Source organism: Bradyrhizobium neotropicale (assembly GCF_001641695.1).
GTDB classification, from domain to species: Bacteria; Pseudomonadota; Alphaproteobacteria; order Rhizobiales; family Xanthobacteraceae; genus Bradyrhizobium; species Bradyrhizobium neotropicale.
Genome location: NZ_LSEF01000063.1, coordinates 56800 through 97956, shown reverse-complemented (window position 1 = coordinate 97956; position 41157 = coordinate 56800). Strand labels below are relative to the sequence as shown.

Genomic DNA, 41157 nt, shown 5'->3' with positions numbered 1-41157 from the left:
CCCGCCGCTCCATTCATGAGCCCGACGCATAAGTTCATTCGCATCCAGCCAGCTAATCGCGGCGTGTGTGGCCGGCTATCGCTCTGTCAACCTCTCCACTCGGCTAGCGGCGTTTTACAAAGAATCACGTGCCTCATCGTCTTGAAGGCTTCATCATTGAAACACATCTTGTGCCGCCTGCGGGTAAGTGGTTACCCTGTTTGCGACCGCAGCCACCAAGGAAGGGGGCAAGACATGAGCGAGCCGTACCTCGAACAACAGTCAGCTCGGTGGCGGTCCGCGCCGTCTGTCTTGCCTGGCATCCTGGCGCTCGCCGTCGCCGGTCTGCTCGCCGGCTGTGAAAAGCCGGCTTCACAGGCGGCCGCCCCGCCGGCGCCCGCAGTCACCGTTGCCCAGCCGGTCAAGCGCACCGTGACCGATTGGGACGAATTCACCGGCCGCTTCGAGGCCGTGGAGGAAGTGCAGGTCCGTCCCCGCGTCGGCGGCTACGTCGACTCGGTCGAATTCCAGGACGGGGCGATCGTGCATGCCGGCGACCTCCTCTATGTGATCGATTCTCGCCCGTTCGAGGCGGTGGCCACGCAGGCGGAAGGCCAGCTGTCGGACGCACGTGCCAAGGTGGAGCTGGCCAAGCGCGAGCTCGACCGCGGCCTGAACCTGGTCCAGACCAGCGCGGTCTCAGAGCAGGTCGTCGATCAGCGCCGCCAGGCCTTGCAGGCCGCGCACGCCGCCGAGATGCAGGCCGACGGCGCACTGAAGGCTGCCAAGCTCAATATCGAGTTCACCCATGTGGTGGCGCCGATCACCGGCCGCGTCAGCCGTCATCTCGTCAGCCCCGGCAATCTCGTGCAGGGCAGCGACGCCGGCTCCTCGACGCTGCTCACCTCGATCGTCACGCTCGATCCGATCTACGTCTATTTCGACATGGATGAGGCGACGTTCATCAAATACAGCAAGCTGTGGTTCGAAGGCCGTCGCCCGAGCTCGCGCGACACGCCAAACCCGGTCCAGGTGACGCTCGCCGGCGAAACCAAGCCGTCGCACGACGGCACCATCAACTTCCTCGACAACCGCCTCGACGTCTCGACCGGTACGCTGCGCAGCCGCGCGGTTATCAAGAACACCGATCTGTCGATCCTGCCGGGCCAGTTCGGCCGCGTACGGCTGATCGGCAGCGCGCCCTATGAGGCGCTGCTGATTCCCGACGTCGCGATAGCGACCGACCAGTCGCGCAAGATCGTGTTCGTGGTCAAGCCGGACGACACCGTCGAGGCGCGTCCCGTGACGCTCGGGCCGCTCGAGGAGGGCCTGCGGGTGATCCGCGAGGGGCTCAAGGCCGAGGATCGCGTCATCGTCGACGGCATCCAGCGCGCCCGCGTCGGTGCCAAGGTCAACCCGCATGCCGCGCAAGCGCCGGCTGGTGGCAAGTCATGAATCTCGGCCGTCTCTCCATCAACCAGCCCATCCTGGCGATGGTGCTGTCGATCGTGCTCCTGATCGTCGGCGCGATCGCCTATACCACGCTGCCGGTCTCCGAATATCCGCAAGTGGTGCCGCCGACCGTCGTCGTCACCACGCAATATCCGGGCGCCTCCGCGCAAACCGTATCCGACACCGTTGCCGCTCCCATCGAGCAGGAGATCAACGGCGTCGAGGACATGCTGTATCTCTACAGCCAGGCTACCTCGAACGGCCAGCTCACCATCACCGTCACCTTCAAGCTCGGCACCGATCTCGACAAGGCCCAGGTGCTGGTGCAGAACCGCGTCGCGATCGCACAGCCGCGCCTGCCCGAGGAAGTCCAGCGCAACGGCGTCACCACGCGCAAGAACTCGCCCGACATCCTGATGGTCGTGTTCATGCTGTCGCCCGACGACAGCTTCGACCAGCTCTACATCTCCAATTACGCGCTGCTCCAGGTCCGCGATCAGCTCTTGCGGCTCGATGGCGTCGGCGACATTCAGATCTTTGGCGCGCGCGATTATTCGATGCGGCTGTGGCTCGATCCCGACCGCATCGCCAATCTCGGCCTGACTTCGACCGAGGTGCTCGCGGCGATCCGGTCGCAGAACGTGCAGATTGCGGGCGGACAGATCGCCGAGCCGCCGATCGCGGACCGCGCCTTCCAGCCGAACCTCACCTTCACCGGGCGCTTGAAAGACCAAAAGCAATTCGAGGACATCCTGATCAAGGCCGGCTCCGACGGCCGCACCGTGCGGCTGCGCGACGTCGCCCGCATCGAGCTCGGCGCATTGTCCTATACCACCAACAGCTTCCTGTTGCGCAAATCGGCCGTCGCAATGCTGGTGACCCAGCGGCCCGGATCGAACGCGCTCGCGACCGCAAAGAGCATCTCCGACACCATGACGAAGCTCAAGGAGAGCTTCCCGAAAGGTCTCGACTACAATATCGGCTACAATCCGACCGAGTTCATCGCGCAATCCGTCCACGAGCTGATCAAGACCATCTACGAGGCCATGCTGCTCGTGGTCGTCGTCGTGCTGGTGTTCCTGCAGGGCTGGCGGCCCGCGATCATTCCGATCATCGCGATCCCGGTTTCGCTGGTCGGCACCTTCGCGGTGATGGCGGCGCTCGGGTTCTCCATCAACAATCTCACGCTGTTCGGCCTCGTGCTCGCCGTCGGCATCGTGGTCGACGATGCCATCGTGGTGGTCGAGAATGTCGAGCGCCATCTCGAGCACGGCCTGAGCCGGCGCGATGCTGCGCTGAAGACCATGGAGGAGGTCGGCGGCGCGCTGGTCTCGATCGCGCTGGTTCTGTGCGCCGTGTTCGTGCCGACGGCGTTCCTGGGCGGCATTTCAGGGCAATTCTTCCAGCAATTCGCCGTCACGATTGCGGTTGCGACCGCGATCTCCTGCTTCTGCTCGCTGACGCTGTCGCCGGCGCTGGCCTCGCAGATCCTGGTGCCGCATGAGGAGAAACGGCCGCCGGCGCGCTGGAACGTCATCGCGCGCGGTTGGGCCGCCTTCACCGGCGTCTTCAACCGCGTGTTCGACCGGCTGTCGCAGGGCTATGCCGGCGTCGCCGATTTCGTGATCCGGCACTCGGTGGTGATGCTCCTGGTCTACGTCGTGCTGATCGGCAGCGCCGGCTGGCTGATCGTGACCACGCCGCAGGGCTTCATTCCGGCGCAGGACCGCGGCTACGTCATCATCTCCGTGCAATTGCCCGGTGCGGCGTCGCTGGCGCGCACCACCGAGGTCGTGCGCGAGATCGAACGGATCTCGCTGGATACGCCGGGCATCGTCCGCGTCGCAGCCTTCGCCGGCTTCTCGGGCGCTACGCGCACGCAGGCCGGCAACGCCGCGGCGCTGTTTCCGGTGTTCGACGAGCCCGAGGTGCGCCTGAAGAAAGGACTGACTGCGAACGCGATTACGGCTGAGTTGCGCAAGCGTCTCGCCGCGATCCAGGGTGCCTTCATCATCGTCATTCCGCCGCCGGCCGTGCCCGGCATCGGCACCGGCGGCGGCTTCACCATCCGCATCCAGGACCGCCAGGGCCGCGGACCGGAATTGCTTGCGGCTGCGACCGACGAGCTGGTGGCCGCCGCGCGCAAGTCGCCCAATCTGACTTCGGTGTTCTCGCCGTTCACGGCCAACACGCCGCAGCTCTTCGTCGACATCGATCGCACCAAGGCGCAGAAGCTCGGCGTTCCCATCGCGAGCATCAACGACACGATCCAGACCTATTTCGGATCGACCTACGTCAACGACTTCAACCTGTTCGGTCGCACCTATCACGTCACCGCGCAGGCCGACCTGCCGTTCCGCAAAGAGACCAGCGACCTCGCGCGGCTGCGCACACGCAACGCCTCCGGCGACATGGTGATGCTCGGCAGCGTGGTCGACTTCAAGGACGTGTCCGGCCCCGACCGTGTCGCGCGCTACAATCTCTATGCGGCCTCCGAGCTGCAGGGCGAGCCGGCGCCGGGCACGAGCTCGACCACCGCGCTCAACACCATCAAGAAGCTCGCCGACGACACCTTGCCGAGCGGCTTCTCGTTCGAATGGACGGACCTGTCCTATCAGCAGGTCACCGGCGGCAATGCCGGCCTGTTCGTGTTCCCGATCTGCGTGCTGTTCGTCTACCTCGTGCTCGCCGCGCAATATGGCAGCTGGACCCTGCCGTTCGCGGTGATCCTGATCGTGCCGATGTGTCTGCTCGCCGCCACCATCGGCGTGCGCATCATGGGCCAGGACGTCAATATCCTGACGCAGATCGGCTTCGTCGTGCTGGTGGGCCTGGCTGCAAAGAACGCGATCCTCATCGTCGAGTTTGCCCGCGACATCGAGCTCGAAGGCAAGCCGCGGCTTGACGCCGTGATCGAGGCCTGCCGCCTGCGCCTGCGGCCGATCCTGATGACCTCCTTCGCCTTCATCCTCGGCGTGCTGCCGCTGGTGATCTCCACCGGCTCGGGCTCGGAGATGCGCCAGGCCGTCGGCGTCGCCGTCTTCTTCGGCATGATCGGCGTCACCCTGTTCGGCCTCCTCTTCACGCCGATCTTCTACGTGGTCGTGCGCAACTTGGCCGATGGGCGCGGGAAGAAGGCGGAGGTAGCGGCCTGACCAGTGCTGGTCGTGACGATTGGCGCTTCAACATTCACGGTGTCGTCCCGGCCTTCGCCGGGACGACGGCTTTGACGCACACCCGCNCCGCCATACTAACGGCTGAGGCCGAAATGGATGGGCAGGGGCGGGGTTCTTCACTAGTATCCGCGCGATTTCAAAACAGAAAACTGCTGGGAGTTCGCAAGATGAAGTCACCACTTTTGGCCGCCGCCGCAACCACTGCCCTGTTGCTGGCCGTGCCGGCCTCGGCACAGGGCGTCAAGATCGGCATCCTCAACGACCAGTCCGGCGTCTATGCCGATTATGGCGGCAAATGGTCGGTCGAAGCTGCAAAGATGGCGATCGAGGATTTCGGCGGCGAAGTCTTGGGCCAGAAGATCGAGCTCGTCACCGCCGATCACCAGAACAAGCCGGACCTTGCGACCTCGATCGCGCGGCGCTGGTACGACGTCGAGAACGTCGACATGATCACGGAACTGACGACATCCTCCGTCGCGCTCGCGATCCACGAACTCTCGAAGGAAAAGAAGAAGATCGACATCGTCGTGGGTGCTGCGACATCGCGCCTCACGGGCGACGCCTGCCAGCCTTACGGCTTCCACTGGGCCTATGATACCCGCGCGCTTGCGGTTGGCACCGGCGGCGCGCTGACCAAAGCCGGCGGCGACACCTGGTTCTTCCTCACCGCCGACTACGCGTTCGGCTACGCGCTGGAGAAGGACACCAGCGAGATCGTCGCTGCCAATGGTGGCAAGGTGGTCGGGCAGGTCCGCGTGCCCCTCAATTCGTCTGACTTCTCCTCCTTCCTGCTCCAGGCGCAGAGCTCGAAGGCCAAGATTGTCGGGCTCGCCAATGCCGGCCTCGATACCACCAACTCGATCAAGCAGGCGGCCGAGTTCGGCATCGTCACCGGCGGCCAGAAGCTCGCCGGCCTCCTGATGACGCTCGCCGAGGTCAACGGCCTCGGCCTGCAGGCCGCGCAAGGCCTCGTGCTCACCGAGGGCTATTACTGGGATCTCAACGACAAGACGCGCGATCTCGGCGAACGCTTCTTCAAGCGCACCGGGCGGATGCCGAGCATGATCCACGCCGGCACCTATTCGGCGACGCTGAGCTATCTGAAGGCGGTCAAGGCGGCCGGCACCAAGGATCCGGACGCGGTCGCGAAGAAGCTGAAGGAGCTTCCTGTCAACGACGACTTCGCGCAGGGCGGCAAGGTGCTGGAGAACGGCCGCATGGTCCACGACATGTATCTGTTCGAGGTCAAGAAGCCTTCGGAGTCGAAGAAGCCCTGGGACTATTACAAGCTGCTCGCCACCGTCCCCGGCGACAAGGCGTTCTTCACCGCCAAGGAAAGCGGTTGCCCGCTGACGAAGTGAGGACTGCCTCGATCACACGCGAAATGCCGCGCTGACGCGCGGCATTTTTGTGTGGCCGCAGTGCCCCTCATGCCAACCGCAACACCACGGCACCCAGCGCACCGACCCACAGTGCAATGCTGGCGATACCCTGGATTGCAAAGCCTGGGCTGCGCTTGGCGGCCGCCTTCGAATAGCCGATGAAGTAGACGATGCGGCCGACGATCCAGACCGCGCCGATCGCCGCTGCGATGGCGTCGCTGATATAGATCGCGAACAGCCAGAGCGATGGCAGGAAGATCGGCATCCATTCCAGCGTATTCATCTGGATGCGGAACGCACGTTCGAAATCCGGATGACCCGACATCGCCGGCACCTTGACGCCTGTGCGGTCGCGCGACCGCGCGACGTTGATGCAGGTGGAAAAGTACATGAGGATCGCCAGCAGCGTGATGAGGGCGGTGAAGTGATACATCGCTGATTCCTTTGCAGAAGCCGCGGTTCAATACCCGGTCAGCTCGAGATAGCCAACGCCGTTGTGCGTGCCGGTAAAGCTGATCGGGCCTTCCCAATAGGAGAAGCCGGTCCCCATCCAGCTCCGCGGGTTGAGCGGCGCGGTCTCGATGGCGAGGCCGTGGCCGGGAAGGCTCACGCGCCACGAGGTCGGCAGCTTGCGGCCGTCGATCTCGGTCATCGCGAGCGGCGTGAGGCTGTTGGCGGGCGCCGCGATCTCCACCGAGCGGCCGTCGGGCGTGATCCAATTGCCGAAGAGATTTTCGCGGCCGTCCTTCTGGCGCAGCCGATACAGCATCAGCTTCTCATCATCAGGCAGATGCAGCGAGAACCAGTCCCAGCCGCTCTGATCGGGGCTGAGCGGCTGACTACTCCATTCGCGGTCCATCCAGGCCTGGCCGGAGACGTTGACGGGCTTGTCGTCGATGCTGAGCGTGCCGCGGACGCGGAAGAACGGCTGGCTGTAGTAGTAGGAGGCCTGGCCGCGCTCGGATTTGCGGCTGTAGCCGGCATCGCCCTGCAACACCACGGGACGATTGGCTTCGAGCGTCAGCGCATAACTGAAATCGATGCCCGAGGCTCTCAGCGTCAGCGGCGCCAATGTGCGATCGTCGGTGCGCTCGGATCCCCTCATCTCCCAATCGTCGATCCAGGCGATGAACGGCTTTGCCTCGACGCCAGCCTGCCCGACACCACCGCGTGCAAACAGCTCGCTGAAGCGATGGGTGTCGGTGCGCGTCACCGCGGCGTGCCCCATCCACACCTGCTGGTTGGCCCAACCTTCGCCTTGCGGTCCCGGCTGCGTCGCCTGGCGGAACAGCGTCCATTGCAGGCCGCAAGCCGCGCCGCTGGCGTCGGTGAGGTTCGCCGTGAGGTACCACCACTCGATGCGAAACTCGGGATGTGGTCCGTGATCGCCCGGAAAGGCGAATACCTTTCCGGGCGTGACCGGCGCGAAACCGTCGGCGGTGTCGCCGAGACCCGCATAGCCCTGCGCGCCCGCGCGGCGCGCGAAGGCGAATGCGGCGATACCGCCGGCAAAAGTACGCCGCGAGATCCGCTCAGCGCTCATTGGCAAACACCTTGACGAGATCGGTCGGCTGCATCCGCGCGAGCCGTGCAACCGGCAGCAGCGCAGCGAGCAGCGCGGCGAGCAGCGCGACCGCCACCAGCTCGATCAGCTGCAGCGGGAACACGTGGAACGGCAGCCGCCAGCCGAACGCCTTCACATTCACGATCGCGATCAGGCACCACGCCACCACGAGCCCGAGCGGCAGCGCCAGCAGTGCCGTGAACAACGAGACCGACAGCGTCTTGGTCAGCTCGATCGCGGCGAGTCGTGGCCGCGTGATGCCGATCGCCCAGAGCGGCGCGAGCTGCGGCAGGCGTGAGTTCGCCAATGTCAGGAGGCTGGTCAGCAGCGCGATCCCGGCGACGCCGAGCGTGAACGCATTGAGCGCGGATGTGACCGCAAACGTCCGGTTGAAGATGCGGATCGATTCCGCCTTCACCGTCGCCTGATCGGCGACGCTGCGTTCGTCGAGCGAGAACTGCTTTTGCAATGCCGCGATCAGTCCGGGGATTTTTTCGCGCGGGACAATGAGCCCGATCCGCGTCTGCGGCGTTTGCGGAAACTGCCGGATCAGCGCCGCGACATTCACGGCGAGCTGCCCCTTGGGATTGCCGTAATCGGCATAGATGCCGACGATGTCGAGCTCCCAGGGGCCGCCCGGCGCCGGCACCTCGACGACATCGCCGACCCCGACATTGAGGCGGCGGCTCAATTGTTCGCTGATGAAGGCGGCATTGCCCGGCACGAGCCGGGTCCATGGGCGCGGTGCGGCTTCCAGCAGCGGCCAGAGCTCGCGATAGAGCGCGTGATCGGGCAGCCCGAACAATTCCACCGGCTGGCCCTGAACTTGCGTCTCGGCGCGTCCGCCCGACAGGATCGCCTGAACTTCGCCGCGGTCCTTCAGCCAGTTTCGGATCGCAATGGCTTGCGCATTGTCGGACGCGCTGATGTAGACGTCAGCGGCGAGCCGTCCATTGAGCCAGCCGATGAAGGTGCGGCTGAAAGTTTCCACCATGGTGGAGACGCCGACATTGACGGCGAGCGCGAGCAGGAGCGCCATCAGCGCGAGCGATAGTCCGGAGAGCTGTTGCCGGCTGTCGGCCCAGAACCACAACGCGACCGGCCCGCGCGCGCGGCGCTGGCCTGCGAGCAGGATGATCTCCAGGAATGCCGGCAGGATCAGCGCCGCACCGAGCATCAGCGCGGCGAGCACGCCGAACCCTGCGATCAGCGATTCGCCATAGCGAAGCAAGAACAGCGCGACCGCGAACACGGCACAGGCGGCTGCGCTTTGCAGGATCAGCCAGCGGTGCTGTGCCTGCTGCCAGGCGCGCGGCTGCGCGGTCGCCAGCACCGGCATCCGGATCGCCTTGATCAGGCTGGTCGCCGCCGCCACCACCGCGCCCGCAACGCTGATGCCGATGCCGGCGAACCACCATTCGGCATGCAGCGTGAGCTGTCCCGGAATCTGCGCGCCGTAGAGTCCGCGCAGCGATGCCGCGACATCCGGTAGCAGCGCGGCGGCGATGAAGTAGCCGCAGACGAGCCCGATCAGGCCGGCGATGAGCGCGAGCACCACGAGCTCGACCACCAGCACCGTGTTGACCATGCGCGCAGAAGCGCCGCACGCCCGCAGCGTACGTAGCATCGGCAGCCGCTGCTCGAAGGCGAGGCCCACGGCCGAGTTGACGATGAAGAGACCGACGAAGAACGACAATAGCCCGAACGCCGTGAGATTGAGATGGAAGCTGTCGGTGAGACGTTCGAGCTCGGTCTCCGCAGTCGGCTCGACGCGCTGCAACTGGTCGCCGACGACGCTTTGAAGCGGCGCGGGCCTGCCGTTCGGCTTGCCGATCAGGAGCCGCGACACTTGCCCGGGCTTGTTGAGAAGCCGCTGTGCCACGCCGATATCGACGACCAGCACGTCGGGCACGAGTTGCGGCAGCACATGCAGCGGCGGCAGTTTTGCGCCGCTGCTGATCGGCGGCGCCGTGCCTTCGGCCTCCTGCAAATCGATCAGCGTCTCCTGCGCGACCAGCGTCTGCCCCGGCGGCGCGACGAAGCGCGTCAGATCCGCAGCGCCGAGGCGAGGCGCATTGCCGACGTCGGCCGGCAGCGTCACCGGCTCGATGCCGAGCAGGCGCATCGAATGCCCGTTGAGCTGGACGCGGCCTTCGAGCACCGGCGAGACCGGCCAGCCCGCGCGCCGGAGCTTGACGAACAGGTCTTGCGAGAACGTCGCCGCGTTCGGCGCGACCAGCATCGCCGTGCGCACGCCGCCAAAGGTTGCCGCGGCGCGATCATAGGCGTTGCGGGCCTGCTGGTTGATGGCCTGCACCCCGCTCCACAAGGCGGTCGCCGCGATCAGCCCGATCAGCAATGTCGCGAACTGCATCTTGTGCCGTCGCCAATGGCTCAGGAGCACGGCGAGGACCCACAGCGCGCGTCTCATGTGATCCGCCCCGCATGCAGGGTGACATGGCGGTCGAGCTTGGCGGCAAGATGCAGGCTGTGCGTCACCATCAGGAAGCCGCAGCCGGTCCGTGCGACGAGATCGCGCGTCAGCGCCAGCACGTCGTCCGCTGTCGCCTCGTCCAGATTGCCGGTCGGCTCGTCCGCCAGGAGCAGCGAAGGCTTTGTCGCCAGCGCGCGGCCGATCGCGACGCGCTGCTGCTGTCCCCCTGACAATTGCTCGGGATAGCGCCTGAGCAGGCTGCCGAGCCCGAGCCGCTCGATCAACTCCTTGCTCCAGGCCGCGTCATGTCGGCCGGCGATCCGCGCCTGGAAGGCGAGATTGTCCTCGACCGACAGGCTCGGGATCAGGTTGAACTGCTGGAAGACGAGGCCGATCCGATTCCGCCGCAGGCTCGCGCGCCCCGCGTCCGACAGGGCGGTGACCTCCGTCTCCTCGAGCCGGATCGAGCCGCTGTCGGCGGCATCGAGCCCCGCGATCAGGTGCAGCAGCGTGCTCTTGCCGCTGCCGGATTCGCCGGTCAGCGCGACGCGTTCGCCGGCCCTGAGGTCGAGATCGACACCGCGCAGCACACTGACCGGCTCGCCGGCCGAGGAGAAGCTCTTGGAGAGATTTTTGATGCTGAGCACGATGAATGGCGCCGGACGGAATTAACCGGGATGCTGCGTAGCACAGTTGATGGGGAAATGCCGGGGTTGCGTTGGCTTCAAAGCCGTTGTTAGCTCCAAAACGGCCAAATCAAAAAAGTGCTAAAAGGGACAGCGGGGAGAACGATGAGCGCTCAGGGATCGCCAATGGCGGCTGGCAAGACGACAGGGACGTCGAGAGAAGCCGGCAAGGAGACGCCGAAGGGCGCCTGGACGGTGACATTCCTCCTGTTTCTGTTCATGCTGGTCAACTTCGCCGACAAGATCGTCGTGGGTCTTGCCGGCGTGCCGATCATGACCGACCTGAAGCTCGATGCCGAGCAATTCGGCCTGCTCGGTTCGTCGTTCTTCTTCCTGTTCTCGATCTCGGCCATCGTGGTCGGCTTCATCGTCAACAAGGTGCAGACGCGCTGGGTGCTGCTGACGCTTGCGGTGATCTGGGCGCTGGCGCAGTTTCCGATGGTCGGCACCGTCAGCTTCACCACGCTGCTGATCTGCCGCATCGTGCTGGGCGCGGGCGAAGGCCCGGCCTTTTCGGTCGCCGCGCACGCCATCTACAAGTGGTTCCCCGATGAGAAGCGCACGCTGCCGACCGCGATCCTGTCGCAGGGCTCCGCCTTCGGCGTGATCCTCGCCGTGCCGGCGCTGAACTGGATCATCGTCAATCATTCCTGGCACTATGCCTTCGGCGCGCTCGGCGTCACCGGCCTGATCTGGGTCGCGGCCTGGCTCGCGCTCGGCAGGGAAGGCCCGCTGGAGGATACGCAAGCCCTGGCGGCCACCGAACCGAAGATCCCCTATCTCCAGCTCCTCACCTCGCGCACCTTTGTCGGCTGCGTGGCCGCGACCTTCGGTGCGTACTGGGCGCTGTCGCTCGGGCTCACCTGGTTCACGCCTTTCATCATCAAGGGGCTCGGCTTCTCGCAAAGCGATGCAGGCTGGATCTCGACGCTGCCCTGGGTGTTCGGCGCCACCATCGTGATCCTGACGGGCTGGATCTCGCAGGTGATGATGGCGCGCGGCGCCACCACCCGCATCGCGCGCGGCGTGCTCGGCTCCGTGCCGCTGGTGATCGGCGGCCTGACCCTGGCGATGATGCCGCATGTCGCGGGCGCCGGCCTTCAGCTCACGCTGCTCGTGGTCGGAACGGGCCTGTGCGGCGCGATCTACGTGGTTTGCCCGCCCATGCTCAGCGAGTTCACGCCGGTGTCGCAGCGCGGCGCCATCATCGCGATCTACGGCGCCTTGTACACGCTCGCCGGAATCATTGCGCCGAGCGTGATGGGCACGGTGATCCAGCGCGCCGGCAGCATGCTCGACGGCTACATGACCGGCTTCACCATCAACGCCGCGGTCATGGTCGGCTCCGGCCTGCTCGGCCTGCTGCTGCTCTGGCCGAACACCGAGCGCGCCAGGCTGACCCGCGGCGCCGCCCCGCAGCCGAACGCGCTGAAGGGCGTGGTGTCGCCGACGTAAGGTTGGCGTGCTGTCCGATCTGACCCTCCCCTCCAGGGGAGGGTCAGGGGCAATCGTCTTGCTAGTTCACAGCCTGCGCGCCGCGAATCAGCTTTCCCGGCCGGCGTCCGGTCGCCTCGCCATGCCGCCGTGTCACCACACCCGACACGATCGTGGCCTCATAGCCGTCGACGTCCTGCAGCAGGCGGCGGCCGCCGACCGGCAGATCGTAATGCACCTTCGGCGGGTGCAGATGCAATCGGTCATAGTCGATCACGTTGACGTCAGCCTTATAGCCGGGAGCAATGAGGCCTCGGTCGGTGAGACCGACCGAGAGCGCGGTCTTGCGCGACTGCGCCGCGACGACGAAGGGGATCGACAGCTTTTCGCCGCGCTTGCGGTCGCGCGTCCAGTGCGTCAGCAGGTAGGTCGGAAAACTCGCATCGCAGATGATGCCGCAATGCGCGCCGCCATCGGAGAGGCCGGGTACCGATCGCGGATCGATCAGCATTTCGCGCGTCGCGTCCAGATTGCCGTCGGAATAGTTGAGGAAGGGCACGTAGAGCATGCCGCGGCCGTCGTCCGTCAGCATCGCATCATAGGCGAGTTCCTCCGGCTGGCGGCCCTGCTTGCGCGCCTGCGGGCCCAGCGCGTTCTCCGGCGGCTGCTCGTAGTCCGGAGGATCGCCGAGCAGGAACATCTTGTCGTAGTCGGGACGGAAGAACAGCGGATCGTCGGTGGCGGTTGCTGTTTCACTCAGGATCGCCTTGCGTACGTCCGGCTGGCGCAGCCGCCCCAGCCGCTCCCCTGGCGGCAGATGCGCGATCGCCTTGTAGCTCGGATGGGTCTGGAACGGATTGCGCGACAGCTCCAGCCCGAGCAGGAGGCCGACGGGGCGTGCCGCAATCTGCGCGGTGATGGAGAGGCCGCGCTTCGCCGCCGCGTTGATCTCGTCAAGCGTCTGCCGCCAGCGCCGCGGCGACTTGTCGTTCTGCGTGATCGAGAACGAGATCGGGCATTTGGTTTTGTCTGCGACCCGCAGCATCATCGGCAGGTCTTCGTGGATGGTGGAGAGATCGAGCACGAATTGCAGCACGCTGCGGCCCTCGCGGTGCATCGCGCCGGCGATCGCGGTGAGCTCGTCCTCGCCCGCCTTCAGCGTCGGCGTGAAATCGCCGGTCGAGGTGCGATGGTTGAGCGTACGCGAGGTCGAGAAGCCGAGCGCGCCCGAACGCACGGCCTCGCCCGCGAGCCTTGCCATCGCCGCATTGTCCTCCACCGTCGACGGATCGCGGCGCGCGCCGCGCTCGCCCATGACATAGACACGCAGCGCCGCATGCGGCAGCTGCGCGCCGACGTCGATGTCGAAGTCGCGCTTCGACAGCCAGTTCATGTAGTCCGGAAAGCTCTCCCAGGCCCAGGGAATGCCGGCGCTCAGCACCGGCTCGGGAATGTCCTCGACGCCTTCCATGAGCTGGATCAGGCGGATGTGATCGTCCGGCTTGCACGGCGCGAAGCCGACGCCGCAATTGCCCATGATCGCGGTGGTGACGCCGTTCTGCGAGGACGGCGTGATGTCCTGGCTCCAGGTGACCTGGCCGTCATAATGCGTGTGGACGTCGACGAAGCCCGGCGTCACCAGCTTGCCGCGCGCATCGATCTCTTCTCGTCCCTTTGCCGCAACCTTCCCGACCTCGCTGATCCTGCCGCCGGTGATGGCGACATCAGCCTCGAACAGCTCGCCGCCGCGGCCATCTGCGATGGTGCCGCCGCGGATCACGAGATCAGGATTGGTCATGGTGTTTCTTCCCAATGGTTGTTGTTACTTCTCTCCAGCGTCGTCCCGGACAAGCGCAGCGGAGCGGAGCGCAGATCCGCGAAGACTCGTGATTGCCAATCTCGCGCCGCAACTACTCCCTGGGGTTATGGATCCCGGGCTCGTGACTTCGCGCCCCGGGACGACAGTCGAGTTTGTGGCTGAGCCGGTGGGCTCACGAAGCGTTTTGCGGCTTCCGCTCGGTGAACGGCGACAGCACCACCGTCGCCACCATGAAGATCACGGAGGCGCCGAACACCCAGTGTGGCGCGCTCTGGTCCATGATCCAGCCGAACAGCAGCGGGCTGATGACGCCGCCGAGATTGAAGCCGGTGGAGACGATGCCGAAGGCGCGGCCGGCGGCACCGGGGGGCGCGGCATTGCGCACCAGCATGTCACGGGAGGGCGCGATCACGCCGGAAAGGAAGCCCGCGGCCGTCATCGCGACGGTGAGGGCCCAGCCCGGCATCGTGACGAGCGCGATCAGCAGCACGATCGCCGCATTTACGGCAAAGCAGGCCGCTGCGACCTGGCCGTGACGCTCAGTGCGATCGGCGAGAAAGCCGCCCGCGAGCACGCCGATGGCGCTGGCTGCGAGGAATGCGGTCAGCACAACGTTGGCGGTGGAATAGGAGGCCCCATAGCCGCTCATCAGCGCGACCACGCCGAAATTACTGATGCCGGCGACCGACAGGCTCAGCAGCATGAAGAGCGCGGTCAGCATGATCAGCGCCGGGGTGATGACGGCCTGCTTCGGCGCATTCGCGCTGCCCGGCTTCTTCTTGTGCGCGCCGGCGTCGGGAATGTTCATGGCAACCAGCAGCAGAGCCACCGCGACGCCGATCGCGCCCGATGCGATCAGCGCGCCGACGCCACCGGACACGGTGACGAGCGCCGCGACGATCGCCGGCGCGACCGCGCCGCCGAGAAAGCCGGCAAAGGTGTGGATCGAGAAGGCGCGGCCCATCCGCGCCTCATCCATGTGTTCGGCAAGGATCGCGTAGTCGGCGGGATGATAGACGCTGTTGGCGAGTCCAAGCAGCACGGCGCAGGCGATCAGCGAGGCGTAGCTGAGGTGCACGCCGAGCAGGATCAGCGCGAAGCCGCCGAGGACGAGCCCGGCCAGCAGGATCTTGCGCGCGCCAAAATGGTCGACGAGATAGCCGGTCGGCGCCTGAGTCAGGCCGGACACCACCGCGAACACGGTCAGCGCGAAGCCGAGTTCGATATAGCCGACGCCAAGCTGGTTCTTCAGGAACGGGAACAGCATCGGCAGGACCAGCATATGGAAATGGCTGACCCAATGCGCGATCGAGATTCCGGTCAGCGTCAGCGCGCTGTCCGCCTTGCCTTGCTGCGGTGCGGCGAGAACGTCGACCATTGCAGTTCCGTTTTGCGTCCTTGGGGCGCAAACTATCGGGCAGGGCGGTTATTTGTCCATGAACGGCGGCGCATGGCAGGTAGTTCGGGGCGGGTCGTGTGGGAGGGCTCGCCCCCATCGTCGTCCTGACTGAAGCCAGCTAGGCGGGCAAGGCTTCACCCACGTCGTCCTGGACAAGCGAGCAGAGCGAGCGCTGACCCTGGACCCATTACCACAGGGAGTTGTTTGGCGAAGACTCGTGGTCAGCAGGTCGCGCCACGGCTCCTCCCTGGGGTAATGGGTCGTGCTTTCGCCAGGACGACAGTTGAGAGCGTGGTCAGGATCCCCCTCACAACGGCTCGTCATCATTGCCGTAGCGATCGCGCTTCGGCGTGGCGATGTCGCCGTCCTCGTAATCGTCGTCGCCGTCGCGCGGAGGCTGTGGCTTCTTCGCCTTGTCGTCGGCCTTCTTGGGTGGCGCGCTGGTCTTGCCGGTCTTGGCCATGACTGGTCCCGGATGGTGATGCTGCATCCGCTTCTATCCGGAAAATATGGGCGGTTCCTGACTTATCTCAAGCGGCCGAGGCGTCAGCCCTGCACCACCGGACCGCCAGCCTTCTTCCAGGCGTCGATGCCGCCGGCGATATGGGCGGTGTTGGAAAGGCCGGCTTCTTTCGCCGCGGTCACCGCCATCGCCGAGCGCTCGCCGAAGGCGCAGAAGAACACGACGCGGCGGCCGGTGGCGGCCGCGACCTCGCGCAGCATGCCGCCGGGCTTCAGGCTCTCCTCGATCGACGGATAGGGCGCATGTAGTGCGCCCTCGAGCATGCCGTGTTTGGCGCGCTCGTTGGTTTCGCGCAAATCGACCAGCAGAATGTCGGGCCGGCCCAGCGAGCGGATCGCGTCGACGGCGCTGAGCGCGCGGCCCTCCTTCTCCAATTCCTCCTGATGCAGGCCGACATGCATGTTGGCCGGCACCGCCACGTCCATCATCTTCGGATTGGGCAGCTTCAGATTGGCCATCAGCTCGATATATTCGTCGACCGAGCGTACCTGGAGCCGCGGGTTGTAGCGCTTCTCCTCGCCGATGGTGGAAACGGTATCGCCCTTGTAGTCATGCGCCGGGAAGACCAGCGTCTCGTCCGGCAGCTTGAGCAGGCGATTGAAGATCGAATCGTACTGCGCGCGCGAAGATCCGTTCTGGAAATCGGTGCGGCCGGTGCCGCGGATCAGCAGCGTGTCGCCGGTGAAGACGCGGTCGCCCATCAGATAGGAATAGGAATCGTCGGTGTGGCCGGGCGTGTACATCACGTCGAGCGACAGGCCCTCGATCGTCACCTTGTCACCATCGGAGACGCGCATCGCCACCACGTCGGCCTTGCTCTGGTCGCCCATGATGGTCATGCAATGGGTGCGGTCGCGCAGCTCGCCGAGTCCAGTGACATGGTCGGCATGAAGATGAGTGTCGACGGCCTTGACCAGCTTGAGGTCGAGTTCGCGCAGCAATTGGCAGTAGCGATCGACCTTCTCCAGCACGGGATCGAGGATCAGCGCCTCGCCGCCGGGGCGACTGGCAAGGACGTAGCTGTAGGTGCCCGAAACGCTGTCGAAGAGCTGGCGAAAGATCATGGCAGGCCCCGGCGTGAATTGATTCCGGTTCCTACTACGCCACGGGTAAAAAAGAGAAGCAAGTCACTGTATGGCGAGGGAAATGGGGAATATTTTACTCTATGGGGCTGTAGCAATGACCATTTTACGTACAGTCATTCCGGGTTCGACTCTGCGAGCCGCGCCGGAATGACGACGGAGGTCAGGGCCTTACCAGCGTGTAGCCGTTCTCGGTCAGGAACAGGATCTGTCCGACCCCGACCTGCACCGGGGTGGCGGAGGGGATGAAGTCCGGCCGCTTGCCGCTTTCCCGCTCGATCGTATCGACGGTGTTGAGACAGATGTCGAAGCGCACGCCCTGTGCAATCAGGCTTTCGACCTGCTTGCGATGGTCGCTGCCGGTGAGCAGCAGGTCGATGCCGGGACCGAACGCCACCACCTCGACCGCGACCTTGTCGGGGTCGTAGAACTTCAGGAGGTTGTTGGCGACGCTGAGCACCAGCGCCTGCTTCCTGGCATCGCCGTCGGACAGTTGCAGCACGATCTTGTGCTCTGCGAACGGCTTGTCCTGGAGCGGCACCTGCTGCGCAGCGACCGGTGCCGCCACGACGGCGAGCAGCGCCAGCATCATCGCGCGAAACATCTGCAAATGCGTCATCCCTGTCCTGCGATTCCTGGATTGTCCTCGACGCCCTGCAACGTGACGCCGGAATGGTACGGTTCGGGCATCCGGCCCGACCGCAGATATTTGCCGACGACGTCCCACACCGGCGCGCCCTGCTGCGCGTTGATCGAGGCCCAGCCCGCGACCTTGTAGCGCTTGTTTGCGGCCAGCGGCTTGCCGCCATCGAGCTGCAGCTCCGAGATGCGACCGCCGGCTGCGCCCGCCGGCGTGCAGGTGTAAGTGAGGCCGCCGACGCGGACCATGTCGCCGCCCTGCTGATAATAGGGGTCGGCGTTGAAGAGATTGTCGCAGATGTCCTCGAGCACGTCCTTGATCTGCGCGCCCGTCATCTCCTGCACATAGGTCTCGGGATAGGTGATCGCGGTCTCCGCGAGCACGTCCTCCATGGTCAGGGCCTGATTTGGCAGCGTGGTGACGCCCCAGCGAAAGCCCGGTGACAGCGCGATCTCGGCATCGAGCTCAGTACGCAATGCCGCGCAAATCAGCTGATCGACGGGACCCGAGAAGTTGCCGCGGCGATAGAGCAGGCGATCGGGCGTTGCGATCTTCTCCGACCAGTCCATCACATGCGGCGCGCGCACCCGGCCGATCAGTTCGGACATCGCCGGATCCGGCTTCAATAGCTCGGAATAGACCGGCAGCAGATGATATCTGACGTCGCTGACTTTGCCCTTGTCGAGCGCGAGATCGAGCACCGCCAGAAATTTTCCGTTGGAGCCGGCATTGGTGACGAGCGTCGTGCCGCTCGCATTCTTCACCGCGACCGGCTGCGGCACGGCGTCATGGGTGTGGCCGCCGAGGATGACATCGATGCCGGTGACGCGGCTTGCAAGCTTGAGGTCGACATCCATGCCGTTGTGCGACAGCAGGATGACCGCATCGACCTTGTCGTGGCCGCGCAGGCCGTCGACATGCTTCTGCAATTCCTCCTCGCGGATGCCGAAAGTCCAGTCCGGTGTGAACCGCTTGGGATGCGCGATCGGCACGTAGGGGAAGGCCTGGCCGATGATCGCGACGCGATGGCCGCCGAGCTCCTTGATCATCGAAGGCTTGAACACGCGGCCCGTGGCCTTGTCGAAGGCGCGGGCGTCGTTGAACGCGGCTTCCTCGGTCAGGAAGACGTTCTGCGCCAGAAACTCGCCCTTGAAGCGCTCGAGATTGTCGCGCAGCGCCTGCTCGCCATAGGTGAACTCCCAATGCCCGGTCATCGCCTCGATGCCGAGCAAATTGGCGACCTCGACCATGTCGCGGCCCTGCATGACATTGGCGAGCCCCGTGCCCTGCCAGAGGTCGCCGCCGTCGACCAGCACGGAATGCTTCTCGCCGACATCGCCGCGCAAGCGATCGATCAGCGTCTTCAGATGGGCAAAGCCGCCGAGCTTGCCGAAGCGTGCCGAGGATTTCTCGAACTCGAAGCAGGTGAAGGCATAAGCGTCCGCACTGTCGGGCCGGATGCCGAACCGGTCCAGGAACGCGCGGCCGACCAGGTGCGGCGGCCGTCCCGCCATCTCGCCGATGCCGATATTGACGCTGGGCTCGCGAAAATAGACCGGATTGAGCTGCGCATGCGCGTCGGTGATGTGCAGGATCCGCGCATTGCCGAAATGTTCGAGGTCGTAGATGCTCGCGGCTTCGGCGCCGCGCGCAAGCCGCGGCAGGCCGATCGATGCGGCGATGGCGCCTGCGCTCTTCAGGAAATCGCGGCGGCGGATAGCCATGCTTGAGTACTCCGCGCCCCTTAACGCCAGTCCGATGGTTCCACAGGAGGCCCAGTCTAGCGGATTTCCATCGTCTTCCAGGCTTCTTTTTCCGACGTTGCCTGGAAGATCGACGCCTTTGCCAGCGCCTCGGCCTCTTTCGCTGCGGCAATTGCGCGGTCGAAGTCGCCGCCATCGGCCGCCTTCTTCGCCGCCGCAAGAGTCGCGACGGTCGTGGTCCACTGGTTGCGCAAGCCGGTCGCCTCCTTGGAAGCGGCTTCCGCGGCGGCATAGGCCGCCTTGTAGTCCGCCTCGGTCGCCGCGCGTGCCGGGGGCAGCGCGAAGATCACCGCGAGCAACAGGGCGAGTGAAAGTGACCGCTTCATGGCCGCGCTCCCGGTCCGGAAATCGGCAGGCCGTTGGCGACATAGGAGAGGAAATATTCGACGTCGCGATATTCGTCCGACTGCGGCTCCAGCGGAACTGCGCGGGTCTGGCTGTTGCAGGTGACGAAGCGGCGGCTGGTCGTGCCCATGCTGCTCCATTCGGAGCGGTAGATTGGCATCGCATTGAGGATGCCGAGCGCGGGTGCCAGGACCTCGGCGCGGATGCGCTCGCCCGGGCTCTGCACATGGCAGCTCGCGCAGGAGAAGTTCATCTGGCCGCGGCGCGTGTAGAAATAGCGCTTGCCGTTCTCGAAAGCGGCCAGCGCCCGCGGATCATCGGGGATCTTGATGTCCATCAGCTTGCCGCGCGAGGTGTAGGCCATATAGGCGGTCAGCGAGGCCATCTCGTCCTTGACGTAGGAATAGGGCGCTTCGCCATTGGCTTCGCGGCAGCGGTTGAGCGCGAGTTCCAGCGTGACGACCTTGCCTTCCTTCTCGTCGAAATAGGGATAGTTCTGGCGGATGCCGATGCCACCGTCCGGGAAGCAGTCGGCATAGGTCTTGCCGTTCTTGAACGGGGTTGCGAACATTTCCTTGCCGGCATCGAGCGCAAACTCGTAGGGCGGGAATTCCTCCTTCTCCTGCCACTGCCGCTTCATGTCCTCGTTCATGGAATAAGGACCGTTGGCGAAATCCTCGTGCTTCACGTTCGGAAACTTCTGGAAGAAGAAGTTCTGGAACGCCTTGATGTCGGCGGCGGGATCGACCTTGTCGGCCGCGGTCACATGCGTTGACGCCAGAGCGCCCACGACGAGCGCGGCAAGCGCAGAGCCGAACAGAATTGCAGATCGCGCCTTCATCACGAAATCTTCGCGGTGGTCGTATCCGACGCACCCTTGTTGTCGACCCAGGAGATCTTGAGGTCGTCGCCCTTCTTGGCCCCCTTGAAGCTGAACTTGACGTAGGGGTCCTTGGAGACGGCCGGGCCCCAGTCGGCGACGAAGACGTCCTTGCCGTTATATTCGAACTTCAGCTCCTGGATGAAGTGCGCCGGGATCAGCTCGCCCTTGGAATCCTTGACGAAGCCGGAATCCATGGGGTGCTGGATCAGCGCCTGCACCTCGGTGATGTCGCCGTTGGATGTGGCGCGCACGCGAATGGTGGATGCCATCTTGATCTCCTTAACCCCCGCAGCCGCCGACGGTGACTTTGACTTCCTTGGTCGCGCTGTAGAGCTTGCCGTCGGCCTCGACGATCGCGACGACGTTGGTGGTCTTCGCCATTTTCAGGCGGTTGGAGACGCTCGGCACCGTTCCGTCCGGGATCTTGTAGGACGCTGCGAGCGCGTTCGGGTTCTCTGCCACGAAGAACGAGATCGAGGTCACCTTGTCGAGCGTGGTCGTCACGGCAATCGGCACGACGCCGCCGTTCTCGGCGATCTCGGGCGCATCCAGCTTGACCTTGTCGGAGGGCTCGGCGGTCTTGCCATAGAGCGCCTTGATGGCGTCGGCCTCGCTCTTCTGCTTGAACGCCTCTTCCGGATATTTGTCGTTGGCTGCGGCGCGCGCGGGCTGGGCGGCAAACGGCAGGTTACCGAGGCCGATCAGCGCGACGGAAGCCGCGCCCTGTAGGATCAGGCGCCGCGTCGCGAGAGGGCCGGTGATTGTCGTCATCTCAAGGTCTCCTGGCGTGCCGGCCGTCACAGGGTCTGCAGGAAATCAACGATCGCGTTGATCTCCTGTTCGGTCAAAATCCGGTTCCGTCCGAACGGCGGCATCATGGTCTGCGGATTGCGCTTGGTCTCATCGAACAAAATCGCGAACAGCTCGTTGCGGTCAGGATACTTGCTCTTGATGTCCTTGAGCGCGGGGCCGATCGTTCCGGGCAGGTCGCCGCCCTGGATGACATGGCAGGTCAGGCAATTGCCCTTGCCGCGGTCAAAGGCGAGCTTCTGGCCCTCGGCAACAGCGGATTGTGCCCGCGCCGGGCTCACGGCAAGGCCGGCCAGCATGGCCAGCATGAACATCAGGGAAGGCTTCCGGGGAAGGGCGGTCAAGGGGCGTTCCGAACCGTTATGTCGATGATCTCGTTCACGGAAATATAATGCTCAAAGCACAAAGGGCATCGCCTGACAATCAAGACTATGCATGCTGCAAAATCGCGTTAATATCCAGCGCATTGCAACCCAGAGATTATTTGTTTGACGGATTCGGCCCTGGCGCGGGCCATTATTGGGAGGCGTTCCGCCGCTTCGTCGTGTTTTCATTTCTTTCGTATTTTTCGGGGACCTCAATTGGCTGAATATCTCGTTGAATTTGGCAGGGACGGTGGGCGGGTCGAGCCCGATGGGCGGCTCGATGCGCCGGCGTTCCATCGCAATCACGAGCCGCTGTGGGCGGCGCTGCAAAAGCACCTCAAGGGCGTTTCGGGCGATGTGGTCGAGGTCGGCAGCGGAACCGGCCAGCATGTGGTCCATTTCGCCCGCCATACGCCCGGCCTCATCTGGTGGCCCAGCGACCTCAATCAGCGCCATCTGAAGAGCATCGAGGCCTGGCGCGTCCATTCCGGCCTGCCGAACATCCGCCCGCCGATGCGGATCGATCTGTCCGATCCGGACTGGTGCCCGGACATGAAGAGCGGGCAGGGGCCCGCGAACCTCGCGGCCATCTTCTGCGCCAATGTCATCCACATCGCGACGTGGAACGTGGCCGAAGGCCTGTTCACTGGTGCCGGCCGTTATCTGCGGGCCGACGGCAAGCTGTTCCTCTACGGCCCGTTCAAGCGCGACGGCAAGCACACCGCGCTCAGCAATGCCGTGTTCGACACCTCCTTGCGTGAAGGCAATCCCGAATGGGGCGTGCGCGACGTCGGCGACGTCGAGGGGCTCGCACAAGGCGCGGGTCTGCGTCTCGTCGATGTCATCGACATGCCCGCGAACAACCTGACGCTGGTGTTTTCGCGGTAGGGCGCGAAGAAGGTGCGCTCCCTCCCCCGCTTGCGGGGGAGGGTTGGGGAGAGGGTGTCTCCGCAATCGAGAACCCCCAAGACGAGAGAACCCTCACCCGGCGCTTCGCGCCGACCTCTCCCGCAAGCAGGAGAGGTGCACGACCTCCTGGGCTCGTGCTGATTCAATCAAGAGGCCGCCTTCACGCCTCGCCGTCCCGCCAGCCGATCTTGTCCTTCAAGAAGCGAAAGCCCAGCACCTCGAAGCCGGCGCGCTCCTTGTTGTCCTTGCCGTAGCCGTGGCCGCCCGCGGCGGGCTCGTAGAAATAGGCCTCATAGCCCATCGCGTGGAGCTTTGCCGCCATCTTGCGCGCGTGTCCGGGATGGACGCGATCGTCGCGCCGCGTGGTGGCGATCAAGATCGGCGGATAGGGTTGGCCCCGCTTTGCGTTGTGATAGGCCGAGTAGGTCTGCAGCCACTCCCACTCCTCCGGCTTATCCGGGTCGCCATATTCCGCGATCCAGCTCGCGCCGGCGAGCAGCTTGGTGTAGCGGCGCATGTCGATCAGAGGGATGGTGCAGAACAGCGCGCCGAAGCGCTCGGGATAGCGCGTCAGCATGTTGGTGATCAGGATGCCGCCGTTCGATCCGCCCTGCGCCGCGATGCGCTTGGCGCGCGTGACGCCGCGACGGACGAGATCGGCGGCGACGGCCGCAAAGTCGTCATGCGACAATCTCTTGCCGGCGAGCCGCCCGGCATCGTGCCAGCGCGTGCCGAACTCGCCGCCGCCGCGCAAATTCGCCTGCACAATGGTGCCGCCGCGCTCCAGCCACAGCTTGCCGAGGCCTGAATTGTAATAGGGCTTCACCGACAGTCCGAACCCGCCATAGGCGCTCATATAGACCGGCGCATCGCCGGTCACGCCGGCGGGACCCGTCTGCACATAGGGAATGCGCTCGCCGTCGATCGAGATCGCCTCGTGCTGGGTCACGATGAGACCATCCGCGTTGAACGTTCGCGGCGCCTGTTTCAGCACGGTTGGACTTGCGACATCCGGCTCGATCAGCATCAGGGACGGCGGCGTGAGCGGATCCTGAACGTTGGCGAGCAGGTCGCCATTGCTTTCGGATTCGTGGCTATCGAAGCGCCAGACGTCGACGACGCCGATCGCGGGAAGCCCGGGCAGGCGTGTGCTGCTCCAGCCGGCCGCCGACGGCGTGCAGATCTCGAACACCGGCCGCAACTCGTCGAGGATGGACAGCACCAGCCTGCCCTTGGCCCAGAACAGGCCTTGCAGCGCGCGGCGCGGCGAGGGCGGGAAGATCACGGCGAAGTTGCGCTGTCCCGCGAGGAAGGCCGACAGCGAGATGCCGAGCACGGTGTCCGCAGGATGCGTGACGCCGCCGACAGTCCAGGCTGAGCGCAGCTTCAGCGCGATCCAGTCGCCGTGCAATTGCAGCCAGATGTCGGAGGGCAGGTCGAGCTTGACGCTCGCACCTTGCTCGGTGCCGAGCCAGACGTCGAAGTTGAAGAAGTCCTGCCGGTCGACGAACAGAATCCGCGGCGCCTCGCCGGTCCGATCGACATCGCAATAGGCGCTCATCCGATCGGATGTCGTCTCGAACACCACGCGCGCCTGCCCTACGGGCTGGCCGCGGCGCCACAGCCGCACCGTGCGCGCATAGCCGGAGGTCGTCGCCATGTCCTCGCCAATGGCGCTCGACAACAGCAGCGTATCAGGATCGACCCAGGCGGCACCGCCCTTGGCCTCAGGCAGCGTGAAGCCGCCAGCAACGAAGCTCTTCGTGTTCAGGTCGAACTCGCGCAAGGTGACGGCATCGCTGCCGCCGCGCGACAGGCTCAGCATCGTCTGTGGCGCATCGCCCGGCAGCGAGCTCGACCCGTTCAGCAGCCAGTCCTCGCCTTCCTTTGCTGCGAGCCGGTCGATGTCGAGCAGCATCTCCCAGGATGGATTGGGTTTGCGAAATTCCGCGGTCGTGGTCCGCCGCCACAGGCCGCGCGGATGGTTTGCGTCTTTCCAGAGATTGTAGAGCAGGCCGTCGCAGCGGCTGACATAGGGGATGTTGTCCGGACGATCGTAGATGGCGGCGAGCGTGTCGCGGTCGCGCGCGAAGGCTGGACCGCCGAACTTCTCCAGCGTCAGCCGATTCTGCCGCTCGACGAAGTCGAGCGCCCGCACGCCTTCGACCTCCTCCAGCCAGAGCCAGGGATCATCGTCCGGAGCGGAGGGGGTAGGCCTGTCGTCGACGGACATGATCGGATCTCCAACGGATCGACGCGAGGTGCGGTTTGATCGTGCGCAAGCGGTAAACCGCGAAACCCCGTTATACTCCGGCCAATTGCGTCAGGGGCATGGCTTGCGCTCGTTTGCGCCGGTTGCCCGGCCCCGCCGCTGTCTCCATAGTGCCGGGAATCACCTGAGCGCCCTGGGCGAAAATACCGATGCTAGATGTGACTTCAGCCGACGAGATCGCCGACGACGTCCGCGTCCGTGCCAATGTGGTGCGCCTTGCGGCCGCGCAGGCCCTGACCGGTGCCAACTCCGCGGTGATCTTCGCCACCGGCTCGATCGTCGGCGCGACGCTCGCGCCCGACATGTCGCTCGCGACCGTGCCGCTGTCGATGTATGTGCTCGGGCTCGCTGCCGGCACCCTGCCGACCGGCGCGATCTCGCGCCGCTTCGGCCGCCGCGTTGCGTTCATCATCGGCACCGCCTGCGGCGCGCTCACCGGCCTGCTCGGCGCGTTCGCGATCCTGCACGCCTCGTTTCCGCTGTTTTGCCTCGCGACCTTCCTCGGCGGCCTCTATGGCGCGGTGGCGCAGTCTTATCGTTTTGCCGCGGCCGATGGCGCCAGTGCCGCCTACCGGCCGAAAGCTGTGTCCTGGGTGATGGCCGGCGGCGTGTTCGCCGGGGTGCTCGGTCCGCAACTCGTGCAATGGACCATGGACGTCTGGCCGCCTTATCTGTTCGCGTTCAGCTTCGTGATCCAGGCCGCGGTCGCGCTGGTGGCGATGGGCATCGTCGCCGGCGTCGACATTCCGAAGCCGGCGGCGGCTGATCTGCATGGCGGGCGGCCGCTGATTCGCATCGTGACCCAGCCGCGCTTCATCGCTGCAGCGCTGTGCGGTGTCATCGCCTATCCCATGATGAACCTGGTGATGACCTCGGCGCCGCTCGCCATGAAGCTCTGCGGGCTCAGCGTCAGCGATTCCAATTTCGGCATTCAATGGCACATCGTCGCCATGTACGGGCCGAGCTTCTTCACGGGCTCGCTGATCGCTCGCTTCGGCGCGCCGAAGATCGTCGCCGCCGGTTTGCTGTTGGAAGCCGGCGCCGCTGCGATCGGCCTCTCCGGCATCACCGCGATGCATTTCTGGGCCACGCTGATCGTGCTCGGCGTCGGCTGGAATTTCTCCTTCATCGGCGCCTCCGCGCTGGTGCTGGAGACGCACCGTCCGCAGGAGCGCAACAAGGTGCAGGCCTTCAACGATTTCCTGGTGTTCGGCATGATGGCGATCGGCTCGTTCTCCTCCGGCCAGTTGCTCGCGAATTATGGCTGGTCGGCCGTGAACATGGTGGTGTTCCCGCCGGTTCTGCTCGGCCTTGTCGTCCTCTCGCTCGCCTCCTGGGCCCACCGTCGCAAGGAACGGCTGGAGGCGGCCATGGGCGAGTTCCCCGACGCGATCTGAGACTGGCAGGAGTCTGTCAGCAGCGTTGATGCTTCGATTTGCATCGAAGCGTTCGCCTTGCGAAGGTTGTTAATCGGTGTCGTCACGGCCGGACTAAAGCGCGGAGCGCGTCTTCACGCCAATTGTCGCGGCCATCCACGTCTTTAGTGCGGATCGAAGAACGTGGATGCCCGGGACCCGGCTCCGCCAAGGCTTCGCCGGGCTTTCGGTGCTAGGCGGCGTAGCTTCAGCGAAGCCGGCAAGCCCGGGCATGACGGAGGAAACAAAAACAAAAGCGGCAATGCTGGACAGCCCTCGACACCCCACTATCGAATCCTCCCTCCGCTACGAGGGCTGGCGCATCGTCGCGGTCTGCTTTCTGCTCGCTACATTCGGCTGGGGGCTCGGCTTCTACGGGCAGAGCGTCTACGTCGCCGAGCTCCAGCGCGCGCATGGCTGGTCGGCTTCGCTAATCTCTTCGGGCACCACGTTCTTCTATCTGTTCGGCGCGCTGCTGGTCGTCTTCGTCGGCGAGGCGATCCGAAAATACGGGGCGCGGCGCAGCCTGATCGCCGGCACGCTGGCGATGGCGGCCGCAGCAATTGCGATCGGCGCGGTGCGCGAGCCCTGGCAGCTCTATCTTGCGGACGCCGTGCTCGCCTTCGGCTGGGCCGGGACCAGTCTCGCCATGATCACCAACACGATCAGCCTGTGGTTCGACCACAAGCGCGGCATGGCGATCAGCCTAGCGCTCAATGGCGCCAGCTTCGGCGGCATCGCCGGCGTGCCGCTCTTGGTGACCATGATCGGCCATGTCGGCTTCGCGAGCGCGATGTTCGCCGCGTCCGGTGCCATGCTGGTGCTGCTCCTGCCGGTGATCCTGATCGTCGTCGGCCATCCGCCCGACCGCCACGGCTGGCACGTGGCGGCCGGCGCAAAACCGCAATCACCGGCGCAGATCCGAAAAGAAGCGCTGCGCGATGTCGGCTTTCTCACGGTCACCACTGCCTTCGCGTTGGTGCTGTTCGCGCAGGTCGGCTTCATCGTGCACCTGATCTCGTTCCTCGATCCCGTGATCGGGCGCGAGCGTGCGGCAGTCGCCGTCGCGGTGCTGACGGCGATGGCGGTGGTCGGCCGCGTGCTGTTCTCGATGGTGATCGACCGCCTCAACCAGCGGCTGGCGTCCGCGCTGTCGTTCCTCAGCCAGGCGGCGGCGCTCCTCGTCGTGATCAATCTGCACAATGATTACGTGCTCATTGCCGCCTGCGCGGTGTTCGGCTTCTCCGTCGGCAACCTCATCACGTTGCCGTCGCTGATCGTGCAGCAGGAGTTCGATTCGCGCCTCTTCGGCGTGTTGATCAGCCTCAACACCGCGATCAACCAGGTCACCTATGCATTCGGTCCCGGTGTCGTCGGCTTCCTGCGCGATCTCTCCGGCGGCTACGCGCTGCCGTTCTACGTCTGCATCGCGCTGGAGGTGGTCGCCGCGGCGCTGATCATGATGCGCGGTGGCAACGCGCGTAAGACTTCGTAGGGTGGGTTAGCCGAAGGCGTAACCCACCTCTTTTCCTTCCGGTTGCGAGAGAAGTGGTGGGTTACGCTAGCGGACTGCGCTTCGCGCAGCCGCGGGCTAACCCACCCCACGGGCGCAGCGGTGCTTACGCCTCCCGCTGCTTCAACAAATCCTCGAGATCCAGCCGCTTGGTGAACATCGCGAGCTTGCCGTCCGGCCCGAACGGCCATTTCTCCCTGGGCTTGTCCCAATAGAGCTCGACGCCGTTCTCGTCGGGATCGCGCAAATAGAGCGCTTCGCTGACACCGTGATCGCTGGCGCCGTCGAGCGCGATGCCGGCCGAGAGCACGCGATGCAACGCATCGGCGAGCGCCGGCCGCGTCGGATAGAGGATCGCGGTGTGATAGAGCCCGGTCGTGCCGGGAGGTGGCGGTGAGCCGCCCTTGCTTTCCCAGGTGTTGAGCCCGATGTGGTGGTGATAGCCGCCGGCCGAGATGAAGGCGGCGCCGGAGCCCATCCGCTGCATCAGCTCGAAGCCGAGCACGCCGCAATAGAAGCCCAGCGCGCGATCGAGATCGGCGACCTTGAGGTGAACGTGGCCGATCCTGGTGCCGGCATTGACGGCTGGATTTTGCGACATGTGGCTGCTCCGTTGACCAACTCCACATAGGGCGGGCTTCGGGACAGTGCTACCAGCCTATCCCGAAACCCAGCGTTTCCGGATGCGCAATTGCGCATCCGGATGCGCAACTAGGACAGCTCCGACACCTCGCCCTCTGGCAGACCGAACTCGAACGTGTTCAGCGTCATCGACACCAGCGTGTAGTAGCCGCACAGCCCGATCACCTCGACGAGCCCGCGTTCGCCGAGCACGTTCACCGCCTCATCATAGAGGCCCAGATCGAGGCCGTGGCCCTCATGCAGCGACTTCGCGACGTCGTAGATCATCTTAGCCTTGGGATCGTCGAACTCCGGCGTGCGGCGATCGCGGATCGCTTCGATGATCTCCGGCTTCATTCCGCCCTGAAGCGCGAGGCGCTTGTGGGCATACCACTCGTAGTGCGCGGTCCAGTGCCGCGCCGTCACCAGGATCACGATCTCCGAGAGTTTTGCGGGAAACACCGTATCGAAGCGCAGGACCTCACCGAGCCGCGTGGCGTGGCGGGCCATGTCGGGGCTGCTCAGCCAGGCCATCATCGGCGCCGGCGGCTTGCCGCGTTTTCCGGCAATCGATTCCTCATAGGTCTGCCGCTGGTTGTCGCTCATTTCGCCAGGCAAAAGTAGTTTCAGGCGCATCGTTGTTTCCTCTTTGTTTTTAGGCGTCGCCGTCGCGGCGATTATAGCCTGATGCCCAATCGCGTGAGTAGTCGGCGGATACGGAAGTGGTTGAATTCCGCGGTGCGATGGCCCAGAGTCGCCAGCAACAAGTCGATTTTTGACTGATGGAAACGACCCATGAGCGACTCTAGGGCCACAGATTCCGAGACGGCCGAACTCGAGACATTCCGCAGCGAGACGCGCGCCTGGCTCGAGGCCAACTGCCCGCCCGAGATGCGCAAGCCTGCCACAGCCGACACCGACGTGTTCTGGGGCGGACGCAACGCAAAGTTCTCGTCCGAGCCGCAGCGCATCTGGTTCGAGCGCATGCGCGACAAGGGCTGGACCGTGCCGGACTGGCCGAAGGAATATGGTGGCGGCGGCTTGAGTGCTGCCGAGCACAAGGTGCTGCGCGCGGAGATGGGAAGAATCGGCGCGCGGCCGCCGCTGTCGAGCTTCGGCATCTGGATGCTCGGGCCGGCGCTGCTCAAGTACGGCACCGAGGCGCAGAAGCGGGAGCATCTGCCGAACATCGCCGCGGGTCTGATCCGCTGGTGCCAGGGCTATTCCGAGCCGAATGCCGGCTCCGATCTCGCTTCGCTGCAGACCCGCGCCGAGAGCGATGGCGACGATTTCGTCATCACCGGCCAGAAGATCTGGACGTCCTATGCGAACTACGCCGACTGGATCTTCTGCCTGGTGCGCACCGATCCCGCGGCGAAGAAGCACGACGGCATCAGCTTCATCCTGTTCGACATGACCTCGAAGGGCGTGTCGACCAAGCCGATCCTCCTGATCTCCGGCTACTCGCCGTTCTGCGAGACCTTCTTCGACAATGTCCGCGTGCCGAAGTCGCATGTGGTGGGCACCGTCAACCGCGGTTGGGACGTCGCGAAATACCTGCTGCAGCACGAACGCGCGATGATCTCGGGCATGGGCGAACGCGGCGTCGGCCGCCCGCTCGGCCAGATCGCGGCGGACTCGGTCGGCACCGATGCACAGGGGCGCCTGGATGATTCGATACTGCGCGGCCAGATCGCAACGTTCGATGTCGATGAAGCCGCGCTTGCGGCCTGCGCCGAGCGCGCGGTCGATCTCGCCAAGGCGGGGCAGGCGCACCCGGCGTTCTCCTCGGCGATGAAATATTACGGCACCGAGCTGAACAAGCGCCGCTACGAGATCCTGATGTCGGCCGGCGGCGTCGATGCGCTCGAATGGGAGAGCGAGCGCTCGAAGCAGGGCGCCCGTCCGCGCGCCTGGCTGCGCACCAAGGCCAATTCGATCGAGGGCGGCACCAGCGAAGTGATGCTCGGCATCGTCGCCAAGCGCATCCTCGATCTGCCGGGGGCGTGAGGCACACTTTTGCAGCACGTCATTCCGGGGCGCCGCGGAAGCGGCGAGCCCGGAATCCATAACCACCAATCGGGAGTATGGATTCCGGGCCTGCGCCTTACGGCGCATCCCGGAATGACGAAGATCAGATAGATTTCGAATCGGAAACACCACCATGGCCCTCGTCCTCACCGAAGAACAATCGATGCTCCGCGACTCAGCGCGCGGGCTGATCAGCGACAAGGCGCCGGTGTCGCATCTGCGCCACCTGCGCGACTCCAAGGATCCGACCGGCTTCTCCAAGGAGTTTTGGCAGTCCTTCGCCGAGATGGGCTTTGCCGGCCTGCTCGTGCCGGAAGAGTTCGGCGGCAGCGGTCTCGGCTTTGTCGAGGCCGGCGTGGTCATGGAGGAGATCGGCCGCACGTTGATGCCCTCGCCGTTCTTCGCGACCAGCGTCGTCGCGGCCTCGGCGCTGAACCGCGGCGGCAATGCCGCGCAGAAGTCGGAATTTTTGCCGAAGATCTCGAATGGCTCGCTGCTCGCCACGCTCGCGATCGACGAGGGCGCAAAACACCGGCCGCTGCAGACCAGCCTGCAGGCCGTGCGCGCGGGCAACGGCTTCAAGCTCTCCGGCGCCAAGGCGCTGGTCGTCGACGGCCATGTCGCCGACCTCATGATCGTCGCAGCGCGCACCGCGGGCTCGGCCGGGGAACGCGAAGGGCTGACGCTGTTCCTGGTCAATCCGCACGCCAAGGGCGTTGCGGTCGAGCGCACCATCATGGTGGACTCGCACAACGCGGCGCGGATCGAGCTTGCCAATGTCGAGGTCAATGCCGACAGCGTGCTCGGCGAGGTCGATCAGGGCGCCCGCCTGCTCGACGGCGTGCTCGACATCGGCCGCGGCGCGGTGGCCTCCGAGATGGTCGGCCTCAGCGACGAGGTGTTCGGCCGCACCACGGAGTACCTGAAGCAGCGCAAGCAGTTCGGCAAGCTGATCGGCGAATTCCAGGCGCTGCAGCACCGCGCGGCGCAGCTCTATGTCGACATCGAGATCACCCGCGCCGCCGTGATGAAGGCGCTGCAGGCGCTCGACACCGATGTCGCCAACGCCGCGTCAGCCGTCGCGGTCGCCAAGGCCCGCGCCGGCACCACCGCGACGCGCGCGGTGCAGGAAGGCGTGCAGATGCATGGCGGCATGGGCATGACCGACCAGTTCGACATCGGCTTCTTCATGAAGCGCGCGCGGGTCTGCGAGGAACTGTTCGGCGACGCCAACTACCACACCGAGCAACTCGCGCGGGCGCGGGGGTATTGAGCTCCATCCCCGCATTGAGCTCTATCCCCTCATGGTGAGGAGCCGCGCCCTTTCGCGGCGTCTCGAACCATGAAGGCCCGGCTCTCGCACCTCGGCCTTCATCCTTCGAGACGCACGTTCCGCGCTCCTTAGGATGAGGGGAGGGAGTAGTCTGAAGTTGAACAAAGGTAGTTGTCATCGCCCGCTCCAGTGCGCAATTGCGCACAAGGCGGGCGATGACGGCTGAGAGTGGAGAGGTCGTGCCATTAGCTCGTCATTGCGAGCGAAGCGAAGCAATCCAGACTGTCTCCGCGGAAAGACTCTGGATTGCTTCGTCGCTTCGCTCCTCGCAATGACGGCCGAAAGACCGCCTACCGCATCGGCGGTGCGTACTGCACCCCGCCGGCGTTCCAGAGCTGGTTCATGCCGCGCGGGATCTTCAGCTTGGACTTCTCGCCGATATTGCGCTCATACATCTCGCCGTAATTGCCGACGTTGCGGATGATGCGTACGGCCCAGTCCTTGGTGAGGCCGAGCTGCTCGCCGTAATTGCCTTCGGTGCCGACCAGCCGCATCACCTCGGGCTTCTTCGACTTCAGGGCTTCGTCGATGTTCTCCGAGCTGACGCCGAGCTCTTCGGCATTGATCATCGCGTAGAGTGTCCACTTCACGATCATCATCCAGTCGTCGTCGCGCTGGCGCACGACGGGGGCGAGCGGCTCCTTGGAGATCATGTCGGGCAGGATCATGTGGTCGCCCGGCTTGGAGAGATTCAGGCGCAGCGCGTAGAGCTGGGAGACGTCGGCGGTCAGCGTGTCGCACTTGCCGGTGTCGTAGGCCTTCACGACGTCGTCCAGCTTGTCGAACTTCACCTCTTCATACTTCATGTTGTTGGCACGGAAGTAGTCGGTGAGGTTGAGCAGCGTCGTGGTGCCGGCTTGCACGCAGACCTTGCTGCCGGTCAGGTCCAGCGAAGTTTCCTTGTTGCGCGAACGCGGCACCATGAAGCCCGCGCCGTCGTAATAGGCGACGGCCGGGAAATAGAGGTCGTAGTCGAGCTCGCGCGCCATGCTCCAGGTCGAGTTGCGCGAGAGGATGTCGACTTTCCGGCTCTGCAATTCCTTGAAGCGCTCGCTGGCGTCGAGCGGAACGAACTTCGCCTTGCTCGGATCGTTGAAGATCGCCGCCGCAACCGCGCGGCAGAAATCGACGTCGAAGCCGGTCCAGTTGCCCTTGTCGTCGGGAATCGAGAAGCCCGGCAGGCCCTTGTTGACGCCGCACAGCACCTCGCCGCGCCGGACCGTGCGCTTCAGCGTGCGGGTGTCGTAGAACTCGTAGATGACCGCGAGGACGCCGACCAGTACGGCGACCGCGAGCCCGATCAGCAGGCCGCCTCGAAATGTGCGCATGATGTCTCTCTCTCGAAATAATCGGGAAAAGGAATTCGGACGGAGGCGGGGAGCATGATCCGGAAGCGGATCATGCTCAAACCATAACCCTCAGAGTTCGGGCTTCTGCCGGATGACCACCTTGGTCCCGACCGGGACGCGGTCATAAAGGTCGGCGACGTCGTTATTGACGAGACGGAAGCAACCCGATGACACCTTGGTGCCGATCGTGTCCGGTCGGTTGGTGCCATGGATGCGGTAGACGGTCGTGCCGAGATACATGGCGCGGGCGCCGAGCGGATTGCCGGGGCCGCCGGCCATGAAACGCGGTAGATAGGGCTGGCGCTGGATCATCTCCGGCGGCGGCGTCCAGTCCGGCCATTCCTTCTTGTTGGTGATGGTCACCAGCCCCTGCCACTGGAAACCGTCACGGCCGACGCCGATGCCGTAGCGGATCGCGCGCCCGCCGGGCTGCACCAGATAAAGGTGGCGTTCGGCGGTCGAGACGATGATCGTGCCCGGCGCTTCGGTGGTGCGGAAATAGACGACCTGCTTCTGCCATTCCGGATCGAGCTGGTAGGCGTCATCAGCGATCAGGCCCGGCTCGTCGCCGCGATCGGGCTGCTGGGCGAAGGCGGATGAGGTGACCAGGGAGGTGGTTAGGGCCAGGCCAACGGCTGTGATGAATATCCCGGTCAGGCGACGAAAATCCGTCATGTCAAAGCTCTCCCCGCTGCCACAGCGCAAATCATTCGGAACCATCAAATCTCAGGGGCAAGTTCATGGCAAGTTGATGGCGCGCCCGGCTGGTATGTCACGAGAATACTTTGGTTTTTTGACATGTCTCAATGCCATGAAATGGGGGCATGGCGCGAAAAGCAGTGGCTACAACCTCAACGGCGGGTAGAGGGCTGTCAGATCTGGCTGTTCTCAGGCTCGATCCCGAGCCGCCGGACGATTTCGGCGCCCACGGCGCGCGCCTCGTTTCGCGAGCCGATGCGGGGGCTGCGAAACCTTTGTCCAGACCGCAATCTGATCACGATGATGCAGTGCTCGTCCTCGGATCGGCCGCGGCGCTCGACCGTGATCGCCTCGACGTCGTGCCCCTCGATGTGGTCCGCGCGCAGCTTGCCGTCGCCCCACAAGCGTTCGACGCGAATATCCCCTTGCCGGATGATCCAGAAGGCGCCGGTCACGAGATTGGCGTATCTGTGAACGGCGTATGCGGCGATCGCACCAATCGGCAGCAGCATGATGTCGACCGGGCCGGGCGACAGACCCCGCCAGAGCTTGTAGGCGTAGGGAACGACGGACAATCCGACCACGATCGATGCCACGATCCGAACGTCTCTGGTGGAAAACGGCTCGACCGGTTCGCCAAGGTGCATCTCGGGATTGGTGGCATCGAGCGGATTGACCGGTGTCTCGACATTGGGAACGCCGAACTGCGCGGCGATCCGGCTAACCGTTTCACGGACATGCGTGACGTCGGAGATCGGCGGGGACGTCAGGCGCTCGCCCGAGACAAGCGTGAAGACGAGATGGAAGCGCGCCTTGGAAACCTTGCTTCTGGGGACCCCCAGTTCCGCTATGTCGCTCTTCGCGACGATCCGGCTGCGGAGCCGTCCGAAGGGGCTCTGTCGCCCGATCAGGATTTCATTCGGCGTGATGATCCACACCACCGCCGGTGCAAGCATGACACCGCCGATGAACGCGGCCCCCAAAAGGAGCGCGGCCACCGAGATGATGACTTCCAAATAGTCGTGCGCGAACAGGCCCGGCGTGAAGCAGAGGGCAACGGCCGCCGCAAAACCGGCCATGACCAGCCGCTGCGCGATCGAGGCGCCTTCACGAAGGCGAATGTCGTTGCTGGTGGGCGCGTCGTCCATTGCGGGCGGCTGATTCCGTCGGCACGAAACTCCACGGACGTATCCGTGGAGTCAAGCAGCAACGGCTACAGCAGGAACCAGCCGCGGTGTCCGCGCGGCCTCAGCTGCTGGCGTTCAGCAGCTTCGCCACCGTCCGGTCGATCTCGTCGTAGCTGCCTTCGCCTTCATGCTGGAAGACGATCTTGCCGCTCTGGTCGATGACGTATTGCGCCGGCCAATACTGGTTGCGGTAGGCGTTCCAGGTCCGGGAGTCGTTGTCCTGGGCCACCGGATAGGTGATGCCGTGGCGCTTCAGCGCGGCCTGCACATTGGACGCCGACCGCTCGAACGGAAATTCCGGCGTGTGCACGCCGACCACGACCAGCCCTTTGTCCTTGTATTTGGCGTAGAGCTCGGTGACGTGCGGCAGGGTGTTGACGCAGTTGACGCAGCCATAGGTCCAGAAATCGACCAGCACGACCTTGCCGCGGAGATCGGCGATGTTGAGCGGCTTGGAGTTGAACCAGTTGCTGATGCCGGTGAACTCGGGCGCGGTCGCCTGCGTTGCGGCCGCGGTGACGATCGGCGTCGCGCGCGCGGCCTCGTCGCAGATGCCGGGGATGACGGCGCCGGTCAGGGCGAAGCCGATCAGTGAAGCAGATACGGCGAGCAGTTTGAGAGACATGGAAGCTTCCTCCGTTAGGTATTGGTTGATCACAGGCCGATCTGGCCGGTGGGGTAGAAGCCGGTGAGCCACGCCACGATCAGCGTGTCGTATTGGAAATAGGCCGCGACGGCGAAGGCGATCACGACGACGCCGAAGCCCTGCTGCAGGCGCGGCGAGATGCGCGCGAGGCTGCGCACGCGCGTGGTCGCGGCCTGCCCGCCATAGGCGATCGCCAGCATCGGAATGGCAGCGCCGATGGCGTAGGCCACCAGCAGCGTGCCGGCCCAGGACAGGTTCTTCGACGTCGCGACCAGCGTCAGGATCGAGCCGAGCACGGGGCCGGCGCAGGGCGTCCAGACCAGGCCCAGCGTGGTGCCGAGCACGAGCCCGCCGAGCGCGCCCGCACGCTGCGCGGCGCTGGATGAGCCGAGATCGAGCCAGGCATTGAGCCGGATCGAGAGCCATTCGAACGGTGCCGGCCACAGCATCAACAGGCCAAAGCCGAGCAGCAGGATCGCCGCAGCCGAGCGCAGCACGTTGGGGTCGAAATCGAACAGCCGCGTGAGCGCGCCGAGCAGCAGTGCAGTTGCGGAGAACGAGACGACGAAGCCGAGCGCGATCATCGCGGGGCGCAGATGCGAGGTGCGGCCGATCGAGGCGCCGAGCAGGATCGGTAGCATCGGCAGCGTGCATGGCGCGGCGATGGTGAGGATGCCGGCAAGCACAGCGAAGATCAGTTCGAGCATCGGGCCACTCGCGAAGGGGTCACGAGGTTGGTTCGTGCTGGATGCGTCGGTCGTTACGCCGCGTCACGCGTTCGTGACGTTGACCGGGGGGTGGCCAACAAGTCGGTGCGCTCCCTCCCCCCTTGCGGGGGAGGGTTGGGGAGGGGGTAGCCACAAGCGAGGTCGGAGTTCGTGGCACCCCCCTCCCTGCCCCTCCCCCGCAAGGGGGAGGGAATGAGAGAGCGGTGCCAGCCTCACTCAAGTACAGCCACAAACACCGCAGCTCATGGCGACACATGCGCCCAAACAGAAAACGACCCGGAGGAGGGGGGCATCCCGTCCGGGTCGTTGGAGGTCCTTGGGAGGTTTAACCAAAACCGTATGTGAGCTTTATAGGGCCGAAGTTTTTCCGCCTGATGTCGTGCTTTGTTTCAATTGTTTCGCCGGCGGTAACACTTCCGTGTCCGGGATAGGGCCGAAGCCGTGGTCCTATCCCATTGAAATCTAAATTCTTTACGCCGCGAAGCGGTCGACGCCGCAGCCCTTAAGCAAGTCGGCCAGTTGCTTGCGGGCGTAGAACATCCGCGTCTTCACCGTGCTCTGCGGGATGCCGATGATCGCACCGACCTCTTCCACCGACTTCTCATGGTAGTAGACGAGGTTGATGATCTCGCGATGCGCGGGCGACAGTTTCGCCACGCAGGCGCGCAGGATCGCACTGGTGTCGCTGCGGTCGAGCGAGGTCTCGGGCGTGTCGGCCTCGTCGGGGATCTCGCGCACGTCTTCCTGGTCGATGTCCTCGAAACGGCGCTGGCGCATCGCGGTCAGGGACTTGAAGCGGGCGATCGAGAGCAGCCAGGTCGAGACCTGTGAGCGGCCCTGGAATTGTCCGGCGGTCCGCCACACGTCCAGGAAGACCTGGCTGACGAGGTCCTCGGCCGCGGTGGCGTCGCGCACGATGCGCAGGATGAAGCGATACACCCGCACATTATGCCGGCAGTAGAGAATGTGCATGGCCGTCCGGTTGCCGTCGGCGATGCTTTCCAGAAGCATGTCGTCCGAGGTCGCCTGAGCAGCAATGATGCTCTGGCTGGCTTCGGCGTTGATGGCGACGACGTTCTGCATGACTGGCTCCCCGTAGCGCCGCAACCGAGCGGCGTTTCCTTGGACCAAAGTGTTAAAGAGCCAGCGTTTCGGGACGTCTGCGCGACAAGCGGAAAATGGTTTCGTGCGCCGCCAAATTGTTTCGTCGCAAGCCGCGCGACGAAACATTCGGGACAAAAAACCGTGCAATTTCAATGTACGGAAAATACGGTAGTGCGGATTTGGACTGGGCGGAACGAAATTTGGGATCTTGCGTTTGACGGGGCCGCAATTAAAGCCGTCGTCCCGGCGCAGGCCGGGACGACGGCAGAGGGTGTTGCCTGCGCCTGGGCCCCTTACGCCTTCTCGCCCGCCGGCGAGAACAGGTAGCCGCCGCCGCGGATGGTGCGGATCACGGCGGGCTTTGTCGGATCGGGCTCGATCTTGCGGCGGATGCGCATGATGCGAAGGTCGACGGCGCGGTCGAAGGCTTCGGCATCGCGCGCATTGGCCAATTCGAGCAGACGCTCGCGTGACAGCACGCGCTTCGGATTGGCCGCGAACACTTTCAAAAGCCCGAACTCGGACGCGGTCAGCGGATGCTCGTTGCCCTCGTCATCGCGGAGCGCCTGTGCTTCGAGGTCGAGCCATTTGGTGCCGAAGCGCACCAATTGATCCTTGTCCGATTTCGCCGCCGCGGCTTCCGTCGCCGCTGCTTTCACCGGCGTGCTCCGCCGCAGCACCGAGCGGATGCGCGCCATCAATTCGCGCAGCTCGCAGGGCTTTGCCACGTAGTCGTCGGCGCCGAGCTCGAGCCCGACGACGCGGTCGATCGGGCTCGCCGTCGCCGTGAGCATGATCACCGGCACGTTGATGCGGCTCTTCAGGTCGCGGATGATCGAGAGCCCGTCTTCCTCCGGCATGTTGAGATCGAGCACGACGAGATCGGGCATGCCGCCCTCGATCGCCGTGCGCAGGCTCTTGCCGCCGTCGCACAGTGTCACGTTGAAGCCGTGCATCTTGAGGTAATCGCCGACCATTTCCCGGGCCGGGGCCTCGTCGTCGACGATCATGATGTGCTGGCTCTGGGTCATATCATTCAGATCCTGGCATTCAGATCAGGGCGTTTCGGTCGCGGGCAGCGTGATGGTGAAGGTCGATCCCCTGCCGGGGCCGTCGCTCTCGGCGGTGACCTCGCCACCATGCATGTCGATAATACGCTTGACGATGGAAAGCCCAAGGCCCGTCGAGCTCTCGCCCGCGGTCGGCTTGGCCGACAGCCGCTGGAATCGGCCGAACAGGCGGCCGAGATCCTCCGGCGACAGGCCGGCGCCCTCGTCGGTGACACGGACGACGGTGTCATGGCCCTCATGCGTGACCTCCACGGCGATCTTGCCGCCGATCGGGCTGTATTTGATCGCATTGCTGATGAGATTGTCGATCGCCTCGCGGATGCGATCGGTGTCGCACATGGTGACGATGTTGGGCGGCGCGATGACGCTGATCGCCTGCTGCTTGTTGACGGCGAGCGGCTGGTTGGCCTCGGCAACCTCCTGGACCAGCGCGGCGACGTCGACCGGCTCGCGGCGGATGGTGATGTCGAAGGCATCGGCCATCGCGTCCGAGATCAGATGATCGACCATCGTGGTCAGCCGCTTGGTGGCGTCGCGGATGTGGTCGACCTGGGAGATCACGCCAGCTTCGGAGGCACCGGTGGAGATCAGCTCCTTTAGCATCTCGGTGCGGCCGAGGATGACGCCGAGCGGATTCTTCAGGTCGTGGGCGACCGTGCCGAGAATCTCGTTCTTGAAGCCGTTGGCGCGCTGCAGCCGCAGCCATTGCGCCGAGAGGCGGCGGTTGGCCTGCATCAGCGCGCGGGTGCGCTGGGCGACGCGGTCCTCGAGCTGCGTATTGGCGTCCTGGAGCTGCTGATAGAGGATCACGTTGTCGAAGGCGATCGAGAGCCGGCTGGAGAAGATCTCGACCAGCGAGCGGTCGGTCTCGGACAGCTCGCGCTCGGCCTGCAGCAGCACGACGACCTCGCGGCCAGAGCCGGTGCGCAAATAGATGACGCTGCGATGGTCGGCGAATTCGTTCTTGCGGCGCTGGAACGCGGCCTCCACCAGCGCGCGCAGGTCGGGATCGAGCGCCTTCGACGAGGTCGTGCCGATGAAGCGGCTGTAGCAGCCGCTGCCAGCGAGCACCGAGAGCTCGGCGTCCGATCCGCCATTGTCGCGCAGGACCAGTATTCCGGCGCAGTCGACATTGAGCAGCGAGGCGAGCTGGGTCAGCACGCCCTCGGCGAGGCGCTGCATCGACTTGAAGTCGTAGAGCGTCGAGGCCGCATCGATGATGATCTCGAGCCCGCGCCGTGTCTGCACCATGCGCTCGAGCTGCTGGTAGGAGCGCAGCGCCGCGGTCAGCGAGGTGAACAGCTTGTCGGCGGTGAGCTCGGTCTTGGCCTTGTAGTCGTTGATGTCGTACTGCACGATCACGCGCCGCTCGGGCGCTTGGCCGGGCTGGCCGGTGCGCAGGATGATGCGCACGGTCTCGTTCCTGATCTCGTTGCGGATGAATTCAACCAGGTCGAGACCCGCGACGTCCGTCTCCATAATGACGTCGAGCAGCACCGCGGCGATGTCGCCGTGCTCGCGCATCAGCTTGCGACCTTCCGCCGCGGAATAAGCCGAGAGGATCTCCAGGCTCTGGCCGTTGAGGCTGTAATCGGACAGCGCAAAGCGGGTGCCGTCATGCACGGCCGGATCGTCGTCGATGACGGCGATCTTCCATTTCCGGGCGTTGGTATCCTCCGACGCGGTACCGGTGTCGTCGATCAGGTGGAGGACATCGTCCTGTTCGGCCATTGAGAAGTCCCGTCAGTCTCTGTGCTTTGCGCACCGCCCTTGGCGATCCGCGGCATGATAATCCGGAAAGTAGTGCCTTGTCCCGGCTTGGATTCCAGCATCATCCGCCCGCCGAGCTGTTGGGTCACCAGGTTATAGACGATATGCAGGCCGAGGCCCGTGCCGCCTTCATTGCGCCGGGTGGTAAAGAAAGGGTCAAAGGCCTGCCGCTGCACGTCGGGCGTCATGCCGGCCCCGTCATCGGCGAAGATGATCTCGATGTCGTCGCCCCCGCGCGGCCGCGCCGAGATCGAGATCGTGCCGGCGCGGCCGTCGGCGAAGGCGTGGTTGGCGGCGTTGAGGAAGAGGTTGGTCAGGATCTGGCCGTAGGAGCCGGGATAGCCGTCGAGCAAGAGCCCCTCGGGCACGTCGACCTTGAGCGTGATCGGCGAGCGCTTCAGGACGGGGCGCAGGCTCGCGATGATCTGATCGGTGGCTTCGTTGAGGGAGAACTGCCGCCGCTCGGCATGGGAGCGGTCGACCGCGACCTGCTTGAACGACTGGATCAGCTCGCCGGCGCGCGTGAGGTTGGCGACGAGCTGCTGTGAGGCATCACGCGAGGCCTGCACGAACTCCTCGAGCTGCGAGCGGCGCAGGCCGCCGTCGCCCTTGAGCTGCGCCTCGAAGATCTCGCTGCGCCGGGCGAAGCTGGAGGCAACGGTGAGGCTGATGCCGATGGGGTTGTTGACCTCGTGGGCGACACCGGCAACGAGCCCGCCGAGCGCGGCGAGCCGTTCGGCATCGATCAGGTTCTGCTGCGCGGTGTTGAGCTCG

The 41157-nt window shown here is 64.9% G+C and carries 37 protein-coding genes (1 of these 37 only partly in view); 10 read left to right on the top strand and 27 right to left on the bottom strand.

The features are described from left to right. The first annotated feature begins 234 nt into the window (after positions 1-234). From AXW67_RS21795 to AXW67_RS21785, 3 genes are all read left to right on the top strand, one after another. Positions 235-1434 carry an efflux RND transporter periplasmic adaptor subunit gene (locus AXW67_RS21795; protein ID WP_063679493.1) on the top strand — a complete coding sequence of 400 codons (1200 nt, stop codon included), beginning with the start codon at positions 235-237 and terminating at the stop codon, positions 1432-1434. Continuing rightward, a complete protein-coding gene (locus tag AXW67_RS21790) occupies positions 1431-4586 on the top strand; it encodes an efflux RND transporter permease subunit (protein ID WP_063679492.1) in 3156 nt (1051 codons plus the stop codon). Before AXW67_RS21795 ends, AXW67_RS21790 begins: the two co-directional genes overlap by 4 nt. A gap of 188 nt (positions 4587-4774) precedes the next feature. Continuing rightward, the gene (locus AXW67_RS21785) at positions 4775-5968 is read left to right on the top strand and encodes an ABC transporter substrate-binding protein (RefSeq protein WP_063679491.1); all 1194 of its coding nucleotides are present in this window, start codon (positions 4775-4777) and stop codon (positions 5966-5968) included. A gap of 67 nt (positions 5969-6035) precedes the next feature. Here AXW67_RS21785 and AXW67_RS21780 read toward each other — a convergent pair whose 3' ends face one another. Genes AXW67_RS21780 through AXW67_RS21765 form a run of 4 tightly spaced genes read right to left on the bottom strand, consistent with a single transcriptional unit; the run spans position 6036 to position 10634 of the window. Further along, positions 6036-6422, bottom strand: coding sequence for an MAPEG family protein (locus AXW67_RS21780; protein ID WP_063679490.1), 387 nt, complete (start codon positions 6420-6422; stop codon positions 6036-6038). Between the two features lie 27 nt (positions 6423-6449). Continuing rightward, complete coding sequence (locus AXW67_RS21775; protein ID WP_063679489.1) at positions 6450-7532, bottom strand: lipocalin-like domain-containing protein; 1083 nt, start codon at positions 7530-7532, stop codon at positions 6450-6452. Beyond that, complete coding sequence (locus AXW67_RS21770; protein ID WP_063679488.1) at positions 7522-9984, bottom strand: FtsX-like permease family protein; 2463 nt, start codon at positions 9982-9984, stop codon at positions 7522-7524. The genes AXW67_RS21775 and AXW67_RS21770 overlap by 11 nt, the downstream gene beginning before the upstream one ends. Continuing rightward, positions 9981-10634 carry an ABC transporter ATP-binding protein gene (locus AXW67_RS21765; protein ID WP_063679487.1) on the bottom strand — a complete coding sequence of 218 codons (654 nt, stop codon included), beginning with the start codon at positions 10632-10634 and terminating at the stop codon, positions 9981-9983. Before AXW67_RS21765 ends, AXW67_RS21770 begins: the two co-directional genes overlap by 4 nt. Positions 10635-10778: 144 nt before the next feature. Here AXW67_RS21765 and AXW67_RS21760 point away from each other — a divergent pair, with 144 nt between their 5' ends. Continuing rightward, complete coding sequence (locus tag AXW67_RS21760; protein WP_063679486.1) at positions 10779-12128, top strand: MFS transporter; 1350 nt, start codon at positions 10779-10781, stop codon at positions 12126-12128. Positions 12129-12189: 61 nt separating this feature from the next. On the opposite strand, the gene AXW67_RS21755 is transcribed toward AXW67_RS21760, so the two are convergent. The 11 genes from AXW67_RS21755 to soxX form a co-directional block, all read right to left on the bottom strand. Beyond that, the gene (locus AXW67_RS21755) at positions 12190-13905 is read right to left on the bottom strand and encodes an N-acyl-D-amino-acid deacylase family protein (protein WP_063679485.1); all 1716 of its coding nucleotides are present in this window, start codon (positions 13903-13905) and stop codon (positions 12190-12192) included. Positions 13906-14098: 193 nt separating this feature from the next. Beyond that, positions 14099-15304 carry an MFS transporter gene (locus AXW67_RS21750; protein ID WP_063679484.1) on the bottom strand — a complete coding sequence of 402 codons (1206 nt, stop codon included), beginning with the start codon at positions 15302-15304 and terminating at the stop codon, positions 14099-14101. A gap of 328 nt (positions 15305-15632) precedes the next feature. Continuing rightward, the gene (locus AXW67_RS42065) at positions 15633-15788 is read right to left on the bottom strand and encodes a hypothetical protein (protein ID WP_198024649.1); all 156 of its coding nucleotides are present in this window, start codon (positions 15786-15788) and stop codon (positions 15633-15635) included. 83 nt (positions 15789-15871) lie between these two features. Further along, positions 15872-16912, bottom strand: coding sequence for an MBL fold metallo-hydrolase (locus AXW67_RS21745; RefSeq protein ID WP_027549852.1), 1041 nt, complete (start codon positions 16910-16912; stop codon positions 15872-15874). Positions 16913-17093: 181 nt separating this feature from the next. After that, entirely contained in the window at positions 17094-17549 is a 456-nt protein-coding gene (locus AXW67_RS21740) for a DsrE family protein (RefSeq protein WP_027549851.1), read from the bottom strand. Beyond that, positions 17546-19294, bottom strand: a complete 1749-nt coding sequence (gene soxB, locus AXW67_RS21735) for a thiosulfohydrolase SoxB (protein ID WP_063679483.1) — start codon at positions 19292-19294, stop codon at positions 17546-17548. The genes AXW67_RS21740 and soxB overlap by 4 nt, the downstream gene beginning before the upstream one ends. Before the next feature lie 56 nt (positions 19295-19350). Next, positions 19351-19659 carry a hypothetical protein gene (locus tag AXW67_RS21730; protein ID WP_063679482.1) on the bottom strand — a complete coding sequence of 103 codons (309 nt, stop codon included), beginning with the start codon at positions 19657-19659 and terminating at the stop codon, positions 19351-19353. Beyond that, positions 19656-20519, bottom strand: coding sequence for a sulfur oxidation c-type cytochrome SoxA (gene soxA, locus AXW67_RS21725; RefSeq protein WP_063679481.1), 864 nt, complete (start codon positions 20517-20519; stop codon positions 19656-19658). Before soxA ends, AXW67_RS21730 begins: the two co-directional genes overlap by 4 nt. Beyond that, positions 20519-20830, bottom strand: a complete 312-nt coding sequence (gene soxZ, locus AXW67_RS21720) for a thiosulfate oxidation carrier complex protein SoxZ (protein WP_027549847.1) — start codon at positions 20828-20830, stop codon at positions 20519-20521. Before soxZ ends, soxA begins: the two co-directional genes overlap by 1 nt. Before the next feature lie 10 nt (positions 20831-20840). Then, on the bottom strand, positions 20841-21332 hold the full coding sequence (gene soxY, locus AXW67_RS21715; RefSeq protein ID WP_027549846.1) for a thiosulfate oxidation carrier protein SoxY: 492 nt from the start codon (positions 21330-21332) through the stop codon (positions 20841-20843). A gap of 26 nt (positions 21333-21358) precedes the next feature. Further along, positions 21359-21715 (bottom strand): sulfur oxidation c-type cytochrome SoxX, encoded by a 357-nt coding sequence (gene soxX / locus AXW67_RS21710; protein ID WP_027549845.1) that lies wholly within the window; start codon positions 21713-21715, stop codon positions 21359-21361. A gap of 237 nt (positions 21716-21952) precedes the next feature. Between soxX and AXW67_RS21705 the strand changes: the two genes are divergently transcribed. After that, complete coding sequence (locus AXW67_RS21705) at positions 21953-22624, top strand: DUF938 domain-containing protein (RefSeq protein WP_063679480.1); 672 nt, start codon at positions 21953-21955, stop codon at positions 22622-22624. 181 nt (positions 22625-22805) lie between these two features. Here AXW67_RS21705 and AXW67_RS21700 read toward each other — a convergent pair whose 3' ends face one another. Continuing rightward, positions 22806-24878, bottom strand: a complete 2073-nt coding sequence (locus tag AXW67_RS21700) for a prolyl oligopeptidase family serine peptidase (RefSeq protein ID WP_063679479.1) — start codon at positions 24876-24878, stop codon at positions 22806-22808. Between the two features lie 188 nt (positions 24879-25066). On the opposite strand from AXW67_RS21700, the gene AXW67_RS21695 reads away from it, so the two are divergent. Both AXW67_RS21695 and AXW67_RS21690 read left to right on the top strand, forming a co-directional pair. After that, positions 25067-26314 (top strand): MFS transporter, encoded by a 1248-nt coding sequence (locus AXW67_RS21695; RefSeq protein WP_063679478.1) that lies wholly within the window; start codon positions 25067-25069, stop codon positions 26312-26314. 280 nt (positions 26315-26594) lie between these two features. Beyond that, on the top strand, positions 26595-27827 hold the full coding sequence (locus AXW67_RS21690) for an MFS transporter (RefSeq protein ID WP_063679477.1): 1233 nt from the start codon (positions 26595-26597) through the stop codon (positions 27825-27827). Between the two features lie 124 nt (positions 27828-27951). Here AXW67_RS21690 and AXW67_RS21685 read toward each other — a convergent pair whose 3' ends face one another. Next, positions 27952-28446, bottom strand: coding sequence for a VOC family protein (locus AXW67_RS21685; RefSeq protein ID WP_063679476.1), 495 nt, complete (start codon positions 28444-28446; stop codon positions 27952-27954). A 110-nt stretch (positions 28447-28556) separates the two neighbouring features. After that, entirely contained in the window at positions 28557-29102 is a 546-nt protein-coding gene (locus tag AXW67_RS21680) for a carboxymuconolactone decarboxylase family protein (RefSeq protein WP_063679475.1), read from the bottom strand. A 159-nt stretch (positions 29103-29261) separates the two neighbouring features. Here AXW67_RS21680 and AXW67_RS21675 point away from each other — a divergent pair, with 159 nt between their 5' ends. After that, positions 29262-30476 (top strand): acyl-CoA dehydrogenase family protein, encoded by a 1215-nt coding sequence (locus tag AXW67_RS21675; RefSeq protein WP_063679474.1) that lies wholly within the window; start codon positions 29262-29264, stop codon positions 30474-30476. A gap of 154 nt (positions 30477-30630) precedes the next feature. Then, positions 30631-31770 (top strand): acyl-CoA dehydrogenase family protein, encoded by a 1140-nt coding sequence (locus tag AXW67_RS21670; RefSeq protein WP_063679473.1) that lies wholly within the window; start codon positions 30631-30633, stop codon positions 31768-31770. A gap of 350 nt (positions 31771-32120) precedes the next feature. On the opposite strand, the gene AXW67_RS21665 is transcribed toward AXW67_RS21670, so the two are convergent. Next, positions 32121-33158 carry an amino acid ABC transporter substrate-binding protein gene (locus AXW67_RS21665; RefSeq protein ID WP_027549837.1) on the bottom strand — a complete coding sequence of 346 codons (1038 nt, stop codon included), beginning with the start codon at positions 33156-33158 and terminating at the stop codon, positions 32121-32123. A gap of 90 nt (positions 33159-33248) precedes the next feature. Further along, the gene (locus tag AXW67_RS21660) at positions 33249-33854 is read right to left on the bottom strand and encodes a L,D-transpeptidase (protein ID WP_027549836.1); all 606 of its coding nucleotides are present in this window, start codon (positions 33852-33854) and stop codon (positions 33249-33251) included. On the opposite strand from AXW67_RS21660, the gene AXW67_RS42060 reads away from it, so the two are divergent. Then, positions 33853-34044, top strand: coding sequence for a hypothetical protein (locus tag AXW67_RS42060; RefSeq protein ID WP_145927765.1), 192 nt, complete (start codon positions 33853-33855; stop codon positions 34042-34044). The genes AXW67_RS21660 and AXW67_RS42060 overlap by 2 nt on opposite strands. 7 nt (positions 34045-34051) lie before the next feature. Here AXW67_RS42060 and AXW67_RS21655 read toward each other — a convergent pair whose 3' ends face one another. The 7 genes from AXW67_RS21655 to AXW67_RS21625 form a co-directional block, all read right to left on the bottom strand. Then, positions 34052-35026 (bottom strand): hypothetical protein, encoded by a 975-nt coding sequence (locus tag AXW67_RS21655; protein WP_063679472.1) that lies wholly within the window; start codon positions 35024-35026, stop codon positions 34052-34054. 100 nt (positions 35027-35126) lie between these two features. Beyond that, positions 35127-35690: a thioredoxin family protein gene (locus AXW67_RS21650; RefSeq protein WP_063679471.1), complete on the bottom strand. Its 564-nt coding sequence runs from the start codon at positions 35688-35690 to the stop codon at positions 35127-35129. 29 nt (positions 35691-35719) lie between these two features. After that, complete coding sequence (locus AXW67_RS21645; protein WP_063679470.1) at positions 35720-36418, bottom strand: cytochrome c biogenesis CcdA family protein; 699 nt, start codon at positions 36416-36418, stop codon at positions 35720-35722. Positions 36419-36910: 492 nt separating this feature from the next. Beyond that, positions 36911-37522, bottom strand: coding sequence for a sigma-70 family RNA polymerase sigma factor (locus AXW67_RS21640; protein WP_063679469.1), 612 nt, complete (start codon positions 37520-37522; stop codon positions 36911-36913). Between the two features lie 314 nt (positions 37523-37836). Beyond that, positions 37837-38574: a response regulator gene (locus AXW67_RS21635; protein ID WP_027549831.1), complete on the bottom strand. Its 738-nt coding sequence runs from the start codon at positions 38572-38574 to the stop codon at positions 37837-37839. A 24-nt stretch (positions 38575-38598) separates the two neighbouring features. Beyond that, the gene (locus AXW67_RS21630; RefSeq protein WP_063679468.1) at positions 38599-40344 is read right to left on the bottom strand and encodes an ATP-binding response regulator; all 1746 of its coding nucleotides are present in this window, start codon (positions 40342-40344) and stop codon (positions 38599-38601) included. Then, on the bottom strand, positions 40314-41157 hold the 3' end of the coding sequence (locus AXW67_RS21625) for a sensor histidine kinase (protein WP_245315667.1). It continues 1157 nt past the right edge of the window; the window shows 844 of its 2001 coding nt (coding positions 1158-2001); its start codon lies beyond the right edge, outside the window; its stop codon occupies positions 40314-40316. Before AXW67_RS21625 ends, AXW67_RS21630 begins: the two co-directional genes overlap by 31 nt.

Bases quoted from the DNA above. Each gene is read 5' to 3' on its own strand.
- AXW67_RS21740 (WP_027549851.1), bottom strand. From the start codon at position 17,549: ATGACGCATTTGCAGATGTTTCGCGCGATGATGCTGGCGCTGCTCGCC.
- AXW67_RS21755 (WP_063679485.1), bottom strand. From the start codon at position 13,905: ATGACCAATCCTGATCTCGTGATCCGCGGCGGCACCATCGCAGATGGC.
- AXW67_RS21790 (WP_063679492.1), top strand. From the start codon at position 1,431: ATGAATCTCGGCCGTCTCTCCATCAACCAGCCCATCCTGGCGATGGTG.
- AXW67_RS21745 (WP_027549852.1), bottom strand. From the start codon at position 16,912: ATGATCTTTCGCCAGCTCTTCGACAGCGTTTCGGGCACCTACAGCTAC.
- AXW67_RS42060 (WP_145927765.1), top strand. From the start codon at position 33,853: ATGTCAAAGCTCTCCCCGCTGCCACAGCGCAAATCATTCGGAACCATC.
- AXW67_RS21690 (WP_063679477.1), top strand. From the start codon at position 26,595: ATGCTGGACAGCCCTCGACACCCCACTATCGAATCCTCCCTCCGCTAC.
- AXW67_RS21660 (WP_027549836.1), bottom strand. From the start codon at position 33,854: ATGACGGATTTTCGTCGCCTGACCGGGATATTCATCACAGCCGTTGGC.
- AXW67_RS21645 (WP_063679470.1), bottom strand. From the start codon at position 36,418: ATGCTCGAACTGATCTTCGCTGTGCTTGCCGGCATCCTCACCATCGCC.
- AXW67_RS21640 (WP_063679469.1), bottom strand. From the start codon at position 37,522: ATGCAGAACGTCGTCGCCATCAACGCCGAAGCCAGCCAGAGCATCATT.
- soxZ (WP_027549847.1), bottom strand. From the start codon at position 20,830: ATGGCATCCACCATTCGCGTGCGCGCCACATCCAACGGCGACATCACC.
- AXW67_RS21650 (WP_063679471.1), bottom strand. From the start codon at position 35,690: ATGTCTCTCAAACTGCTCGCCGTATCTGCTTCACTGATCGGCTTCGCC.
- AXW67_RS21780 (WP_063679490.1), bottom strand. From the start codon at position 6,422: ATGTATCACTTCACCGCCCTCATCACGCTGCTGGCGATCCTCATGTAC.
- AXW67_RS21785 (WP_063679491.1), top strand. From the start codon at position 4,775: ATGAAGTCACCACTTTTGGCCGCCGCCGCAACCACTGCCCTGTTGCTG.
- AXW67_RS21665 (WP_027549837.1), bottom strand. From the start codon at position 33,158: ATGCGCACATTTCGAGGCGGCCTGCTGATCGGGCTCGCGGTCGCCGTA.
- AXW67_RS21795 (WP_063679493.1), top strand. From the start codon at position 235: ATGAGCGAGCCGTACCTCGAACAACAGTCAGCTCGGTGGCGGTCCGCG.
- AXW67_RS21730 (WP_063679482.1), bottom strand. From the start codon at position 19,659: ATGAAGCGGTCACTTTCACTCGCCCTGTTGCTCGCGGTGATCTTCGCG.
- AXW67_RS21760 (WP_063679486.1), top strand. From the start codon at position 10,779: ATGAGCGCTCAGGGATCGCCAATGGCGGCTGGCAAGACGACAGGGACG.
- AXW67_RS42065 (WP_198024649.1), bottom strand. From the start codon at position 15,788: ATGGCCAAGACCGGCAAGACCAGCGCGCCACCCAAGAAGGCCGACGAC.
- AXW67_RS21655 (WP_063679472.1), bottom strand. From the start codon at position 35,026: ATGGACGACGCGCCCACCAGCAACGACATTCGCCTTCGTGAAGGCGCC.
- AXW67_RS21680 (WP_063679475.1), bottom strand. From the start codon at position 29,102: ATGCGCCTGAAACTACTTTTGCCTGGCGAAATGAGCGACAACCAGCGG.
- soxB (WP_063679483.1), bottom strand. From the start codon at position 19,294: ATGGCTATCCGCCGCCGCGATTTCCTGAAGAGCGCAGGCGCCATCGCC.
- AXW67_RS21700 (WP_063679479.1), bottom strand. From the start codon at position 24,878: ATGTCCGTCGACGACAGGCCTACCCCCTCCGCTCCGGACGATGATCCC.
- soxA (WP_063679481.1), bottom strand. From the start codon at position 20,519: ATGAAGGCGCGATCTGCAATTCTGTTCGGCTCTGCGCTTGCCGCGCTC.
- soxY (WP_027549846.1), bottom strand. From the start codon at position 21,332: ATGACGACAATCACCGGCCCTCTCGCGACGCGGCGCCTGATCCTACAG.
- AXW67_RS21685 (WP_063679476.1), bottom strand. From the start codon at position 28,446: ATGTCGCAAAATCCAGCCGTCAATGCCGGCACCAGGATCGGCCACGTT.
- AXW67_RS21775 (WP_063679489.1), bottom strand. From the start codon at position 7,532: ATGAGCGCTGAGCGGATCTCGCGGCGTACTTTTGCCGGCGGTATCGCC.
- AXW67_RS21670 (WP_063679473.1), top strand. From the start codon at position 30,631: ATGGCCCTCGTCCTCACCGAAGAACAATCGATGCTCCGCGACTCAGCG.
- AXW67_RS21695 (WP_063679478.1), top strand. From the start codon at position 25,067: ATGCTAGATGTGACTTCAGCCGACGAGATCGCCGACGACGTCCGCGTC.
- AXW67_RS21630 (WP_063679468.1), bottom strand. From the start codon at position 40,344: ATGGCCGAACAGGACGATGTCCTCCACCTGATCGACGACACCGGTACC.
- AXW67_RS21635 (WP_027549831.1), bottom strand. From the start codon at position 38,574: ATGACCCAGAGCCAGCACATCATGATCGTCGACGACGAGGCCCCGGCC.
- AXW67_RS21750 (WP_063679484.1), bottom strand. From the start codon at position 15,304: ATGGTCGACGTTCTCGCCGCACCGCAGCAAGGCAAGGCGGACAGCGCG.
- AXW67_RS21675 (WP_063679474.1), top strand. From the start codon at position 29,262: ATGAGCGACTCTAGGGCCACAGATTCCGAGACGGCCGAACTCGAGACA.
- AXW67_RS21770 (WP_063679488.1), bottom strand. From the start codon at position 9,984: ATGAGACGCGCGCTGTGGGTCCTCGCCGTGCTCCTGAGCCATTGGCGA.